Here is a 40,770-nt window from a genome sequence, read left to right as displayed (position 1 = left end):
GGGGCGGCGTTCATGTAGTCGGCCACCATCTGGGTCTCGGTAACGCCCGGGGCGATGCTATTGACTCGTATGCCGTACTTCGCGAGGTCCAGGGCGAGGTTCTTCGTCAAGAGGCTGAGTCCGCCCTCACCACACGGCCCCGACACCCCGGCCACCCGGGGAGAAGTCGGACCCTCCACGGCCCCGCAGCACCCGCCCCCGACGACGCCTCACCGACCCCGACGACGCCGCAACCAGATCCCCACCGCCCCCAGCACCACGAACACCAGCATCGAACACACCAACACCCTGAACATCCGACAACCCTCCCATGCCCCACCACACGCCCACCCCGGGCCGCGACAGCAGCCACGACCCGGGACACAAGCGACTCAACCCCGACCCGCCGCCCGCCGCGCCGCCGCCAACGCGTTACGGAACAACATCGCCACCGTCGTCGGGCCCACCCCACCGACCCGCGGCGTGATCGCCCCCGCCACCCGCGCACACGACTCGTCCACATCCGGCAACAACCGCCGACCCTCGTACCGCACCCCGCCACCGACCACCACCGCACCCGCACGCACGTGCTCCGGCCGCACGATCCCCGGCACCCCCGCCGCCGCCACCAGGATCTCCGCCCGCCGCGTATACCGCGGCCAGTCCGCCACCCCCGTGTGCACCACCGTCACCGCCGCGTTCGCCGTCGGCCGCTTCTGCGCCAACAACATCGCCAACGGCCGACCCAACGTGGCACCCCGACCCAGCACCACCACCTCGCGACCCGCCACAGGCACCCCGTAGAACGCCAGCAACGCCTCGATCCCCGCCGGCGTACACGGCAACGGACCCGGCAACCCCAACGCCAACCGGCCCATGTTCACCGGATGCATCCCGTCCACGTCCTTGTCCGGATCGAGAACCTGCAACGCCCGGTCGTAGTCCAGATGCCCCGGAATCGGATGCTGCAGCAACACCCCGTGCACACCCGCGTCCGCGTTGAAATCCTCCAACACCCGGTGCAGATCCGCCTGCGACGCCGACGCCGGCAGATACACGTGCGGCGACGCGAAACCCAACTCCGCAGCCTGCCGCTGCTTGATCCGGATGTACCCGGCGCTCGCGTCGTCGTCACCGACCAGCACCGTCGCCAACGACGGCGTCACCCCCGCCGCCCGCAACGCCGCCACACCCTCGGCGACCTCCGCCAGCACCCGCTGCGCCACCGGCTTGCCGGACAACACACGAGCGGTCGTCGTACCCACAGCAGACATGCGACACCTCGCCCGCGGGAGCCCAGGCGGACGACCCCCACGACGAGCTCCCCGATGGTCGATCCCATCCCCGGTGCCGCCAGTCGCGTACCCCACCACCCTGCCACAGCCCGACCCGGGCCGGTCACCCCACCCGGCCGCCACCCCCACCCACCAGCCCCGCCAACGCCCGGTTCGTCCGGTTCGACGCCACCGCCGCCCGCTGCTGACCCGCCGTCACCTCGATGTACGTCTGCGACGACGCCAACGACGCGTGCCCCAGCAACCGCATGATCTCCGCCGCGCTCGCCCCGTCCTCGGCCAACCGCGTCGCGAACGTGTGCCGCAGCGCGTGCAGCCGCGCCCCACGCGGCACCCGGTCGCCGATGCCCGCCCGCCGATAGCAGGACTCCACCAGGTACTGCAGACCACCGCGGCGCAGCGGCTCGCCCCGCCGGTCCACCAGCAGCGGCGAGTCCGGCCGCACGCTGCGGGCACCGAACCGGCGGGCCCGGCTGTCCAGGTAGTCGGCCAACAGCCGGTCCAGGTCGGCCTCGATCGGCACCACCCGCGGCCGCCCACCCTTGCCCGCCACGTCGACCCGGCGCTCACCGGGCCGGCCCGCCAGTGACGCCACCCGCAACGCCAGCAACTCCGACAGCCGAAGCCCGGCGCACAGCGCCAGCGCGAGCACGGCCAGGTCCCGCTCCGGCCACGGGTCGCGCTGGCGGCCCTCGCCGCGGGCCACCGCCGCGAGCAGTTCCTCCGGGGTGTCGTCGCCGCGCAGCGGCTTGGGCTGGGGGAGCGGCGCGCGGGGTCGACCCACCGCGGGCATCGGGTTTCCCGGTACGACCCCCTCGGCCACCAGGAACGTGAAGAAGCTGTTCCACGTCGACCACGCCCGGTGCACCGAGGCGGCGGCGCGGGGCGCAGCGAAGCGGGCGAACGCCGCGCGCATGAGGCGGGGGGACAGGGCGATGATCGTCAACTCGTCGAGGGGGAGGGGAGGGGTGCCGTCCTCGGCGGCCAGGTGGGCGACGGCCAGCAGGTCGCGCCGGTACGCGGCGAGGGTGTGGGGGGAGGGCTTGCGGGTCGCCCGAGCCGTCAGGAACTCCTCGATCAGCCGCGCCACCGTTTCGTCCTGTTTGTCGTGCATAAGGGATATTATGCAGGATTTTCGTGTTGACGGGAGGTCTGCCGCGAGGGGGAGCGGGACGGCTGGGTCGGCTCACCCCGGGTCACCAGCGCCGCGACGTCCAGCACCCGGTGCAGATCCCGCTCCGTCAACGGCCGCCCGGCCAGCGCGCTCAACTCGGCCACCACCCCCGGCCCAACCGGCGACGCACCTCGGGCTCGGCCGCGCCGCTCGCCCCGGCCAGCCGACCGATCTCCGCCGCGAGCCCCGGCCAGGCGGGCTCCGGCGGCGGCTCGGCGTCCGCCTCCTCGAGCGTGACCGCCAGGCGTACGCCGAGCGCCGCGTCGGTCGCCGCCGGCCTGCGGGTACGTGGCGTCCGGCGCCCGCCCGCCGTACCCGTGATCGGGGGCCTGCGGGACGGGTGGCCGGCGCGCCGCTGCTGCGCGGGCTGCTGGTGGCCGGCTGGCTGTACTGGACGGCCAACGCCGCCCTGACCGCGCTGCTGGTGCCGTTCGTGGCGGGTCGGCACGGTTCCGGCGCGGTGGTGGGGTGGTTGGTCGCGGGGCTGGGCGTGGGCCACCTGGGCGGGGCGCTGCTGAGTCGGCGGCTGGTGCTGCGGTTCCCGGCGCGGGCGCTGCTGGCGGCGGGGTACGCGGCGGTCGGCGTGGCGTTCCTGGTGCTGTTCACGGCCTCGTCGGTGGCGGTGGCGCTGGTGGCGGTGACGGCCGCCGGGGTGCCGGGGGCGGTGGCGCTGGTGGTGTCGGTGCAGCGGGTGCAGATGGGCACCGGGGACGCGGTGCGGGGCCGGGTGGTGGCGGCGTTCCAGGCCGGTGACGCGCTCGCGGCGCTCACGGGCGCGGTGCTGGGTCCGGCCGTCGCGGTGCTGTTCGGTCTGGCCGCGGCGTTGCCCGCGTTGTGCGGTCTGTTGCTGCTGGCGGCGGTGGTGGCGGCGCGGTTGCCGGCCGAGGGGTCGCTGCCGGTGGCGGAGTTGGCCTCGACCGGGCGGGAGGAGGCCGCCGATCCGGTCTACTTGACATAATGTGCATTATCGAATCGCTGATTCGGGCGGGTGAGTGTGGGCGGGGCTGTCTCGGCCAACCGTGCTGACCAGCGGCCCTTCCTGGGGCAAGTCGGCCGCAGCGGCGCGGACCGCGGTCGAGGAAATCGTGGCCAGTTCGGGCCGAGCCGGCATGAACAGGGTCGTGATACCCAGCGTCTCGTTCATGGCTGCCAACTGACACTCGCGCACCGCGTCGATGGCGTTCCGCACGCCACGGATGATCACTCCGGCTCCGTGCTGCTGGCAGTAGGCCGCGGTCAGCCCGTTCCAGGCGGCGACCGTCACGTTTCCCCAGTCGGCCGGGACAGTGGCACGGATGTCCAGCGCGCGTTCCGCCCCCGTCTTGGTGGGCCGCTTCTCATTGTTGACCGCGACCAGGTGGTGCTCAGCGTCACTGAGGGCGGACACGCGTGCGTTGGATGAGCACGATGCAGGCCAGCACGACCAGTGCGACCGCGATCGAGGCCGGGGTGACGGTCTCGCCGAGCAGCAGCGCCGACCAGGCCAGGGTGAGCACGGGTTGCGCGAGCTGGATCTGGCCGACCTGGGCGATGCCGCCCCGGGCCAGGCCTGCGTACCAGGCGAAGAAGCCCAGGAACATGGAGACCGCGGTGAGGTAGCCGAACGCCGACCAGGCGACGCCGCCGGCCCGTGGCGGATCGGCCACGGCGGCGAGGACGGTGACGGGCGCGGTGACGGGCAGCGAGAGCAGCAACGCCCAGCAGATCGTGCGGGCGCCGCCCAGTTCGCGGGCGAGCGCGCCGCCCTCGGCGTACCCGAGGCCGCAGAGGGCGACCGCCGCGAGCAGGAACAGGTCGGCCGGGGCCAGGGCGCCGTGGACCGCGCCGCCGGCGCCGAGGAAGGCGAGCACCGCCAGCAGCCCGGCGATGCTCGCGGCCCAGAACAGCGGCGGCGGGTGCTCGCCGGCGCGCAGCACCGCGAACACGGCGGTCATGGCGGGCAGCACGGTGATGACGACCGCGCCGTGCGTGGAGGTCTGGGTGGTCAGTGCCAGCGAGGTGAACAGGGGGAAACCGACGACGACGCCGAGGGCGACGACGGACAGTCGCCGCCACTGGCCGCGGGTCGGGCGCGGGGCGCGGGTGAGGCGCAGGTACGCCCATGCCAGCAGCGCCGCGCCGACGGCGCGTCCGAAGGCGACGAACCACGGGTCGAGGTGCTGCACGGCGACGCGGGTGGCTGGCAGCGACACGCTGAAGGCGAGCACGCCCAGGGCGCCGAGGGTGAGGCCGATGGCCCGCTTCCCTGTTACCGTGGCCGTGACAGTAGCGCTACTCTTGTCCTTCATGGGTAACGGTAACGCGGCCGAACGCGTTATCCAAGATCTGCGCGGGCTGGTGGCTGGCGCAGCTCCTGGCACGCGGCTGCCGTCTGTGCGCGAGTTGACCGCCCGGCATCACGCCTCGCCGGTCACCGTCGCCGAGGCGATCCGGCAGTTGGTGGCGCAGGGGCTGGTCGAGGCGCGAGCTGGCAGGGGCACCTTCGTGGCGGCCAGGTCGGACGAGCGCCGCTCCCCCGACCTGGCCTGGCAGACCGTCGCGCTCGGCCCCGGCCGGTCGGGCGAGGAGGAGATGCGGGCGCTGCTGGCGTTACCGCCGGCGGGGGCGATCGCGCTGTCCGGTGGCTACCTGGACGCGGATCTGCAGCCTGCCGCCGCGCTCGGCGCCGCGTTGGCCCGCGCGGCCCGGCAACCCGCCTCGTGGCAGCGCGGGCCGGCCGAGGGGCGTGCGGATCTGCGCGCCTGGTTCGCCCGGGAGGCGGGCACAGGGCTGCGCGCCGACGACATGGTGATCTGTCCGGGTGGGCAGGCCGCGTTGTCGACGGCGCTGCGGGCGCTCGCTGCGCCCGGTGACGCCGTACTGGTCGAGTCGCCGACGTACCTGGGTGCGTTGGCCGCGGCCCGGGCGGCGGGTCTGCGGGTGGCGCCGGTGCCCGCCGACGCCGACGGTGTACGGCCTGATCAGTTGGCGGCTGCGTTCGCCCGTACCGGCGCCCGGCTGTTCTACTGTCAGCCGCTGCACGCCAACCCGCACGGGGCGACGCTGGCGGGTCACCGTCGGGCCGGGGTTGCTGCGGCCGTGCGTGACGCCGGGGCGTTCCTGATCGAGGACGACTACGCCCGGGACCTGACCATCGACGGGGAGGCTCCGCCGCCGCTGGCCGCCGACGATCCCGACGGGCATGTCGTCTACGTGCGGTCGCTGACCAAGTCGGCGGCTCCCGGGCTACGCGTGGCCGCCGTCGGCGCCCGTGGTCCGGCTGGTGTCCGGCTGCGGATGGCCCGGTTGCTCGACGACTTCTTCGTCGCCGGGCCGCTGCAGCAGGCCACGCTGGAGTTCGTCACCGCCCCGGCGTGGGCTCGTCGTCGTCGCGGGCTGCGTACCGCGTTGCGGGCGCGCCGGGAGGCGCTGTTGGGCGCGCTGCGCCGGCATCTGCCGGAGTTGGCGCCGCGGGTGGTGCCGCGTGGCGGCCTGCATCTGTGGGTTTGTCTGCCCGAGGGGACCGACGACGTGGCGTTGGCCGTCGCCGCAGCGGCCGAGGGTGTCGTCGTCTTTCCTGGCCGTCCGTGGTATGCGGCGGAGCCTTCGGCGTCGCACCTGCGGTTGACCTACGCCGCCGCCCCGCCTGGCCTGATGGACGAGGCGGTTCGCCGTCTCGCGCGAGCCTTTCAGGGGGCGACGGCGCGTTAGGCGGTGGTGGGACGCTGCCAGTCGCGGGCAGCATCTTGCCGGGATCCATCAGTCCGCGCGGGTCGAGCAGTTGTCTGATGCCGCGCATCAGGTCCAGTTCATGGTGGTCCTTGTAGTCGGCGATGATGTCCCGCTTCAACTGTCCGCGTCCGTGTTCGGCGCTGATGCTGGGCCGGGAGGGTTGGCGCACCTCGATCCTGCTCTGGTGATCCACTCTGTGTCACCGACGTGGGGGCATTCGGAGGACCCGGATACCCCCATGTCGCCGCCTTTGAGTCGATCGCGGGTTCCGGGCGGTTCGGGCCGGCCCCGCCGCAGCGGTCAGAGGCCACCGGAGACGCGCAGGACGGCGCCGGTGGTGTAGCTGGCGTCGGGGCCGAGCAGCCAGGCGATCGCGCCGGCGATCTCGTCGGGTTCCCCGGCGCGGCCCAGCGGAACGCGCCCGGCGGCGGTGTCGGGGCGGTCGGGCACGCCGGACAGAGCGTGCAGGTCGGTGCGGACGATGCCGGGGGCGACGGCGTTGACGCGGATGCCGCGCGGGGCCAGTTCCTTGGCCAGGCCGACGGTGAGGGTGTCGGTGGCGGCCTTGACGGCGGCGTAGTGCACGTACTCCCCTGGGCTGCCGAGGGTGGCGGCGGCCGAGGAGACGTTGACGATGGCCCCGCCGGCGCCCATCCGGCGCGCGGCGTGCTGGGCGGCCACGACGTACCCGACGAGGTTGACGTCGATGACGCGGCGCAGGTCCTCGACGCGCAGGTCGGTGAAGGGGCCGATGGAGCTGGTGACGCCGGCGTTGTTGACCAGGCCGGTCAGCGCGCCGAGGTCGGCGGCGGCGTCGAACAGCCGCGGGATCTGGTCGGGGTCGGCGGTGTCGGCGGCGACGGCTGTCGCCCGGCGGCCGGCGGCGCGGATATCGGCGACGACGCGGGCGGCGGCGTCGTGGTCGCGGCGGTAGCCGACGACGATGTCGTGGCCGTCGTGGGCGAGGCGGCGGGCCGTGGCGGCGCCGATGCCGCGGCCCCCGCCGGTGACGATGGTGACCGGGCTCATCCGGGCCGCTCCCCTCCCCCTGCCGATATTGGCGCTGACGTTACCGGCGATGATCGACACGGTGGTGGGAGAGCGGCGTCACAGTGGACCCCGAGCGGGGGCTGATCTTCGGGGTGTCGGGGCCGGCTGGTATCAAGGCAGCAATCAGACAGGTGTACGGAAGAGGGTGGCGATGGGCGGCGGCGACGGTTTGTCGGCGGACGAGGTGGAGGGCATCCGGGAGGCGTTGGCGGCCGGCCGGAAGCCGAAGGTGGTGTTCACCGCCTCCGCCGGGCAGATCGCCGGGCAGGTGGGTCAGGTGGTGGAGCTGACCGATCCGGCGGAGTCCGACGAGTACGTGGTGGTGCGGTTCGGCCGCGACGAGCTGCCGTTCTCCCCCGCCGACGTGGCGATCGCGCCGCGTGGGGCGGGGCGCAGGGCGGTCGAGGCGCGGCCGGAGTCGGAGGCCGAGCAGCCGCAGCCGGCTGCGGAGCCGGAGTTCGTGCTGGACACCCCGCCGAGGGTGCCGGCGGCGCGGCGGGAGGAGCCGAGGGTGGAGCAGCAGGCGGAGGCGAAGCCGGCGAAGCGGGCGGTCAAGGCGGCCAAGCCGAAGGGGCCGGCGGGGCTGACGGTGACGTTGGCGTACGCCGACGGCGAGTGGACGGTGGCCGCGCAGCAGGGCGCCAAGGCCCTGGCGAAGCCGTACGTGGTGAAGCCGGCGGAGGCGCTGAAGATGGTGGCGCTGGTGGACGTGCCGGGGGTGCAGGAGGCGGTGGAGCAGATCCTGGCCGCGGAGCGGGCGGAGGCGGAGCAGCAGGCGGAGAAGCTGCGTGCCGAGTTGGCGGAGATCGAGGCGCGGTTGGCGGAGCTGCGCGAGGCGGGCTGACCCGCCGGCGGCGCGGGGTCGCGGACCAGCGACGCCGGTTGGCTTCCCCGCGCCCGACCGGCTGGAGCCGCCGCGGCGGCAGACGGGCATCGCCGCCTGCCGCCGGGTCGCCTGTCGGCTACTGCGTTATCTCGATGTGGTAGCAGTTGTTGGTGGCGCGCTCGTCGAGGAAGCGGGTCACCCGCGGGCGGATCGCGTTGACGAACAGTGGACCGTTGGTGGCGTTGAAGGCGCCGGCGCCGAGATCGGCCACGTTGACGACGGCGGGGTCGGCGCAGTGGCGGGAGACGTTCTGCGGGCCCTGATTGTTGATCTCCTGTTCCATGGCGGCGCGGATGGTGGCGGCGTTGGCCAGGATCTGCGCCCGGGTCATCCCCTGGGTCTGCTGGACGAAGGTGTTGACGACCGCGTCGCCGGGCGCGGCGTAGAGCGCCAACTGGTTGGCGACGTTGACGCTCACCGGGTTGGCCGCGTTGGTGAGGTTCTGGAACATTGCCCGCGCCTGGTCGGCGGGAGTGCGCGCGGTGCTGGTGATGGTGACGGTGCGCTGGCCGGCGGCGCGCAGGCTGTCCTTGACGATGTCGATGGTGGCCGCGCTCACCGCGGTGGCGTTGGCGTTGGCGCCGAAGGCGACCTGCACGTCGGCCAGGGCGCCCACCCGGCTGGGGCTGGCCACGGCGACCAGGTGGGTGACGCCGGCCGGGTTGTCGGCCAGCAGGTTCCCGGCGATGCGGATCGGCCCGTGCTGGCCGGCGGTGGTGCCTGCCGGCACGGAGTGGCTGAAGACGGGCGTCCCGAGCCGGTTGGCGTGGCCGGGCCCGTTGGCCCAGTACACGTCGATGGTGGCGGCCTGCTTGAGGTCGCCGTTGTCCACCGTGTACCGCAGGTCCATGCCGCCGGCGGTGTTGTTCCAGGTGAGGCTCGGCTGGATCTGGTCGCGTACCTCCTCGACGAAGTCGACGACGACCTGGGAGTCGAACAGGTCGTCGGCGACGTTGGCCACGCCCAGGTCGACCTGGATGGTGTCGCCGGTCTTGTCCACGGGCAGGGTCAGCTCGCGCCAGCCGGTGGTCCCGCTGCCGTAGTCGAACTGGCCCAGGCCCAGGCCGTTCATGCTGTTGGCCTCGGCGGCCGACCCGCCGCCCTGCTGGCTGCGCAGGGAGACGCGGAAGTAGTCGTTGAACTCGGAGCCGAACCAGCCGCCCGGCACCTCGCTGGTCGGGACGGCACGTTGGGCACGGTCAGGTGGCCGGTCGAGGTGGCGTCCTCGGTGAAGACGTCCTGGTCGTCGGTGAGGCTGACCCGTACGGTCACCGGGTCGGTGACCGGCGCGCCGGTGTCGTCCACGACGTCGACCCGTAGGGTGTTCGCGCCCGCCCAGACGGTGGCAGTGTGGTAAAGGGGCCGGCCGATGGCGTCGACGCCGGCGAACCGCAGCTCGTTGCGGCCGTCGGTCAGCGCGGAGGTCGCGGTGACCCGGTGCGCCTCGACGGCGATCCGGTCTGCCGGTACCCGGTGGCCGTTGACGGTGAGCGCCATCTCGGCCGGGTCGTCGTGGAACTGCGCCCCGGAGAGGCTGAACGCCGCCGGGGTCGACACGGCGTTGAAGCCGTCCGGCGCGGCGCCGGTGAGGGTGAGCGCGTCGGCGGGCAGGGCCTCGTCGAGGGGGTTCTCGACGGTCAGTCGCAGTCGGGTCGCCGCGCCGAGGTTGAGCGCCGCGACGATCCGGTCGAACCTGTTGATCGTGCCGCTGCGGTCCACGTCGGCCCAGGGCGAGTACGCGGGCGCGCCGTACGCGGTGCCGGCCAGCGAGTCGATGAGCACCAGGTCGTCCTGGTCGACCTGGAAGTCGGCGTTGGCGTCGCCGGCGAGGAACGCGGAGAGCTGGTACGCGCCGGAGGTGTTCTTGTCGGATCTGAGCAGGACGTCGTAGGCGCCGCCGGGGGCGAGCGCGGCGACGGTGAAGCTGGACTTGCTGCCGGGGGTGTCGGCCCGCCAGGGCACGGAGACGTACGGCGGCGGGCCGGACTTCGAGCGGACCACGATCATGCCCGGGTCGAGGGTGCTGCCGGGCGCGGCGTCGAGCGTGAAGCCGACGAGCACCCGGCCGTGCCCGGCCGCCGTGTAGTCGTCGGCGGCGACGGTGAACGGCACGCTGCCCTGCTGCCCGGCCGTCAGTTCGCCGCCGCTGACGCTGTAGACCGCGCTGGCCGGGGCGTCCACGGGTTCGGCGGTCGTCGCGGCCAGCGCCGGGGCGGCCGGGATGACAAGGCAGAGCGCGGCCAGCCCGATCAATGGTCGAGCACGTCTCATGTCCCCTCCAACACACGTGTCGGGACGCCTGTCGACAGAAGGCGATCACCGAGTCCAGGCGCGAAAAGTAACAGCATGATTACGCAAGGTGCATCGGCTGTTCGCGCGGCCGGTACCGTCGATCGACAGCCGGTGGGGACACGTCCAGAGGCCGCGCGCACCGGGTGGGGTATTGACGGCCGCCGAGGGCCCCCGCGCGATGGACCGAACGTGTCCCCGCGCGCGGGCCGTCCGGGCGCTGTCGGGAGGCCGGTCAGAAGTAGTCGAGCAGGTGGGCGGGGCCGCCGACGGCGAGCAGGTCCAGGGCACGGGGGTCGACGCCGGGGCCGTGTCGCAGCTGGCCGGCGTGCACGAGGCTCTCAGCGGTGGTGGCGCCGGCGTAGAGCTGGGCGAAGCCGCGCATACTCAGGTGCAGGGCCGGCTCGCCGGTGGCCGGGCGCAGCTCGGCCGCGCCGTCGGCGACCTCCAGGCGCCAGGCGCCGGTGTTCCAGTCGGCGAGGTCGTCGTCGAGGGTGAAGTCGACGACGCCGCGCGCGTGCGGCGGCCAGCCGCGCTCCCGTACGGCCCGGGTGACGTCGACGGGCCGGTGCATCCAGGGCTGCTGCCGGTGTTCGCGGACCGTCTCCAGGGGCAGTTGGGCGGTGACGGCGTCGCCGTCGAGCAGGCGCAGCCGCAGGGTGGGGGCGACGCTGCGCCACCTGGCGAGGACGCTGACGAGTTCCCGGACCGCGTCGGCGGTGGTGGCGAGGACGTCTTCGACGGTGAGGACGGAATCGGGCCCGTAGCCGCCGCGGCCGCGGTCCCAGCTGGCGTAGCCGACCAGTTCGCCGGCGTCCTCGACGAGGGTGACGCCGTCGGTGGGCAGGGCGGTGGTGGCGCCGAGGTGGTCGAACAGTTCGCCGCGTCGGGTGAGCATGCCCCGGCGGTGGCGGGCGACGCGCTCGTACAGGCCGGCGACGGCGGGCATGTCCTCGGCGCCGGCGGCGCGGACGCTCAGGTGCGGGGCAGGCCGGTGTCGGGGCAGGTCGGCGGCGGCCAGGTCGACGGTGCGCAGCGTGCCGGCGACCTCCCAGCCGCAGGCCCGGTACGGGCCGGTGGTGGTGGGATACAGGGCGCTGACGGCGGCGCCGCGCTCGCGGGCGCCGCGCAGCAGGGCGGCCAGCAGGGCGCGGGCGACGCCACGGCCGCGGGCCTCGGGGGCGACGGCGACGCCGACGGCCGACACGGTCCGGCCGGACCACCACTGCTCGTGGTGCAGGTCGACGGCCTTGCCGCACAGCCGCCCGGCGGGGTCGAACGCGCCGTAGCCGGTCATGCCGGGCCGGGCGCGGGTGGTGGCGTCCGGCGGGGGTTGCGGGTCGGAGCCGAACGCGTGGCCGCCGAGGGTCCAGGCGGCGGGAATGTCGTCGGGGGTGAGTTCACGGACGGCGGCGACGGGGTGCACCTGCCCGACGGTAGCCACGGCTCGGCCGGCGCCAAACCGGTTTTTCCGTGGCCGGGGGCGGGTCCCCCCGGCCACGGGGTGGGTCAGTGCCGCGGGATGTGGGCGACGCCGATGCGCCTGCGGAACACCCAGTAGGTCCAGCCCTGGTAGGCCAGCACGATCGGGGTGAACACGACGGCGACCCAGGTCATGATCTTCAGGGTGTAGCCGGTGGAGGCGGCGTTGGCGGCGGTCAGGGTGCCGGCGGGGTCGGCGGTGGAGGGCAGCAGGTTCGGGTACAGCGCGGTGAACAGGGTCGCCACGGTCAGGGCGACGGCCACGGCGGTGCCGGTGAACGCCCAGCCCTCGCGGCGTACGCGGGCGGCGGCCACAGCGGCGAGCAGGGCCAGCGCCGCCACGGCGGCGAGCGCGACGGCGGCCGCGCTGGAGCGGATGCCCAGGGTCCAGGCCAGGAACGCCACGGCGAGCACGGCGGCGCCGGCGCCGGCGCGTACCGCGAGGGCGCGGGCGCGGTGGCGGATGTCGCCGACGGTCTTGAGGGCGACGAACACGGCGCCGTGGGTGAGGAACAGCGCGCCGGTGGTGGCGCCGCCGAGCAGGGCGTACGGGTTGAGCAGGTCGAGCAGGCCGCCGACGTACTCGTGGTCGGCGGAAAGGGGCACGCCGCGCAGGATGTTGGCGAACGCCACGCCCCACAGCACGGCCGGGACGAGCGAGCCGAGGAAGATCGCGGTGTCCCAGCGGCGTTTCCACCACGCCTCGGGGCGCTTGTGCCGGTACTCGAAGGCGACGCCGCGGGCGATGAGGGCCAGCAGGATCAGCAGCAGGGGCAGGTAGAAGCCGGAGAAGAGGGTGGCGTACCACTCGGGGAAGGCGGCGAACATGGCGCCGCCGGCGGTGATGAGCCAGACCTCGTTGCCGTCCCACACGGGGCCGATGGTGTTGATCAGGACGCGGCGTTCCCGGTCGTCGCGGCCGAGGACGGGCAGCAGCATGCCGACGCCGAAGTCGAAGCCCTCGAGGACGAAGTAGCCGGTGAACAGCACGGCGACGAGGAGAAACCAGACGGTGGTCAGTTCCACGGTGGGCTCCGCAGGTCAGTAGGCGAAGGCGAGCGGGCGCTCGGCGTCGTCGGTGTCGGTCGGTTCGGGCGCGGGGGTCAGGTCGGGTACGCCGGCTTTGGCGTAGCGCAGCAGGAGTTTGATCTCGACGACGGCGAGGGTGGCGTAGACGAGGGTGAAGGCGGTGAAGGAGGTGAGGACCTCGGTCAGGGAGACGCTGCGGGACACGCCGTCGCGGGTGAGCATCTCGCCGAAGACGATCCAGGGTTGGCGGCCCATCTCGGTGAAGATCCAGCCGAAGGCGTTGGCCAGCAGGGGCAGCACGGGCATGGCGAGGCCGGCGCGCAGCAGCCAGCGGCTGGTGGGGGTGCGGCCGCGGCGCTGCGACCACAGGACGAGCACGGCGATCGCGGCGGCGGCCAGCCCGAAGGCGATCATGAAGCGGAAGCTCCAGTAGGTGACGGGGATGATCGGGGTGTAGCTGCCGGGGCCGTACTGGCTGGCGTACTGGGCCTGCAGGTCGTTGATGCCCTGCACGGTGCCGTTGGGGTCGCCGGTGCCGAGGAACGACAGCAGGTAGGGGATCTTGATGGCGAAGACCTCGCGGCTGCCGTCGAGGCTGCCGACGGTGAGCACGGAGAACGCCGCGGGGCTCTCGGTGGTGTAGAGGCCCTCGGCGGCGGCCATCTTCATCGGCTGCACCTCGGTCATGATCTTGCCCTGGACGTCGCCGGTGACGAGCACCCCGGCGGTGGCGATCATGACGACCCAGGCGCCGAAGCGGGTGGCGTAGCGGTAGGCGGGGGTGTCGGCGCTGTCGCGGTTGCGCACGAGGTGCCACAGGCCGACGGCGACGACGAGGGACCCGGCGACGAGGAACGAGCCTGCGATGGTGTGGGGGAACGTGACGAGGGCGACCTTGTTGGTGAGCACGGCCAGGAAGTCGGTCAGCTCGGCGCGTCCGGTGTCGGGGTTGATCCGGTAGCCGACGGGATTCTGCATGAACGAGTTGGCGGCGAGGATGAAGTAGGCCGACAGGTTGCTGCCGATGGCGGCGGCCCAGACGGCGGCCAGGTGCAGGCGTTTGGGCAGCCGGTCCCAGCCGAAGATCCACAGCCCGATGAAGGTGGATTCGAGGAAGAACGCGACGAGGGCCTCGATCGCGAGGGGGGCGCCGAAGATGTCGCCGACGAAGCGGGAGTAGTCGCTCCAGTTCATGCCGAACTGGAACTCCTGGACGATGCCGGTGACCACGCCCATGGCGAAGTTGATGAGGAACAGCTTGCCGTAGAACCTGGTGAGCTTGAGGTAGCGCTCGTCGCCGGTGCGGTGCCACCGGGTCTGCAGGATCGCGACCAGCACGGACAGGCCGATGGTCAACGGCACGAACAGGAAGTGGTAGACGGTGGTGACACCGAACTGCCAGCGGGCGACGTCCAACGCGTCCACCTGGAACCCCCAGCCTTGCGTACTACGGGACGTAGTAAATACTACTCGCCGTCGTAGACGGATCGGCAGGGGCGCAGGTCCCGATCCCGCCCGGGACCAATGACCTTGCTCACCCCGGCCGTCCAGCCCGGGGCCCAGCCCGGCCGCGTCCGGCCGGCCGCGGCCGTGCGACGATCAACCGCTGATGGACACCCCGACCGACACCTGGCGCCCGCCCCTGATCTGGCGCGTCGCCCAACTGCTCGCCCGCGCCGTCGTCGGCGCCCTGGCCCGCCTGCGGGTCAGCGGCGAGGTTCCCGCGCACCTGCGCCGTGGGCCGCTGATCCTCGCCGCCAACCACATCAGCCCGTTCGACCCGATCGTCATGGCCGCCGCCTGCCGCGCCCGGGGCGTCGCGCCACGGATCATGGCCACCGCCGGGCTGTTCCGTGCCCCCGTCGTCGGCGCCGCCATGCGCCGCGCCGGGCACATCCGCGTCGACCGGGGCACCGCCGCCGTGCACCAGGCCCTCGACGCCGCCGCCCGTGCCGTCGCCGAGGGCTCGGTGGTCCTGGTCTATCCCGAGGGCCGCATCGGCCTCGACCCCGGCATGTGGCCCGAGCGCGGCAAGACCGGCACGGCCCGCCTCGCCCTGACCACCGGCGCCGTCGTGATTCCGGTCGCCCAGTGGGGGGCCCACGAGGTGCTGCCGTACCGGACGCCCCGCGGCCTGGCCGGGGCCGTCGGCCGGGCCCTGCTGCGCCGCCCCGTGGTGAAGGTGCGCTTCGGCGACCCCGTCGACCTGGCCGACATCGACCCCGCCGCGCCGGGCGCCGCCCTGCGCGCCACCGACCGGATCATCGACGCGATCACCGACACGCTCGTGCCGCTGCGTCCCGACGAGCCCGACCGGCCCCGGCACGTCGACCCCGGACGCCCCAGCGACACCAGCCGCTCCCACCGTCGCCGGCCTCCGGCCGCCTGACCGCCGCCGGGCCGCCCGGACCACGATGTCGCCGACGTGGCGTGGTCCGGGCGACTCGGTTCGCGCCACGTCGGCGCCATGGAGTGGATCGCGGACCGGCGACCGTGGCCGGCGCGTCCCCCGACGATCGCCGGCCGGTCACCGGAGTGCCACCGGCGCCCGGCATACTGCCGGGCGTGCAGCCCCCGTCCGGCTACCTCGACGCCCCCGCGCCGCTGGCCTTCGCCCACCGCGGCGGCGCCGCCGACGGCGACGAGAACACCGCCGCCGCGTTCGCCCGCGCCGTCGCCCTCGGCTACCGGTACGTCGAGACCGACGTACACGCCACCGTCGACGGGATCGCCGTCGTGTTCCACGACCCCACCCTCGAGCGGGTCACCGGCGAACGCGGCCGCATCGCCGACCTGCGCTGGGCCGACCTGACCTCGGTACGCGTCGGCGGGGCCGCCCTGGTGCCCCGCCTCGACGAGGTGCTCGGCGCCTGGCCCGACGTGCGGTTCAACATCGACGTCAAGGCCGACCGCGCGGTCGAGCCGACCGCGCACACCGTGGCCCGGGCCGGTGCCGGTGACCGGATGCTGTTGGCCTCGTTCAGCGACGCCCGGCTGGCCCGGCTGCGGGCGCTCACGCAGGGGCGCATCGCCACCGGCCTCGGCATGCGCGGCGCGGCGCGGCTGCGCATGGCCTCGCTGCACGGCCGGCCGCTGCGGCTACCCCCGTCGGTGGTGGCCGCGCAGGTGCCGCCCCGCTACGGACGCGTCCGGGTGGTCGACCGCCGGTTCCTCGCCTACGCCCACCGGCTCGGGCTGCAGGTGCACGTCTGGACGATCGACGAACCTGCCGAGATGCACGAGTTACTTGATCTTGGGGTGGATGGCATCATGACCGATCGCGTCGGCGTGCTGCGCGACGTCTACCGCAGCCGCGGCCACTGGGCCGCCTGAGACAAGGGAAACCGATGGCCGAGACCGTCACCCCTGCGGTGGACACCCCACCGCCGGCCAGCACCGCCCGCGAGCGGCGCGGCTGGTACCTGTACGACTGGGCCAACTCGGCCTTCCAGACCACCGTCATCACCGTGTTCCTCGGCCCGTTCCTGACCACCGTCACCGAGCTGGCCGCCGGCTGCGAACTCGGCGCCGACAGCTGCGACGGCTACGTCCACCCGCTGGGCATCCGCGTCGCCGCCGGCTCCTACTACCCGTACCTGATCTCCCTGTCGGTGTTCCTCACCGTGTTCGTGCTGCCCGTGGTCGGGGCGATCGCCGACCGGACGACGCACAAGCGGCGGCTGCTCGGCGCCGCGGCGTTCACCGGCGCCGGCGCCACCATCGGCATGGCGTTCGTCACCGGCGACCGGTACCTGCTCGGCGGGGTGCTGTTCCTCGTCGCCAACATCTCCTTCGGCGCCGCCGTGGTGGTCTACAACTCGTTCCTGCCGCAACTGGGCGGCCCCGACGACCGCGACGCCATCTCCAGCCGCGGCTGGGCCATCGGCTACCTCGGCGGCGGGGTGCTGCTCGCCCTGAACCTCGTCGCGGTCAGCACGCTCAGCGAGGACGGCAACCCGCAGCGCACCCTGGACCTGGCCCGCTGGTCGATCGTCTCCGCCGGGGTGTGGTGGGCGGCGTTCACCCTGCTGCCGCTGCGCTGGCTGCGCGACCGCCCCACCGCCGAGGCGCTACGCGGCGGCGGCAACGTGCTCACCGACGGGTTCCGGCAACTCGGCCGCACGGTGCGGGAGATGAAGGCCTACCCGCTGACGCTGTTCTTCCTGCTGGCCTTCCTCGTCTACAACGACGGCATCCAGACCGTCATCACCCTCGCCAGCCAGTACGGCACCGAGGAGCTGCGGCTGGAGCAGGGCACCCTGATCGTCACCATCCTGCTGGTGCAGTTCCTCGCCTTCGGCGGCGCCCTCGCCCTCGGCGCCCTCGCCCGGCGCATCGGCGCCTGGAAGACCGTGCTGCTCAGCCTCGTGCTGTGGACGGGGGTGATCGTGGCGGCGTTCCGGCTGCCGGCGGAGGCCCCGCTGCCGTTCATGGTCCTCGGTGGGGCCATCGGCCTGGTCCTCGGCGGCAGCCAGGCGCTGAGCCGGTCGCTGTTCAGCCAGCTCATCCCCGCCGGCAAGGAGGGCGAGTACTACGGGTTCTACGAGATCAGCGACAAGGGCACCAGCTGGCTCGGGCCGCTGGCGTTCGGCCTGGTGTTCCAGCTCACCTCCTCCTACCGGGTGGGCCTGGTCTCCCTGCTGATCTTCTTCGTGCTCGGGTTCGCGCTGCTGGCCGCCGTGCCCATCCGGCGGGCCATCGTCGCCGCCGGCAACACCCCGCCCCGGGTGCTGTGACCGCCGCTGGTGCGGCGCCGGCCGGCGCCGCACCGGCCTGATCGTCGAGGGTTGATCGACTAGGCTGCCCGGACGTGACCGACGACGCCGCTGCCGCCCCGATCTGCCTGGCCCGCCCCCTACCGGGCCCGGACGACCTCCGCGCCGGCTGCGCCGCCGCCCGCGCCGTCGACGGCCGGCCGCTGCACGCCGCCGCGTTGAAGTTCTTCTGGGGGCCGATGGACTGCGGCAAGTCCACGATGGCGTTGCAGATGAACCACAACCACGCCCGGCAGGGCCGCCGCGGCCTGGTCACCACCCGCATCGACCGCTCCCTCGGCCCGCAGGTCACCACCCGCATCGGCCTGGCCCACGCCGCCGTCGAGGTCACCGACACCCTCGACCTGCGCGACCTGGTCCGCGACGCGTGGGCCGAGGGCGTACGCGTGGACTACCTGATCTGCGACGAGGCGTCGTTCTACAACCTCGAACACATCGACCAGATGGCCGACCTGGTCGACAACTACGACGTCGACGTGTACGCCTTCGGCCTGGCCACCGACTTCCGGTCCTGCCTGTTCCCCGCCGCCCAGCGGCTGTTCGAACTGGCCGACTCCGTCGCCCGCATCCAGGTCGAGGTGCTGTGCTGGTGCGGCCGCGAGGGGCTGCTCAACGCCCGCGTCGTCGACGGCCGGGTGGCCCGCGAGGGCGAACAGGTCGTCATCGGCGACACCGTCGACACCGCCGAGGTGCGCTACCAGGTGCTGTGCCGGCGGCACTACCGCTCCGGCGACCTCGGCGGCAGCTGACACACCGGTGGCCGGGCGCCGGCTTCAGTACGGGTCCCCGCACACCCGCCACCGACCGTCCTCGCGTACCACCGGCAGCCGGCGCTCCTCGCTGCCCCCACCCTCGCGGGTCAGGCGCACCGTCACCGTGCCGAGGGGCCGGCCGCCGCGGGTGGCCACCGACACGTCGGTGATCTCGTAGCCGGTGACCTGCGGCGGGGTACGCACCCAGGCGCTGAAGCCGCCCGCGCTCCACTTCCCGCGGGCCTCGGCGCACAACCGCTCGTACGCCCGGTCGACGTCCCCGGCGGCGACCTCGTGGAGGAACCCGTCCGCGGTCCGCCGCACCGGCTCGGTCGACCGCGTGATCAGCTGAAGGTTCCACGCGCCGAGGCCGGCCACCCCGATCAGGCACAGCAGCAGCCCCAGCCCGGCGAACAGCAGGCCGGCCCGCGCCGGCCGGCGGCGCCGGACCGGCCGCGTCCACGGCTGCTGCCTGCCCACATCTGTCGACCGTAGACAACCGACCCGCCGGCGCGCAGCAACTCGCCTCTGTCGCCGCCGCCCACGCATCGTCTACCGTCGGCGCACACCCGCCACACCGCGCCCCTGGAGCGAGACGATGACCCGTTACGTGCAGCCGGTGCCCGCCCCCGACGACCCGTACACCGGGGACAGCCTGCTGCGGTCCTGGCTGGAACGGCAGCTCGGCCCGGCCGGGCACGCCGCCGCGAAGGGCCGCCTGGCCGACCTGGCCGCCGACGTCGTCGGGCCGCTGCGCGCCGCGCACGCCGACGCCGAGGCGCACCCGCCGACGCTGGTGCGCTACGACCCGTGGGGCGCGCGCGTCGACCGGATCGACACCTCCCCCGGCTGGCAGGCCCAACGCGCCGCCGCAGCCCGGCACGCCGTGGTCGCCCTGCCCTACCTGGACTCCGCGCGCGGCACGTGGGGCGCCGCCGCCCGGGTCGTCCAGCACGCGCTGCTGCACCTGTACGGGCCGGAGTCGGCCACCTTCTCCTGCCCGGTGGCGATGGCCGACGGCGCCGCCGCGCTGCTCAGTCTCCCCGAGGTCGATCCGGGCGTGCGCGACGCGTGGCTGCCCCGGCTGACCTCCACCGACCCCGGCACCGCGATCGTCAGCGGGCAGTGGATGACCGAGTCGCAGGGCGGGTCGGACCTGTCCCGCTCGGACACCACCGCCCGGCCCGCCGGCGACGGTTCGTGGCGGCTGACCGGGGAGAAGTGGTTCTGCTCCGCCGCCGACGCCACCATGGCCGTGGCCCTGGCCCGGCCCGAGGGCGCCGGGGCGGGTAGCCGCGTCCTCGCGCCGTTCCTGGTGCCCCGCTACGCCGCCGACTCCCCCCTCGCCGGCGCCGACGCCGCGCCGTACGCGCCGGCGCCGGGGGTCACCGTGCACCGGCTCAAGGACAAGCTGGGCACCCGCGCGTTGCCCACGGCCGAGGTCGGGCTGCGGGAGGCGTACGCGCTGCCGCTGGGCGACCCGGCCGTGCCCGGCCTGGTGCGGGCGATGACCCTGGTCGTGGTGACCCGGGTGCACAACGCCGCCGCCGCGGCCGGCGGGATGCGCCGCGGCCTGGCCTACGCCCGCGCGTACGCCGACGCCCGCACGGTCGCCGGCGGGCGGCTGGCCGACAACCCGCTGCACCGGGCCACCCTCGGCGCGCTCGCGGTCGACGCGGCCGCCGCGTTCGCCCTCGCCGGGCACGCGTTCGCGCTGCTCGGCCGGGTGGAGGTGGGCGCCGACCCGGACGCCGCCGCCGAACTGCGCGTCGTCGCGCCGCTGGCCAAGCTCGCCACCGGCCGGCTCGCCGTGCCCTCGGCCAGCGAGTACGTGGAGGCGTTCGGCGGCGCCGGGTACGTCGAGGACACCGGCGTGCCCCGGCTGCTGCGCGACGCGCAGGTCCTGCCGATCTGGGAGGGCACCACCAACGTCCTGGCCCTGGACGTGCTGCGCGCGGTCACCCGCGAGGACGCCGGCGCGCCGCTGCTGCGCCGGCTGAGCGCCGCCGTGGACCTGGCCCGGCCGATGTCACCCGCCCTGGCCGACACCCTTGCCACCGCCACCGCGGACCTGACCGCCGCCCTCGCGGACGCCGCCGCCGACCCGCGGGCCGTCGACGTGGTCGCCGGGGCGCGCGGGCTGGCGCTGCGGGCCGCGGCGGCGCTGACCGCGGCGCTGCTGGTGGAGCACGCCGCGTGGGGCGACGAGCAGGCGGAGGTGGCCGCGCGGCTGTGGGCGCGGCGCCGGCTGCGCCACGAGAACATCGCCGCCGACGCCCACCAGCACCTCGACCTGCTCTGCTGAGCCGGGGCCCGCCGCGCGGTCCGAGACGCGGTTGACCCCTGTCGATAGCATCGGCCTGGCCGATACCGCGATACGACGGGAGTCGAGCGTGGAGCCGACGACGCGACACGAGGACGGACGGGCCGAGCGGACACCACGGCTGGTACGCGACGCCGTGCGGGACGTCGTCGCGGAGGTGGCCCCCGACGAACTGGTACTCGCCGACGCGCTGCGGCGCTTCGACGACGACACCGCGCTGCGCCGGCTCACCCGCGCACGCCAGTCCCGGGACATGCTCGGGTTCGGGCTGGGCGAGGCCGCGGTCCTCGTCACCCCGCTCGTCTGGATCGCCGTCGACGAGGTCGTCCGGGCGGCGGTCGGGGCCGGGATCACGCGGGTGGGCACGGGAGCGCGTACCTGGCTGCGCGCCCGGCTCCGCCGGCCGCAACCGCCCCGGGCGATGCCGGCGCTGACCGGGGAGCAGTTGCGGGCCGTACGGGACCGGGTGGGTGAACTCGCCGTCGCCGCCGGCCTCGCGCCCGCGGAGGCGGCGACGCTGGCGGACCGGGTGGTGGCCCGGTTGGCGCTGGCCGTGGACGACGGCCCGCGCGACGACGACGCCGACCGGGGGTAGGGCCGGTGGTGTCCGAGGCACCCGGCCGTGCCCCCGCGCACCAGCGGGTGCCGCGAGCGGGGGCACGGCCCCGCTTCGTCCTGCTGCTCGTCCTCTTCGTCGGCATCGCCGCGGCGACCGCCGGCGCCATCATCGACGCCGTCGCCGACCAGGACGGCGTGCGGGTCGGCTGCGGGTTGGCCGCCGGGGGCGATCCGGGGCTCAGCGACCTCGACGTGGTGGTCCGGATCGCCGAACAGCAGTCCGCGTACGCCGACTGCGTGGACCGTTTCGTGCCGGCGCAGGCGTGGTGGTGGAAGCCGGGCGCCCTGATCCTGCTGCTGGTCTGCGCCGCGGTGGTGTACTGGATCCTGCCTGCCTGGAAGGGGCGGCGGAGCCTGGTCGTGCCGATCGAGGAAGTCGAGGGACACGCCGAGCTGCGGGCCGTGCTGGCGGAGCTGGTCACCGTCGCCGGGCTGCGGCGCCAGCCCCGCTTCGTCGTCGCCCCCGCCGTCTCCACCACCGGGGCGGTCGTCTTCGGTCGGCTGCGTCACCACACCGTCCGCCTCAACGGTGGCCTCCTCGCCCGGCGGCGCCGTGATCCCGAGGGCTTCCGCGCCGTGGTGCTGCACGAGCTGGCGCACCTGCGCAACCGCGACGTCGACATCACGTACGCGACCGTCGCCCTGTGGCGCGTCCTGCTCGGGGTGGTCCTCCCGCTCGACCTGGCGTACATCCTCGCGGTGTCCCTGCCCGACACGGCGGGCACCTACATGCAGACGCGGGAACAGTCCCGGGTCGTGCACCACCTGGCGATGCTGGCCGTCACGGTCGTCCTGGTCTACCTCGCCCGCGCGGACATCCTGCGTACCCGTGAGTTCCACGCCGACCTGACGGCCAGGCGGTGGGGCGCGGACGTGCGACTCTGGCAGGCGGCGGCCGGGCGCGACCCCACGGGCGGCCACCGGTCCGCCGTCGGGCGGCTGGTGGCGCGCGGGGCGGCCCTCTGGCACACCCATCCCAGCTGGCAGCAACGGCTGAGGTCGCTGGCCGACCCGGCGGCGCTGCTCGCGCCGCAGCGGCTGCCGTTCTTCCTGACCGGTGCGACGGCGGCGATCACCGCCACCCGGATGCCGGCGTTGCTGGCCCTGCTCGGCGTCGGGCAGCAGTGGCGGACGTGGGTCATCGCGGCGACCGTCGCGGTCCTGGTCACGGCCGTCACCGGTCTACTCCTCCGGCCGGCCGTGGCGGACGCGGCGCACACCGGCGGCCCGGCGTCCGGGTTGCGGGCCGGCTGGTGGCTGAGCGTCGGCCTCGTCGTCGGCGAGATCGCGGTCGGCCGCGCGGGCAGCGTCTGGGACCTGCTCCCCGAGCAACCGGCCTTCCTGCTGCTGCTCGCGCTCGCCGCGTTCGGGGTCACCTGGTGGACGGCGGAGCACGCCCGGATGTCGGCCGCGCCGGCGGGGTCACGGCCGCGTTGGCCGACGCTGCTGGGGCTCGGCGTCAGCTGCTTCGTCCTCGCCCTGTGGTGGGGGTGGTGGGAGGCCGACGGCATCATCTATGCGGGCGGCATGCTGTCCTTCTTCGGCGACGCTGCGGTCAGCAGATACGAGCAGGTCCTGACGGACGGCCAGGGCTACGAGGGGCCACTACTGGAACTCGTCCCCGGCCTGCCGGTGCTGCTGGCCCTGACCCGTCGTCCGGACCTGCTGTGGGCGGCCGGCGCGCTGTGGCTGCTGCCGCTGCTGACCTGGCTTCGCCGCCCGACGGTCGTCGCCCGGCTACGCTCGACAACCGCCGCGGCGGGCATCGGCGGGCTCGGCGCCGTGGCGGTGACCGCCTGCGTGCGGGCGTGGTCCCCGCCGGTCGACGGCCGGGAACAACCCCACCTGATCGCCTACACGATGTGGGTCATGGTCGCGGTGCTCGCGTGCATGTGGCTGGCGACCGCCGCCACCGCCGCGACGGCCTCCCCCTTCCCGCTGCTGCGCGGCCTGGTCGTGGCGGGTACCACGGGGCTGGCCGGGCTGGGCGCCCTGGCCGTGCTGGTCACCGTCGACGGCTGCGTCCGTCCGCTCGCGGTCCTCGGGTCCTCCTGCGACCCGGACCCGGCGGCAGGCGAGTGGATCGTCGAGCTGCTGGCCCCGACCACGCTGGGCCTGGGGCTGTTCCTCGCCGTTCCCGTCGCCGCCGTCGCCGCGGTGGCCGGGGGGTCACTGCGTCGGCTCCGTGCCCGGGGCGCGCCGGCCCCGGCAGGACCGGCAACCGGCGGGGGTGTCACGGCGCGCCCACGGTGGCCGGCCGTCGTCGGGGTGGTCGGGCTGTGCCTGGCGGCGACCGCGACGAGCACCGCGGTGACCGTGGCGCACCTCCGCTCGCCCGCCCCGGCGGCCACCGACTCCGGCGGGCTGAGTCCCGCACTCACCGACCGGCCCACGTCACCGGCCGTACGCGCGGCGCAGGTGCGGGCCTGGCTCGCTCTCGGCGGGAACGAGCTGGTCATGCAGATCGCCGGCAGCTTGCTGGAGCTGTCGAAGCCGTTCGGGGGGACCGACCGCCGACGGGGCGCGGCGAGCGTTGACGGACTGGGCGTTCATCGACGCCGAGATACGGCCCCGCTGCGCCGCCGTCACGGAACGCGTGGCCCACGCCCGTCGGTACTTCGACCATCCCGAGCCGGGCGGGCAGGCGGCGTGGACGGCCCTGCTGTCCCGCGCGGAACAGATGGGCGTCGACTGCGACCTCGCGGTCCGGCAGCGGGACCGGCTCCGGTACGCCGCCGCGCTCCGGCAACTGGCGGCGCTCGCCGAGGACGCGCCCGCCATGGTGCGGGCCGTCGTCGGCTGAACCGCCGGGCGTGCGGGTCAGCCGACGCGGCGGGCCCGGGCGGCCCAGAGGACGTACGCGGGGTCCCGGTCCAGGTTGTGCCGGTCCCGGTCGTAGCGGCGGGTGGTCCGCGGGTCGGCGTGACCCATGGCGTCCTGCACGTCCTCCAGCGGCACGCCCTCCGCGCGGGCGGTGGTGGCGAACGCGTGCCGCAGCGAGTGCGGCGACAGCTTCGCCCAGGCCGGGATGCCGGCCGCCCGGGCCAGCCGGCGCACCAGCCGGAACACCGAGTGCCGGTCCAGGCGGGCGCCGGTCGCGGTGACCAGCAGCGGCCCGGTCAGCTCGTGCGGCGCCACGCCCCGCGCCGCCGCCCGCGCCGCCAGGTAGGCGTCGACCGCGTACGCGGTGGACGGGGTCAACGCGCGCCGCCGGTACCTGCCGCCCTTGCCCACGAACCGTACGCTGCGGTGCCCCCGCTCGGCGCCCAGGTCGGCCACGTCCAGCGACACCAGTTCCCCCACCCGCAGCCCCAGGTCGGCCAGCAGCGCGATGGCCGCCCGGTTGCGGACGGCGGTCGGGCCGGTGTCCGCCTCGGCGGCGGCCAGCAACGCGTCCACCTCCTGCGGGGTGAGCCCCACCGTCGCCGAGTGGTCCCGGTCGACGCGGGGCCGGTCCGCCCCGGCGACGGGGTTGGCGTCGACGGCCCGCAGCTTGACCAGGAAGTCGTACCAGCTGGACAGGGCCGACAGTCGGCGGGCCACGGTGGCGGGGGTCAGCGGCCGCCCGCTGCGTGCGGTCGGGGTGGCCTCCAGCGCCCGGCCGTAGGCGTTGACGTCGAGGAACGTCGCCCGCAGCGGGTCCAGCTCCCGGGCGGCGCACCAGGCCAGCCAGCCGGCCACGTCCCGCCGGTACGCGTCACGGGTGTGCTCGGACAGCCGCCGGTTACGCAGCCACGCCTCGGTGAAGTCCTCCGGTCCCGCGCCGGGCAGGACCGGACGGGCCGACGGGCGGGACAGCACCGGGACCTCGGGACGTGACATGCGAGAAAGGCTCTCAGTCCGGGGTCGGATCGGCGGTGAGGCGCGCCGCGCACCCGTGCGCTCATCCGACGGCGGACCGGGCCGGCTGATCGACCAGCCGGCCGTCGGCCAGCAGCCAGCGCCGGTCGACGCCGACCGCGTCGGCGAACCACGCGTCGTGCGTCACCAGCACCACCGTCCCCCCGGTACGCCCGCAGCGCCTCCTCCACCACGTCCAGAAAGCGGAGGAAGCCCAGAACGGTGACGTCGGTGCGCAGCGCGTCGTGGGTCTGCGGCAGCAGCCCCACCTGAGCGGCGGCGGTGACGGTCCCGCCGTCGTGTCGGTCGGCTCCCTGCGGGTCGACAAACCGGTCCGGGCCCGAGTCCGGCAGCACGTCCGGACGCCCGCCACCGGTTTTCACTGGTTTCGGAGGCTTCGGTTCGGGGCGCCCGGCGCGGGCGCCCCGAGGTCGACCCGTGAGGCGGGTCAGGCGTCGATCTGCTTGCGGCCGTTGCCGTTTCCGTTGCCGGCGGTGACCGTCACCCGCCGCGGCTTGGCCCGCTCGGCCACCGGGATGCGCAGCGTCAGCACGCCGTTGTCGTAGCCGGCCTCCAGGCCGTCGGTGTCGAGGGTGTCGCTGAGGAACAGCTGCCGGCTGAAGGTGCCCATCTGGCGTTCCGCGGCGACCAGCTCCACCTTGTCGCCGGTCGGGCGGCGGCGCTGTGCGCGGACGGTGAGCACGTTGCGCTCGACGGTGCAGTCGATGCTGTCCGGGTCCACGCCGGGCAGGTCGAACGCGGCGTAGAAGTAGTCCCCGTCGCGGTAGGCGTCCATGTGCATGAGGGCCGGGCGGGTGGTGGTGCCGAAGAACTGCTCGGCGAGCCGGTCGATCTCGCGGAACGGGTCGGTGCGCATCAACATGGTTCGTGCCTCCTCGGTTCTCCTGGGCCGAAGGTGTCAAGTTGAGTCTGTGCGACTCAAGTTCCGTCTTCCTGTTTAGCGCGTCGGGTCGGCGTCGTCAACTCGCTTCTCCAACCAGTGCCGCGCGTACGGGTCGGCGCCGTAGGCGGGGATCTCCCGGTAGCCGTGCCGCGCGTACGGTGCGCGGGCCGCCGGCACCGGCGGCCCGTCCTCGACCGCGGCGGGCGGGGTCAGGCGGGGTCCGGCCGCCAGTAGACGCCCTGGTCGCGGGCGAGCAGCCGATCGTCGACCAGGTACCGGCGCAGCGTGACATGGTCGGCCTCGCCGCCGTCGCACCACGCCCGCAGCGCCTCGTCGACCGCCCGCTCCGGGTAGCGCGCCCCGGGCTCGAAGGACCGGGCGGCGATGTGCTCCAGCAGGTGCCGCCGTCGGCCCCGCTGGGCGGGGAAGCGGATCAGGACCCCGTCGCGCAGGAAGGTCCGCAGCACCGCCGCGGCCGGCGACTCCGCCGCCGCCACGGAGTCCCCGGTACGGGTACGCGCCATCTCCCGCAGCCGGCCGTCGTCGACGCGCAGGCCCGGCCCGGCGTCGGTGACCAGGCCGGCGTCGACGAGCCGCCGCACGGCGGTCGCGACGTCCCGCCCGCCCAGGCCGGTACGCGCCGCGACCGCGGCGGCGTCGGAGTCGCCGAGGGTGATCGCGGCGAAGACGAGGCGGCGACGCTCGTCGGCGAGTGCGCCCGCCAGGGCCCGTGCCGTCATGGCGGCCACCCTGCCAGCGCGTCGGGGCGCGCCGCCACCGGATTTCCGCGCCCGCGGGTCAGCCGGTCGGGCCGACGAGTTGGACGGCGGACTGCCAGGGCCAGCCGTTGCGGGCGTTGAGGGTGATGTTGAGGAAGGCCATCTCCTCGAGGCTGCGGGCCATCCGCAGGCCGCCCGCGTCGATCGGCCGGTAGCCCAGGGACTCCAGCAGCCGTGCCACCGTGGCCTTGGCCTCGGGGTCGTCGCCGGCGTAGAAGCCGTCGAGGCGCTGGCCGTCCTCGGTCGGGTTGCCGTGTCGGGACGCGAAGAGGGTGTTGAACGCCTTGACGATCCGCGCGTTCGGCGCCTGCGCCGCAAGCTGCTCGCTCACGCTGGTGCCGAAGGTGGTCAGGTCGCTGTAGGAATCGTTGAGCGGGTTGGTGACGTCGACGACGACCGGGCGGTTGGCCTCGTCGCCGAGCGAGCGCAGCACCGGGGCGGCCACCTGGGCCGGGACGGCCAGGACGACGACGTCCGCGTCGCGGGCCGCGTCGGCGGGGCTGTCCGCCGCCCGCGCGTTGGTGCGCTCGGCGACGGCGTCGGCGCGTTCCCGGTGGGCCGCGACGACGGTGACGTCGTGCCCGGCGCGGGTGGCGGCGTCGGCGAGCGCACCGCCGACGTTGCCGGCACCGATGATCGCGATCCGCATGGCGAAGCCCCTTCCGGCTGCGCGACGTCGCCCGTCCGTCGGCGGGCGTGGACGCAGCCCACAGCCAACGTAAGCCCGGGCGGCGCACCGGCGGGCGCGGTTGACGATTACCGGCCGGGACGTTCGGCGAGCAGGGCGACCCGGCGCAGCAGGTCCGACAGCAGTCGGCGCTCCTCGCCGCTGAGGGCGCCGAGCAGGCGCCGTTCCTCGGCGGCGACCACGTCGATCGCTGCCCGCCAGGCCGCCCGCCCCGCCTCGGTCAGTTCCACGTCGACCCGGCGCCGGTCCACCGTGGACGGGATCCGGCGCACGAGTCCGCGCCGCAGCAGGGCGTCGACCCGCGCGGTCACCGACGCCGGGGCGAGACCGAGGTCGGCGGCGAGGTCCGTCGGGGCGGCCCGGCCGCGCCGACCCGCCAGGGCGTGCAGCGTGTCGTACTCGTGGGCCGCCAGGGCGTGGTCGGTCAACGAGCGCTCCTTGACCCCGCGCAGGTGGCGGGTGAGCGCCGACATCCGGACGACGGCGCCTTCGGTGTCCGGGTCCAGGTCCGGCAGCACGGGCAGCCAGCGCGCGACGTGCTCGTCCACCCGGTCGCGGTCGGTCATGCGCCGAAGGGTACGCCCCCACCGGAATTTCGATGGCGAAATATTCGGTCTCGAAATACTGTCCTCGGCGTGACCCATCCCCTCCGCGCGCCGGCCTTCCGGCTGCTCTTCATCGGCCGCACCGTCTCCGCCGTCGGCGACGCCGTCGTACCCGTGGCCCTGGCCCTCGCCGTCGTCCGCGCCACCGGCTCCGCCGCCGCCCTGGCCCTCGTGCTGGGCTGCGCCATGCTGCCCCGGCTGCTCCTGTTACCCGTCGGGGGCGTCGTCGCCGACCGGTACAACGCCCGCCGCGTCGCCATCGCCACCGACCTGACCCGCTGCGCCACCCAACTGGCCGTCGGCGTCGAACTGCTCGGCGCCGCGCCGTCGCTGACCCACATCGCCGCGGCGTCCGCGCTCACCGGAGCCGCCTCCGCGTTCGCCCTGCCCACCCGGTCCCCGCTGGTCGCCGGCACCGTCGAGGCCGCCGGACGGCAACGCGCCAACGCCCTGCTCGGCGTCACCGCCAACACCAGCCGCCTCGCCGGCCCCGCCCTGGCCGGGCTGCTCGTCTGGGCAGCCGGCCCCGGCTGGGCGTTCGTCATCGACGGCGCGTCCTTCGCCCTCAGCGCCCTGCTGCTGGCGGCGACCCGCGTACGCCACGTCCCCGCGCCCCGCCGGTCCGTCCGCGCCGACCTGGCCCTCGGCTGGCAGGAGGTGGGCTCGCGGGACTGGTACTGGACCAGCCTGCTCGCCCACGGCGTGTGGAACGGCGCCGCCGCCGTCCTGCTCACCATGGGCCCGCTCGTCGCCGTCGACCGGCTCGGCGGCGAGGGCGTCTGGGTACTGCTGCAACAGGGCGGCGCCGTCGGACTGGTGGCCGGATCCCTGCTCGCCGGGCGGCTACGGCCACCCCGGCCGGTGCTGGCCGCCAACCTCGGCCTCGCCAGCTACGCCGCCCCGCTGCTGCTGCTCGCCCTCGCCGCCCCCGCGCCCGCCGTCATCGCCGCGTACTGCCTGGCCATGACCGCCCTCGGGTTCCTCAACCCCGTCTGGGAAACCGTCGTGCAGGACCAGTTCCCACCGCAGGTGCTGGCCCGGGTCACCTCGTACGACTGGCTGGTGTCCCTCGCCGCGACGCCGCTCGGCTACGCCCTCGCGCCCCTTGCGGCGCAGGCCTGGGGCACGCCCGCGCCCCTGACCGCCGCCGCGGCGCTGGTCGCGCTCGCCTGCGTCGGCACCGCCGCCGTCCCCGGCGTACGCCGGATCGCCTGGCCCGCACCCGCCCCACAGCCGCGACCCGAGGTCGCCGGCGCGCGCCCCTGAGCAGACCCGCCGCACCCCGGCGGGCCTCCCGCCGCCGGTCGACACCCCCTCCGCGCGGGTACCCGCGCGACGCGACCAGGCTCGACAATGGAGCCGTGACCGGAACAGCGACCGGCCCGCACCCGGCGCGGGTCACCCCCACCGCCGAGCCGGGGCCGCCCACCAACCTCCCCTGGCTGGTGGGCGGCGGCCTCGCCGTCGTGCTGCTACTGCTCGCCCCCCGCTACGGCTACCACCGCGACGAGCTGTACTTCCTGCTGGCCGGCCGCCACCTCGACTGGGGATACGTCGACCAGGGTCCCCTGGTGCCCGCGCTCGCCCGCCTCGCCGACACCCTCGCCCCCGGCAACCTCGTCGCGCTGCGCACCCCGTCCGCCCTGCTCGCCGCCGCCGCGGTCGCGGTCAGCGCGGCGATCGCCCGGGAGTTCGGCGCCGGCCGGGGCGCCCAACTGTTCGCGGCGCTGCTCGCCGCCGGCGCCGGCATCGTCCTCGCCGGCGGGCACCTGCTCAGCACCACCACCGTCGACCTGCTGGTCTGGCTCGTCGCCGCGTGGTGCGCGATCCGGATGCTGCGCACCGGCGACACCCACTGGGCCCTCGGCGTCGGCGTCGCCCTCGGCGTCGGCACGCTCAACAAGTTCCTGCCGGCGCTGCTCGGCGTCGGCCTGGTCGCCGGGCTGCTCATCGCGGGCCCGCGCCGCCTGCTGCGCGACCGCTGGGTGCTCGCCGGCGCCGGTTTCGCCGCGCTGCTCGCCGCCCCGACCGTGCTCTGGCAGGCCACCCACGGGTTCCCGCAACTGGATGTCGCATCCGCGATCTCCGACGGGGACAGCTCCTACAGCGGTCGCCTCGACGCGCTCGTCCTCCAGTTCGTCATCATCAGCCCGTACGTGGTGCCGATCTGGGTCGCCGGGCTCGTGGCGCTGCTGCGCCGGCCGGCCTGGCGGGCGTACCGGGCCGTGGCGTGGGCGTGGCTCGTCGTCGCCGCCGTGGTCCTGGCCGGCGGCGGCAAGGGCTACTACGACGCTCCCCTGCTGCTGGTGCTCACCGCCGCCGGCGCGGTCGCCGCCGCCGGCTGGGCCACCACCCGGATACGGCGGGCGCTGCTGGCCGCCGCGGCCCTGGCGGCCGTCGCGACCAACGCCGTGCTGCTGCTGCCCACCCTGCCGGCCGACCGGCTGCCCGGCTTCGTGGTCGCCGCCAACTACGACGCCGGGGAGACCATCGGCTGGCCCGCGTTCGCCGACTCCCTCGCCGCCGTGCACCGCGGACTGCCCGCCGATCAGCGCGGCCGGGCGGTCATCCTCGCCGGCAACTACGGCGAGGCCGGGGCGGTGGCCCGCTACGGGCCCGCCCGCGGGCTGCCCCGCGCCTACTCCGGCCACAACAGCATGGCCGACTTCGGTCAGCCCCCACCCGGCGCCGACGTCGTCCTCGCCGTCGGCTGGCAGCGCCCCGACCAGCTGCGCCGCTGGTTCACCGACGTCACCGAGGCCGGCCGCGTCGACCAGCGCGTCGACGTCGACAACGACGAGAACGGCGGCCCGATCTGGCTGTGCCGGGGCCTGCGCCGCCCCTGGGCCGACATCTGGCACACCGAGGTACGCCACGCCGGCTGACCGCCTGTCAAACTGGACGGCGTGCTCTGGGGTGTCGACGGTCCGCACTTCCTGCTCGACTACGCCGCGGCGGTCGCCGCCGCCCTGGCCGTCGCCCTGGCGGTGCGCGGGCTCACCGGCCGCCGCACCCGGGGCCCCGAGCCCGGACTGGTCGCCCGCGCGTACCTGACCGACCGGGCCGGCCTGGCCTGCCAGGTCGCCGCCGCCACGCTGCGCCGCGCCGGGGCGCTGCGGCTTGCCGAACTGTCCACCATGGTCGCCGCCGGGCCCGCCCCCGACGGGTCGGCGCCGCTGGTCCGGGCCGTGCACGCCGCCGCCCGGCAGCCGCAGACCTGGGCCGCCGTGCTCGCCGATCCGGGCGTCAACCAGGCCCTGCGCCGGCTCGTCACCCGCCTGCTGCGCGACGGTTGGCTGCTCACCCGAGGGCAACGCCGTCGCATCGTCCTCGCGGCGGTGCCGCTGTTCGCCGTCGCCGCCGTCGGGATCGTCCGGCTCGCCGAGAGCGCCGCGTGGCACCGCGACGCCGGTGGCCCCGCGTCCGTGGTGGGCCTGCTGCTGGGCTGCGGCGCCACGCTGTTGGGTGGGTGGCGGCTGTGCGAGGTGCCGGAGACCAGCGCCGCCGCGCGCCGGCTGCTGCGCCGCGCCCGCCGCGCCCACGCCAACCTCGACCCGCAGCGGCGGCCCGCGTGGAGCGAGCGCGACCCCGGGGATGTGCTGACGGCGATGGCGCTGTTCGGGTCGCGCCCGCTGCTCGCCGTCGACCCCCGCTTCGCCGAGACGGTCGGCGTCGCCGACGAGCGCCCGCGACCGCCGACGCCGAGGCAGGCCGCCCGGCAGGAACGACGCGACACCGTCGGCCGCTGATCGGCCGCCCCTACGCGGTCACCCCCGGTCGGGCCCGTGACCGGACGGCATCGCCGGTCGGGCCCGTGACCGGACGGCATCGCCGGTGTCGTTAATCGGTTGTCGCGGCCGTACGCGTCGCCGAGGATGCGGTCATGGCCACGACCCGGCGAGCGGACACGTCCACCCCCCGCGGACGGCAAGCCGTCCGCCACGCGGGCCGCATGGACCTGCTGCGCGAGCGGATCGACGGACGCGTAGGCCAGTAACCCCTGCGGGTGCGAACAGTCACCGGAGCCGGACACGACCATGGATGCCACCCAGCGCCGTGAGCTTGCCCGCAGGGCGCTCGACGGCTACGTGAGTGGTCCTGCCGCTACGGTGCGGGCAACGGCCGACGCCCTCGCCAAGGTCGACACCGCCCCGGGCGGTCGTTCTCGTCGAGGGCATCAGCGACCAGATCGCGGTGGAGACGGCCGCGGTGTGCCGGGGCCGGGATCTCGACGCGGAGCGGGTCGTGGTCGTGCCGATCGGCGGGGCGCACGCGATCGGCCGCTTCCTGACCGGGTTGGGCCCGCTGCGTACCCAGGTGCGGCTTGTCGGTCTGTGCGACCTGCGGGAGGCAGAGCTGTTCCGGCGTGGGCTGGCCACCGATGCCGGCCCGCCCCGCACGCGCACCCACCTGGAGCACCTGGGGTGCTACGTCTGTGTCGACGATCTGGAGGACGAGCTGCTCCGCGCCGTGGGCACGGCAGAGGTCGAAGCGCTCTTCGACTCGCAGGGCGATCTCGGGTCGTTCCGCTCGTTGCAGAGCCAGCCCGCGTGGCGCGGCCGGCAGCCCGAGGCGCAGATGCGGCGGTTCCTGGGCAGCGGCTCGCGCCGCAAGCTGCGCTACGCGCGACTGCTCGTGGAGGCGGCAGCCGGCCGGGATGCCCTGCCAGGGCCGCTCGACGCGTTACTCACCGACATCTGACCCGCCAGGGTCGCCGTGGACGGCCAGCAAACACCTGGTACGGCTCGCACCGTCGATCGCCGTCGGCCGCCATTTCCGGACCCTCGACGGCATCGTGCTCGACACCAGCGACGACATGTGCGGCGAACTGATTTTCACCGTGTTCGCCGCCATCGCCGAGTTCCAGCGCCAGCAGATCGTCAAAGGCACCCGCGAAGGCCTCGACGCCGCCCGCGCCCGGGGCCGCCCTCGCGCCCTGACCCTCGAACAGGTCGCTGACGCGCGGATGCTGCTGGGAGTCGGGCAGACCCAGGCAGCTGTTGCCGGCAAGCTCGGTGTCTCCCGGTGGACTCTCCGGCGTGCTCTCGATACCACGTCTGACTGATCCGGGGCGATGCTGGCACCCCGGTGGGCAACCAGGCTGCCGCGGCGGATCACCGTCGGTGGCACGACCCAGGCTTGTCGCGTGGCTTCTATCCAACGACCGCCAGGAAATCCGAGTAGAACATGCCCAGGCCGACCGCCACGCAGACGCCGGCCACGATCCAAAACCGGACCACAATATTGACCTCGCTCCACCCGGCCAGCTCGAAGTGGTGGTGCAACGGCACCATCCGGAAGACACGCCTACCGGTGGTTCGGAACGAGACGATCTGGATCACCCAGGTCGTCGTGATGATGACGAAGAGCCCGCCGATCATGATCGAAAGTAGCGTGGTGCGGCTTGCCACCGCGAGCCCGCCGATCAGGGCGCCGAGCCCGAGCGAGCCCACGTCACCCATGAAGATCCGCGCCGGGGACGTGTTCCACCACAGGAAGCCCACGCAGGCGGCGGCCGCAGCCGCCGCGATCATGGCGATCTCCAGGGGATCCCGGACCTGATAGCAGTAGTCGTTCACGCGGGCGTACGCGTCGTCGGCGCACCAGTGCCGGTACTGCCAGAAGCCGATCAGTGCGTACGCGCTGAGCACCAGGATCGACGCGCCGGTGGCCAGGCCGTCGAGGCCGTCGGTGAGGTTCACGCCGTTCGACATCGCCATGATCACGAAGACGATGACCATGACCGCGCCGACCTTGCCGACGTTCAGCCAGCTGATGTCGCGGATGAGCGAGATGTGCTCGCTGGCCACGGTCTGGCCGTCGGTGCTCGGCACGTAGAGCGCGGCGATGCCGAACCCGCCGCCGACGATCGCCTGGCCGAGCAGCTTGCCTTTGGCGGACAGTCCGTCGGAGTTGCGCCGGCGCACCTTGAGGAGGTCGTCGAAGAAGCCGACCGCGCCGCAGAAGACGAACAGGCCGAGCAGGACGAGGGCCGTCATGGTCGGCCCCTCCTGCGCGATCTGCCGTTCGGGCAGGGTGGTCAGGGCAATGTGCCCGGCGACGTAGGCGAAGACGGTGGCCACGATGAAGACGACGCCGCCCATCGTGGGCGTGCCCTTCTTGCCCTGGTTGCTGGCGAGCCCGATGGATCGGATCGGCTGGCCGGCCTTGAGCGCGGTGAAGACGCGGATCGCCACCGGGGTGCCGAACAGGGAGATGATGAAGGCGACCGCGGCCGCGACGATGACTGCCCTCACGGGCGAGCCTCCACGAGATCCGGATTTCTCACGGCGTCCCCACCGCGCCATGCGTGTCGGATAGGTCGGCATGATGCGAGCCGCCGGCCGCTTCCTGCGCAGCCCGCTCGATCTTCGCCCGGTGCGCCTCGCGGGCCGCTGTGTCGATCTGCTCCTCGTACTCAGCCATCACCCCGGTCCGGCCGTCGATCTGCTCACGCAGGATGTCGGCGTGTCCGGCATGCCGGGTGGTCTCCTGAAGGACGTGGACCATGATGTTGAACAGCTTGACGTCGGGCCGCGACCACCACGGCACGTGGCCAGGCGCGTCGACGGGAAGCTCTTTGATCGTCGCGTCCGCATGCCCCCAGGCACCTTGATAGAAGTCGATGATCTGTTCGCGGGTCTCGTCCGGGGTCACCCACAGGTCGCTGCCGTCCGCGTCCTGCCACCGCCCCAGCGGCTCCGGGTACGGGCGGCCGAAGACCTCACCGAAATACCAGGCCTCCACGGTCGCCAAGTGCTTCACCAGGCCAAGGAGGTTGGTCCCCGTCGCTGTCAAGGGACGCCGGACGTCGTACTCGGACAGGCCATCGAGCTTCCAGACCAGCGCCTGACGTGTCCGCCTGAGCTGGCCGTGCAGATGGCCCTTCGCGAAATCCTCGATCATGGGACACGAGCTTGCCATCCGACAGCAACCGGAGCAGCCCTGGACCCCACAGCGCCGTGGTTCGTAACTCGCCGACACGAATCCGACGACGATCTTGCAGTGCCAGGCCCGAGGTTCAACTTGTGTCCGAAGCCGCGGAAATAGGCATATGACAGGCACTCGGACAGTTCCGATAACCACCGTCCGCAAGAAGATGGACCCAGATCCGTCGGCGCGCTACACGGGCGGTGCCTGGTCGGGGTTGCGTAGCGGGCGGTGTCCGCCGGCGAGGTCGGGCAGGACGAACGAGTAGTGGCCGTGGACGTTCAGGTGCGCGTACTGGTAGGCCGCGTCGACGTCGCGTACCGGGTGGCCCTGCGCCCGTAGGGTCGTCACCGCGCGATCTAGATAGATGGCGCTCCATAAGGTCACGCAGTTGAGGATGAACCCGAGCGCGTCGAGTTGGTCTTCCATGCCGTCGTGGTAGGCCCGGCACACCTCCGCCAGGGACCGGTCCACGTGCCGAACCGTCACCAGTTGCAAGGCGAAACCAAGCCGCGAGTGTGACCCGCGATGCTCCGCGACCAGCTCACGATCCGCGTCGTCGAGGAAGAAGAACCGCTCCAGCATCTCCCGGTCCGGCGGCTTCTCGAGATACCGGTCGAAACCATCTATCTCGCCTGCGACAAAAAGCCCACCGACGTCGACGCGGGCGATCACCGTACGCAGCACAACCCCACGCCACCAGAGAAGATGATCTTGGCTAACGGGACTTTTCCGAGCATTGGTCCTCAAGGGCCGCTTCGAATCGACCATGTACGTCGCAGCGACGCCCATCGGCACCGTACAACAGAACAGTCATTATGATGTGTCTGTGGTTTGCCCGTTTTGTGGCGCTTAATTTCTGGATTGGTGTTACCGGTAATCCGATAATTAGGCGCGAGCGCGTGGGACGGGGTCCCTGGGACGTGCCCGGCTCTGCCGGTCGCTTCGCAGCCGAGTTGGCGAGTTGGGCCGTCCGTGTGGTGGTGGAAGCTGAGGGCCTGGGCGACGACCGGTGCTGGGGCTTGGAGCACGAGCTGGCGCAGTGCGGCGGCCGGGGACGGTCGGGATACCGAGGTCCCGGATGAGCGGGGCGATCGTGTCGACGGTGAGGGATTGGCCGGCGCGGCGGCGGGGGAACAACGAGCCGGGCAGGCCGCACGCGGCTCCCGGAGCGTCGGCCTGCTTCTCGTGGTGGGACTGCAAGCTTCTCCGCGTGCGCGCGAGCTGGTGGGCGAGATCGGCCAAGGGGAGAGCCTGCGGGTCTGCTGTGCGACAGGTGCAGCGCGGCGTCGAGCATCGCACGGATGGTTTCCGACGGCGCTGGTCAGCTCGCCGGCGTGCTCGGCCAACCGGTCGCGGGAGATCGCCCGCGGCCCCGCCTCGGTGGCGTGGTTGCGGCGGGCACCACCTGCAGGATGACCTCGGCGAAGAACACCGCACGGGCGAGCAGGAACTCGACTTCTTCCACCTGGCCTGGCGGGACCGCTCCTGCGGTCTGATCGACGTGGCGTGCACCCTGCTGCTCATCGTTCCACGAGTCCGAATGAACCTGGGCTGACTTGTCCGACGTGTCCAGGAGCGAAGCCTGCCGTGCCGAGCATGCTCGCCAGAGGAGTTCAAACGTGGACATTCCACCCTTCAGCATCACCGAGTGGCGCACGTTCCTGCGTGACTACAGTTCGAAGTTCCTGGACAGCTCGAGTTTGCTGCGCATGATCGAAAAGAACGGGGCCGGAACGTTCGTCAGGAGTCACGTCCAGCGTGAGGGATGGATTGGCTACGAGCCGGCCAGTGCGGACGCAGTCGTGGCCGCTGAAGAGCGGCTCGGCACTCGACTGCCGCCGACGTACCGGAACTTCCTGATGGCTAGCAACGGCTTTGGCTACGTCGACCATGTCGATCTGCTCAACGTGGACGAGATCGGGTGGCTTCCCGAACGCGACCCAGACTTCGTGGAAATCTGGAGCTGCGACCTTGACGACGGTAATCGCCAGATGCTCGAGCGGAGCTTGTTGATCGCGAAAGACGATGGCGGCCCCGGTGTCTGCTGGCTGCTGTATCCCGACGACGCGGCGGAGGACGGTGACTGGGCTGCGTACGAGTGGTTTACCGGCGATGGCAGCAGTCCTGATGACGATCGTTACGACAACTTTGGTGCGCTGCTGTTGCATGCGGCTCGGCGATTGGACGCCGATTGAGGTCTGGAAACTACGGACAGGCCGGTTGGCCCGCCGCGGTGGCGATAGGTTGACGGGTAAAGGACTGGACGGGATGGTGCTCAGGCTTGTAGCTTGCAGTTGCCTGTGGCACCGCCCGAGGAGGTGAGACCCATGAACGCTGTATCGATGTGGGTGCTCCCCCTTCCCGTCACGGTCGGGCGATTGACATAGGTGTCGCCGGGAGCGCCTCGCCAGCAAGGCACTCCCGAAAGGCAGCACCTGTGCACTCTCTGCAGTTCACCGCCGAGCCGTCGTCGAGCGAGACGGTCGAGCGCGACTTCACCGGGGGCGACGTCCCCGGACTCCCAGCGGCGGCCTCCGGCGCCGATCGTGCGCCCCTCATGTTCGACGTGATCATTGCCGGGTGCGGGCCGACCGGTGCGATGCTGGCCGCCGAACTGCGGCTGCACGATGTGCGGGTACTCGTCCTGGAGAAGGAAAGCGAGCCCGCGTCGTTCGTCCGCATAGTCGGCCTGCATGTTCGCAGCATCGAGCTGATGGCAATGCGCGGGCTGCTGGAGCGCATTCGCGAACGCGGAAGACAGCGTCCGGCCGGCGGCTTCTTCGCCGCCATCGACAAACCCGCGCCCGAGGGCCTGGATTCCGCGCACGCCTATCTGCTGGGCATCCCACAGCCGGTCATCGTTCACCTGCTCGAAGAACATGCGATCGAACTGGGTGCGCAGGTCCGGCGCGGTTGCGCGGTGGCCGATTTCGAGCAGGACGACGACGGTGTGACCGTCGAGCTGGCCGGCGGGGAACAGCTGCGTTCACGTTATCTCGTCGGCTGCGACGGCGGGCGCAGTACGGTGCGCAAACTGCTCGGCGTCGGCTTTCCCGGCGTGCCCTCGCGGACCGAGACGCTGATGGGCGAGATGGAAGTGGGTGTGCCGCAGGAGGAGATCGCCGCCAAGGTGACCGAAATCAACGAGACCCATAAGCGATTCTGGCTCAGGCCCTTCGGCGGAGGGGTCTACAGCGTCGTGGTTCCCGCCGCAGGGGTCAGCGATCGCGCGGAACCGCCCACCCTCGAGGATTTCAAACAACAGTTGCGCGCCATCGCCGGAACCGATCTCGGCGTGCACTCCCCGCGCTGGTTGTCCCGCTTCGGGGATGCCACCCGGCTGGCCGAGCGTTATCGGGTCGGGCGGGTGCTGCTGGCCCGCCCGTAGTTTCCGGACCAAAAACAACGCTAAGAACTGAGGCATTGATCTAGGTCTGACGGACCCGTAGCCTCCCGTCCGTTTGGGGACAGTCGGTGGACGGGTGGTGGGTTCGTGGGCACGCGGGACGTGTTCTCCGAGGAAGAGCTGGCGCAGCTTCGGGCGTTCCCCGAGATCGGCCGGGTGGACCTGATCCGGCACTTCACGCTCACCGACGCGGACGAAGCGTTCGTGCGCAAGTTCCGGACGGGACGCAACGTGCTGGGCGCGGCGGTGCAGTTGTGCACGTTGCCGTGGCTGGGCTACGTGCCCGATGACGTGACGGCGGCACCGGCCGCCGCAGTGGGCCGGTTGTCGCAGCGCCTCGGGGTGCCGATGGGCGAGCTTCGCGACTACGGCGAGCGGGAGCAGACCCGCACCGAGCATCTGCGGCAGATCGCCGCGTACGCCGGGTGGCGCTCGACGGACGACGTGGAGTGGAAGGAGCTGGACGAGTTCCTGTTCGCGCGGGCGATGGAGCACGACTCGCCGAAGCTGTTGTTCCGGCTGGCGTGCGAGTTCCTGACGTCGTCGCGGGTGGTCCGGCCGGGCGTGATCCTGATCTTGAAGCGGGTCGCTGCTGCCCGGTACCGGGCGCGGGACGAGACGTGGGCCCGGGTCGCGCATCTACTCTCGGACCGCCGCCGCGCCGAGCTGGACCTGCTGCTGGTGCCAGACGCGTACCTCGGCCGTACCCCGCTGGCCTGGTTGGGGGTGGGGCCGACGTCGTCGAGCCCGGCCGCGGTGAAGGCGGAGTTGGAGAAGCTGGCGTACCTGCGGCGGCTGGACGCGCACACACTGGACCTGTCGAGCCTGCCGGCGGAGCGGCGCCGGTTCCTCGCCGGCGTCGGGCGCCGGCTGACCGGGCAGGCGCTGCTACGGCGGGAGCCGGAGCGCCGGTATCCGATCCTGCTGACGCTGCTGGCGCAGTCCGCCGTCGACGTCCTGGACGAGACGCTGCTGCTGTTCGACCAGGCGGTCTCCGGGCGGGAGTCCGCAGCGAAGGCCAAGATGACCGAGGCCCTGGCCGAGCGGGCGCGCGGCGGGGAGAACCGGCAGCAGTTGCTGGACGAGATCCTGTCGATTGTGCTGGACCCGGTGGTCGGTGACGATCAGGTTGGCGGACTGATCCGGTCGAGGCTGGGGATGGAGCGGTTGCGGGCGGCGTGGGCGGCCAGGCAGGAGCGCCTCCCGCGTGACCACGGGCACCTGGCGATGATGGACGCGTCGATGGCATACCTGCGGCAGTTCGCCCCGGCCGTGCTCGCCGCGGTCCAGTTCGCCGGTGGGCCGGGCACCGAGCAGTTGCTCCAGGGCGTGTCGATGCTGACCGGCCTGTACGCGACCGGTACCCGGAAGGTGCCAGCCGGGGCGCCGGTCGGGTTCGTGCCGACGAAGTGGGCCGGCTACCTCGCCGCCGCCGCGGAGTCCGGCGACGTCACCGCCTACCGGCACTACTGGGAGCTGTGTGTCCTGGTGGGGTTGCGCGACGGGCTGCGCTCGGGCGATGTGTTCGTCCCTGGCAGCCGCCGGTACGCGGACCCGGCGTCGTTCCTGCTCACCGGTGAGGCGTGGGTGCCGCAGCGGGTCGAGTTCTGCCACCTGGTCGGCAAGCCCGCCGACGCCGCCGACGCCCTCGCCCAGGCCGACGACGAGCTGCACACCGCCCTGGTCGACCTGGAGACACTGCTGGCGAAGGGCACGACCGGGCAGGTCCGACTCACCGACGACGGCGAGCTGATCATCCCGCCGCTGACCGCCGAGGACGTCCCGGCCGAAGCCGACGCCCTGCGCACCGAACTGGCCGGGATGCTGCCCCGCGTACCGCTGGCGTCCGTGCTGGTCGAGGTCGACGCCCGGACCGGGTTCACCAACCACCTCGTGCACGCCGGCGGGAAGGTCAACCGGCCCGTCGAGCTGAAACGCAACCTGATGTACGTGATCATCGCCGAGGCCACGAACATGGGCCTGACCGCGATGGCCGAGTCCTGCGGGGTGCCGTACGACGTGCTTGCCTGGACCGCCGAGTGGTACTTCCGCCCCGAGACCCTGGAAGCGGCCAACGCGGCGATCGTGAACTACCACCACCGTCTCCCGCTGACCCAGACCTTCGCCCGAGTTCGACAGTTGGTGGGCATGCGGGGTGGGTTGGCGGCGGATCTGTGCAGGTGAGAGGGCTGACGCTCGCCTGAGACTGTCCGGTGGCGTGGGCAAACGGATTTGCCGTGGGTATTGTGCTG

The 40,770-nt window shown here is 73.4% G+C and carries 37 protein-coding genes and 3 pseudogenes; 18 read left to right on the top strand and 22 right to left on the bottom strand.

What is annotated here, in order from left to right; all coding sequences use genetic code 11:
* The 4 genes from ABGB16_RS25515 to ABGB16_RS25500 form a co-directional block, all read right to left on the bottom strand.
* A partial coding sequence (locus ABGB16_RS25515; protein WP_347670624.1) for an SDR family oxidoreductase occupies positions 1-146 on the bottom strand: 146 nt, incomplete at its 3' end.
* Between the two features lie 225 nt (positions 147-371).
* Positions 372-1,253 (bottom strand): tetrahydrofolate dehydrogenase/cyclohydrolase catalytic domain-containing protein, encoded by an 882-nt coding sequence (locus tag ABGB16_RS25510; RefSeq protein WP_347670622.1) that lies wholly within the window; start codon positions 1,251-1,253, stop codon positions 372-374.
* 124 nt (positions 1,254-1,377) lie between these two features.
* On the bottom strand, positions 1,378-2,388 hold the full coding sequence (locus ABGB16_RS25505; protein ID WP_347670621.1) for a tyrosine-type recombinase/integrase: 1,011 nt from the start codon (positions 2,386-2,388) through the stop codon (positions 1,378-1,380).
* Positions 2,389-2,396: 8 nt separating this feature from the next.
* Positions 2,397-2,552 carry a hypothetical protein gene (locus ABGB16_RS25500; protein WP_347670620.1) on the bottom strand — a complete coding sequence of 52 codons (156 nt, stop codon included), beginning with the start codon at positions 2,550-2,552 and terminating at the stop codon, positions 2,397-2,399.
* Between the two features lie 236 nt (positions 2,553-2,788).
* Between ABGB16_RS25500 and ABGB16_RS25495 the strand changes: the two genes are divergently transcribed.
* Positions 2,789-3,406 carry an MFS transporter gene (locus ABGB16_RS25495; RefSeq protein WP_347670619.1) on the top strand — a complete coding sequence of 206 codons (618 nt, stop codon included), beginning with the start codon at positions 2,789-2,791 and terminating at the stop codon, positions 3,404-3,406.
* Positions 3,407-3,412: 6 nt separating this feature from the next.
* Here ABGB16_RS25495 and ABGB16_RS25490 read toward each other — a convergent pair whose 3' ends face one another.
* Both ABGB16_RS25490 and ABGB16_RS25485 read right to left on the bottom strand, forming a co-directional pair.
* Positions 3,413-3,835: a pantetheine-phosphate adenylyltransferase gene (locus tag ABGB16_RS25490; protein ID WP_347670618.1), complete on the bottom strand. Its 423-nt coding sequence runs from the start codon at positions 3,833-3,835 to the stop codon at positions 3,413-3,415.
* Complete coding sequence (locus ABGB16_RS25485; RefSeq protein ID WP_347670617.1) at positions 3,819-4,736, bottom strand: DMT family transporter; 918 nt, start codon at positions 4,734-4,736, stop codon at positions 3,819-3,821. Before ABGB16_RS25485 ends, ABGB16_RS25490 begins: the two co-directional genes overlap by 17 nt.
* Between ABGB16_RS25485 and ABGB16_RS25480 the strand changes: the two genes are divergently transcribed.
* A complete protein-coding gene (locus ABGB16_RS25480; protein ID WP_347670616.1) occupies positions 4,735-6,138 on the top strand; it encodes a PLP-dependent aminotransferase family protein in 1,404 nt (467 codons plus the stop codon). The two genes, ABGB16_RS25485 and ABGB16_RS25480, sit on opposite strands and share 2 nt — an antisense overlap.
* 321 nt (positions 6,139-6,459) lie before the next feature.
* On the opposite strand, the gene ABGB16_RS25475 is transcribed toward ABGB16_RS25480, so the two are convergent.
* Positions 6,460-7,188 carry an SDR family oxidoreductase gene (locus tag ABGB16_RS25475; RefSeq protein ID WP_347670615.1) on the bottom strand — a complete coding sequence of 243 codons (729 nt, stop codon included), beginning with the start codon at positions 7,186-7,188 and terminating at the stop codon, positions 6,460-6,462.
* Positions 7,189-7,360: 172 nt separating this feature from the next.
* Between ABGB16_RS25475 and ABGB16_RS25470 the strand changes: the two genes are divergently transcribed.
* Positions 7,361-8,053, top strand: coding sequence for a hypothetical protein (locus ABGB16_RS25470; RefSeq protein WP_347670614.1), 693 nt, complete (start codon positions 7,361-7,363; stop codon positions 8,051-8,053).
* A gap of 118 nt (positions 8,054-8,171) precedes the next feature.
* Here ABGB16_RS25470 and ABGB16_RS25465 read toward each other — a convergent pair whose 3' ends face one another.
* The 5 genes from ABGB16_RS25465 to ABGB16_RS25445 form a co-directional block, all read right to left on the bottom strand.
* The gene (locus ABGB16_RS25465; protein ID WP_347670613.1) at positions 8,172-9,263 is read right to left on the bottom strand and encodes a hypothetical protein; all 1,092 of its coding nucleotides are present in this window, start codon (positions 9,261-9,263) and stop codon (positions 8,172-8,174) included.
* The gene (locus ABGB16_RS25460) at positions 9,164-10,366 is read right to left on the bottom strand and encodes a hypothetical protein (protein ID WP_347670612.1); all 1,203 of its coding nucleotides are present in this window, start codon (positions 10,364-10,366) and stop codon (positions 9,164-9,166) included. Before ABGB16_RS25460 ends, ABGB16_RS25465 begins: the two co-directional genes overlap by 100 nt.
* Positions 10,367-10,619: 253 nt before the next feature.
* Positions 10,620-11,810, bottom strand: coding sequence for a GNAT family N-acetyltransferase (locus ABGB16_RS25455; protein ID WP_347670611.1), 1,191 nt, complete (start codon positions 11,808-11,810; stop codon positions 10,620-10,622).
* An 83-nt stretch (positions 11,811-11,893) separates the two neighbouring features.
* The gene (cydB, locus tag ABGB16_RS25450) at positions 11,894-12,892 is read right to left on the bottom strand and encodes a cytochrome d ubiquinol oxidase subunit II (RefSeq protein WP_347670610.1); all 999 of its coding nucleotides are present in this window, start codon (positions 12,890-12,892) and stop codon (positions 11,894-11,896) included.
* Between the two features lie 15 nt (positions 12,893-12,907).
* On the bottom strand, positions 12,908-14,320 hold the full coding sequence (locus ABGB16_RS25445) for a cytochrome ubiquinol oxidase subunit I (RefSeq protein WP_347670609.1): 1,413 nt from the start codon (positions 14,318-14,320) through the stop codon (positions 12,908-12,910).
* Positions 14,321-14,504: 184 nt separating this feature from the next.
* On the opposite strand from ABGB16_RS25445, the gene ABGB16_RS25440 reads away from it, so the two are divergent.
* The 4 genes from ABGB16_RS25440 to ABGB16_RS25425 all read left to right on the top strand — a co-directional run bounded on the left by ABGB16_RS25440 (position 14,505) and on the right by ABGB16_RS25425 (position 18,419).
* Complete coding sequence (locus ABGB16_RS25440; RefSeq protein WP_347670608.1) at positions 14,505-15,284, top strand: lysophospholipid acyltransferase family protein; 780 nt, start codon at positions 14,505-14,507, stop codon at positions 15,282-15,284.
* Positions 15,285-15,460: 176 nt separating this feature from the next.
* A complete protein-coding gene (locus ABGB16_RS25435) occupies positions 15,461-16,228 on the top strand; it encodes a glycerophosphodiester phosphodiesterase (RefSeq protein ID WP_347670607.1) in 768 nt (255 codons plus the stop codon).
* A 14-nt stretch (positions 16,229-16,242) separates the two neighbouring features.
* On the top strand, positions 16,243-17,631 hold the full coding sequence (locus tag ABGB16_RS25430; protein WP_347670606.1) for an MFS transporter: 1,389 nt from the start codon (positions 16,243-16,245) through the stop codon (positions 17,629-17,631).
* 74 nt (positions 17,632-17,705) lie between these two features.
* Positions 17,706-18,419, top strand: coding sequence for a thymidine kinase (locus ABGB16_RS25425; protein WP_347670605.1), 714 nt, complete (start codon positions 17,706-17,708; stop codon positions 18,417-18,419).
* A 24-nt stretch (positions 18,420-18,443) separates the two neighbouring features.
* Here ABGB16_RS25425 and ABGB16_RS25420 read toward each other — a convergent pair whose 3' ends face one another.
* Positions 18,444-18,902, bottom strand: coding sequence for a hypothetical protein (locus tag ABGB16_RS25420; RefSeq protein WP_347670604.1), 459 nt, complete (start codon positions 18,900-18,902; stop codon positions 18,444-18,446).
* 118 nt (positions 18,903-19,020) lie between these two features.
* Between ABGB16_RS25420 and ABGB16_RS25415 the strand changes: the two genes are divergently transcribed.
* The 3 genes and pseudogenes from ABGB16_RS25415 to ABGB16_RS25405 all read left to right on the top strand — a co-directional run.
* Entirely contained in the window at positions 19,021-20,727 is a 1,707-nt protein-coding gene (locus tag ABGB16_RS25415; protein WP_347670603.1) for an acyl-CoA dehydrogenase family protein, read from the top strand.
* Between the two features lie 88 nt (positions 20,728-20,815).
* Positions 20,816-21,340, top strand: a complete 525-nt coding sequence (locus ABGB16_RS25410; RefSeq protein ID WP_347670602.1) for a hypothetical protein — start codon at positions 20,816-20,818, stop codon at positions 21,338-21,340.
* Between the two features lie 5 nt (positions 21,341-21,345).
* Positions 21,346-22,362, top strand: a pseudogene (locus ABGB16_RS25405) (M48 family metalloprotease); the annotation flags it as partial.
* 1,821 nt (positions 22,363-24,183) lie between these two features.
* Here the strand turns inward: ABGB16_RS25405 and ABGB16_RS25400 are convergent.
* The 6 genes from ABGB16_RS25400 to ABGB16_RS25375 all read right to left on the bottom strand — a co-directional run bounded on the left by ABGB16_RS25400 (position 24,184) and on the right by ABGB16_RS25375 (position 28,140).
* Positions 24,184-25,185 (bottom strand): tyrosine-type recombinase/integrase, encoded by a 1,002-nt coding sequence (locus ABGB16_RS25400; protein WP_347670623.1) that lies wholly within the window; start codon positions 25,183-25,185, stop codon positions 24,184-24,186.
* A 466-nt stretch (positions 25,186-25,651) separates the two neighbouring features.
* Positions 25,652-26,086 carry an Hsp20/alpha crystallin family protein gene (locus ABGB16_RS25395; protein ID WP_347670601.1) on the bottom strand — a complete coding sequence of 145 codons (435 nt, stop codon included), beginning with the start codon at positions 26,084-26,086 and terminating at the stop codon, positions 25,652-25,654.
* Between the two features lie 75 nt (positions 26,087-26,161).
* A complete protein-coding gene (locus tag ABGB16_RS25390; RefSeq protein WP_347670600.1) occupies positions 26,162-26,284 on the bottom strand; it encodes a hypothetical protein in 123 nt (40 codons plus the stop codon).
* A 32-nt stretch (positions 26,285-26,316) separates the two neighbouring features.
* Positions 26,317-26,847 (bottom strand): DUF2087 domain-containing protein, encoded by a 531-nt coding sequence (locus ABGB16_RS25385; protein ID WP_347670599.1) that lies wholly within the window; start codon positions 26,845-26,847, stop codon positions 26,317-26,319.
* Between the two features lie 58 nt (positions 26,848-26,905).
* The gene (locus tag ABGB16_RS25380; RefSeq protein WP_347670598.1) at positions 26,906-27,535 is read right to left on the bottom strand and encodes an NADPH-dependent F420 reductase; all 630 of its coding nucleotides are present in this window, start codon (positions 27,533-27,535) and stop codon (positions 26,906-26,908) included.
* A 107-nt stretch (positions 27,536-27,642) separates the two neighbouring features.
* Positions 27,643-28,140 (bottom strand): MarR family transcriptional regulator, encoded by a 498-nt coding sequence (locus ABGB16_RS25375; protein ID WP_347670597.1) that lies wholly within the window; start codon positions 28,138-28,140, stop codon positions 27,643-27,645.
* Positions 28,141-28,209: 69 nt separating this feature from the next.
* Between ABGB16_RS25375 and ABGB16_RS25370 the strand changes: the two genes are divergently transcribed.
* The 5 genes from ABGB16_RS25370 to ABGB16_RS25350 all read left to right on the top strand — a co-directional run bounded on the left by ABGB16_RS25370 (position 28,210) and on the right by ABGB16_RS25350 (position 33,244).
* Positions 28,210-29,445 (top strand): MFS transporter, encoded by a 1,236-nt coding sequence (locus ABGB16_RS25370; protein WP_347670596.1) that lies wholly within the window; start codon positions 28,210-28,212, stop codon positions 29,443-29,445.
* A 95-nt stretch (positions 29,446-29,540) separates the two neighbouring features.
* The gene (locus ABGB16_RS25365) at positions 29,541-31,064 is read left to right on the top strand and encodes a glycosyltransferase family 39 protein (protein ID WP_347670595.1); all 1,524 of its coding nucleotides are present in this window, start codon (positions 29,541-29,543) and stop codon (positions 31,062-31,064) included.
* 21 nt (positions 31,065-31,085) lie between these two features.
* Positions 31,086-31,928: a TIGR04222 domain-containing membrane protein gene (locus ABGB16_RS25360; RefSeq protein WP_347670594.1), complete on the top strand. Its 843-nt coding sequence runs from the start codon at positions 31,086-31,088 to the stop codon at positions 31,926-31,928.
* A gap of 343 nt (positions 31,929-32,271) precedes the next feature.
* Positions 32,272-32,880 carry a TOPRIM nucleotidyl transferase/hydrolase domain-containing protein gene (locus ABGB16_RS25355; RefSeq protein WP_347670593.1) on the top strand — a complete coding sequence of 203 codons (609 nt, stop codon included), beginning with the start codon at positions 32,272-32,274 and terminating at the stop codon, positions 32,878-32,880.
* Complete coding sequence (locus ABGB16_RS25350; protein WP_347670592.1) at positions 32,837-33,244, top strand: recombinase family protein; 408 nt, start codon at positions 32,837-32,839, stop codon at positions 33,242-33,244. The genes ABGB16_RS25355 and ABGB16_RS25350 overlap by 44 nt, the downstream gene beginning before the upstream one ends.
* 88 nt (positions 33,245-33,332) lie before the next feature.
* Here ABGB16_RS25350 and mraY read toward each other — a convergent pair whose 3' ends face one another.
* The 3 genes from mraY to ABGB16_RS25335 form a co-directional block, all read right to left on the bottom strand.
* Positions 33,333-34,436 carry a phospho-N-acetylmuramoyl-pentapeptide-transferase gene (gene mraY, locus ABGB16_RS25345; protein ID WP_347670591.1) on the bottom strand — a complete coding sequence of 368 codons (1,104 nt, stop codon included), beginning with the start codon at positions 34,434-34,436 and terminating at the stop codon, positions 33,333-33,335.
* A gap of 28 nt (positions 34,437-34,464) precedes the next feature.
* Positions 34,465-35,085 carry a DinB family protein gene (locus ABGB16_RS25340; protein ID WP_347670590.1) on the bottom strand — a complete coding sequence of 207 codons (621 nt, stop codon included), beginning with the start codon at positions 35,083-35,085 and terminating at the stop codon, positions 34,465-34,467.
* Between the two features lie 216 nt (positions 35,086-35,301).
* Entirely contained in the window at positions 35,302-35,796 is a 495-nt protein-coding gene (locus ABGB16_RS25335) for a DUF4158 domain-containing protein (protein WP_347670589.1), read from the bottom strand.
* A gap of 935 nt (positions 35,797-36,731) precedes the next feature.
* Here ABGB16_RS25335 and ABGB16_RS25330 point away from each other — a divergent pair.
* The 3 genes and pseudogenes from ABGB16_RS25330 to ABGB16_RS25320 all read left to right on the top strand — a co-directional run.
* A complete protein-coding gene (locus ABGB16_RS25330; protein ID WP_347670588.1) occupies positions 36,732-37,307 on the top strand; it encodes an SMI1/KNR4 family protein in 576 nt (191 codons plus the stop codon).
* A gap of 362 nt (positions 37,308-37,669) precedes the next feature.
* Positions 37,670-38,491, top strand: a pseudogene (locus ABGB16_RS25325) (FAD-dependent monooxygenase); the annotation flags it as partial.
* Between the two features lie 114 nt (positions 38,492-38,605).
* A pseudogene (locus ABGB16_RS25320) lies at positions 38,606-40,636 on the top strand (DUF4158 domain-containing protein); the annotation flags it as partial.
* Positions 40,637-40,770 lie beyond the last annotated feature (134 nt).

Origin of the sequence: Micromonospora sp. B11E3, assembly GCF_039871625.1 — a bacterium.
Lineage (GTDB): Bacteria > Actinomycetota > Actinomycetes > Mycobacteriales > Micromonosporaceae > Micromonospora.
The sequence above is the reverse complement of the archived record's forward strand: the minus strand, read 5'-3'. Positions and strand labels throughout refer to the sequence as shown.

Coding starts and splice junctions, on each gene's coding strand:
- ABGB16_RS25340 (WP_347670590.1), bottom strand. CDS start 35,085: ATGATCGAGGATTTCGCGAAGGGCCATCTGCACGGCCAGCTCAGGCGG.
- ABGB16_RS25480 (WP_347670616.1), top strand. CDS start 4,735: ATGGGTAACGGTAACGCGGCCGAACGCGTTATCCAAGATCTGCGCGGG.
- ABGB16_RS25350 (WP_347670592.1), top strand. CDS start 32,837: ATGCCCTGCCAGGGCCGCTCGACGCGTTACTCACCGACATCTGACCCG.
- ABGB16_RS25395 (WP_347670601.1), bottom strand. CDS start 26,086: ATGTTGATGCGCACCGACCCGTTCCGCGAGATCGACCGGCTCGCCGAG.
- ABGB16_RS25400 (WP_347670623.1), bottom strand. CDS start 25,185: ATGTCACGTCCCGAGGTCCCGGTGCTGTCCCGCCCGTCGGCCCGTCCG.
- ABGB16_RS25385 (WP_347670599.1), bottom strand. CDS start 26,847: ATGACGGCACGGGCCCTGGCGGGCGCACTCGCCGACGAGCGTCGCCGC.
- ABGB16_RS25470 (WP_347670614.1), top strand. CDS start 7,361: ATGGGCGGCGGCGACGGTTTGTCGGCGGACGAGGTGGAGGGCATCCGG.
- ABGB16_RS25505 (WP_347670621.1), bottom strand. CDS start 2,388: ATGCACGACAAACAGGACGAAACGGTGGCGCGGCTGATCGAGGAGTTC.
- ABGB16_RS25475 (WP_347670615.1), bottom strand. CDS start 7,188: ATGAGCCCGGTCACCATCGTCACCGGCGGGGGCCGCGGCATCGGCGCC.
- ABGB16_RS25375 (WP_347670597.1), bottom strand. CDS start 28,140: ATGACCGACCGCGACCGGGTGGACGAGCACGTCGCGCGCTGGCTGCCC.
- ABGB16_RS25380 (WP_347670598.1), bottom strand. CDS start 27,535: ATGCGGATCGCGATCATCGGTGCCGGCAACGTCGGCGGTGCGCTCGCC.
- ABGB16_RS25510 (WP_347670622.1), bottom strand. CDS start 1,253: ATGTCTGCTGTGGGTACGACGACCGCTCGTGTGTTGTCCGGCAAGCCG.
- ABGB16_RS25430 (WP_347670606.1), top strand. CDS start 16,243: ATGGCCGAGACCGTCACCCCTGCGGTGGACACCCCACCGCCGGCCAGC.
- ABGB16_RS25440 (WP_347670608.1), top strand. CDS start 14,505: ATGGACACCCCGACCGACACCTGGCGCCCGCCCCTGATCTGGCGCGTC.
- ABGB16_RS25460 (WP_347670612.1), bottom strand. CDS start 10,366: ATGAGACGTGCTCGACCATTGATCGGGCTGGCCGCGCTCTGCCTTGTC.
- ABGB16_RS25415 (WP_347670603.1), top strand. CDS start 19,021: ATGACCCGTTACGTGCAGCCGGTGCCCGCCCCCGACGACCCGTACACC.
- ABGB16_RS25485 (WP_347670617.1), bottom strand. CDS start 4,736: ATGAAGGACAAGAGTAGCGCTACTGTCACGGCCACGGTAACAGGGAAG.